Origin of the sequence: Novacetimonas cocois (genome assembly GCF_003311635.1) — a bacterium.
Lineage (GTDB): Bacteria > Pseudomonadota > Alphaproteobacteria > Acetobacterales > Acetobacteraceae > Novacetimonas > Novacetimonas cocois.
In genome coordinates this window covers 115,343-173,013 of sequence record NZ_QEXL01000005.1, presented here as the reverse complement: position 1 = coordinate 173,013, position 57,671 = coordinate 115,343, and the positions used below count along the sequence as shown (strand labels likewise).

Sequence of the window (57,671 nt, the reverse complement as noted above, 5' to 3'; positions counted from 1 at the left end):
CGCGCATTGACCGCAAGGCAGCGATCCCAGCTGGCCTCGGTCACGTCCAGCAGGTCCCCACGCTGGAGCACCCCCACGCCGGCATTGTTGACCAGCGTCGTCAGTGGTCCCAGCCGCTCTTCGATCAGGGCCAGGTTTTCGGCATGGGAGGCGACGTCGCTTACATCGAAGGCCACCGCCATGACCGGGGCGCCAAGCGCCTGCATCTGGCCGATGGCGCCATGCAGTTCGTCATCTTCCACCGGCCCGTTGATCGCTACCCCGAAACCGGCCTGCGCCAGGGCCTGCGCCGCCGCAAGGCCGATCCCGCGCGAAGAGCCGGTCACCAGCGCCACCTGTCTCATGCGCGCGCGCCTTTTTTCATCAGCTCGCGCGCAATGATCATGCGCTGGATCTGGTTGGTACCTTCATAGATCTGGGTAATCTTGGCATCGCGGTACAGGCGCTCGACCTCGAAACCGCGAATGTATCCCGACCCGCCAAAGACCTGCACGGCGTCGGCCGTGCGGGCCACGGCCATGTCGCCGGCGAAGCACTTGGCCATGGAACATGACCGCGTGGCGTCATGCCCCCGGTCGATCTTGACTGCGGCGGAATGCACCAGCAGCCGCGCGGCCTCGATATCCTTTGCCATGTCAGCCAGCAGCCACTGCACGCCCTGGAACTCGGATATCTGCTTGCCGAACTGTTTGCGCGTGCCGGCATAATCGACGGCCGCCTCCAGCCCTGCTTGGGCGATGCCGACCGCAAGGGCGGCGATGCCGACGCGTCCCTTGTCAAGCACGCTCATCATCATATGGAATCCGCGCCCGGCCTCCCCCAGCAGGGCATCGGGGCCAAGACGCACGTCGGAAAAGGTAAGGCCACCAACCTGGCTGGCGCGCTGTCCCATCTTGTGTTCCTTGGGCCCGCGCTCGATACCGCGGGCGTGAAGGTCGACGATGAAGATCGACATGCCACGGTTGCCCGCTTCCCTGTCCGTACGGGCAAGGACGAAGCCGGTATCGGCGACAGGCGCGTTGTGAATCCACAACTTGCCGCCATTAAGGACCCAGCCATCGCCATCCTTTACCGCAGTGGTACGGATGCCCGAGACATCCGTGCCGGCCTCCGCCTCGGTAATGCAGTAGGCAACCTTGCGCTGCATGCTTATGACTTCGGGCAGCATCTTCTGCTGGACTGCAGTGCCATGACGGACCAGCAATGTGGAAATCAGTTCAACCAGCCCGCACTGATCGGCGACGCTGGCATATCCGCGCGACAGTTCCTCCATCACGACGGCATAGGTCAGCGTGTCGAATCCGGGACCGCCCAGTTCTTCCGGAACGCCAATTCCGAACAGCCCGACTTTGGCCATCTCGTCATATATTTCAGAGGGGAAGCGTTCTTCGCGGTCCAGTGCCTCGGCGGCCGGGCGGATGACCTCATCCGCGAAGGCTCGCGCCATGTCGCGCACCTGTTCCTGGGTGTCGTTCAGATACATTCCGGCATTTCCTGCTCTTATACGAACTAACTAGTTACATACGTCTTTCGCATCCGAAGGGCAAGGACAAAGAATGGCGTCTTTTGTGAATGTTCTTTTATTTTACAACGATTATAATCACGCGACGGTGTACTTTCCGTGACGGGGTTGCGGGAAATCTTTATCCCCAATCACCCTTTTCCGCCTTTCGCGGGCCATCTTTCGGCTGATACGCCGGCCCCTTCCCGTTCCAGGGGCGACATTGTTTGCGGTATCCCTGAAATATATCACATAAATATGAATTAACCCTGTCGGCACGACGCTCTATCACATACGTAACCAGATGGTGCATCTGGATGATGTCGTTCCAAAAAAACAAGTGCGGTTGCCAGAACGCGGCCAGACACAAATCAAAAATACAGGACATCGACCAATGATTGTTTTCCCCGGTTCACGACAGGCGGCATACAGGCACGAACGTCTTCGTGTAATCCCTGGGGAAAATCCATCGCGCCGCGTCGGCATGCAAGTGTCCGCGCGCGCCTGTTCCTGAAACGGCGGCGTAATTCCTTCCCGTTACATAAAATACCGCATGCAACGACTGTATTTCCATTTCGTTCATGGAATCCGGGCGCTTTTACCCAACTTCGGGACACGTTGTTTCAGGTCACAGATCACGCATCCGCCATGCACGGAATGGGCGGATCAGAATAACAGAGAGGCCGTCAATGCACGAAACGAGACACGGGGTCGCATTACCCGAAACCCCGCGCGAATTCGGTTTCTTTATCAATGGTGGATGGCGTGGGGACCGCGACCTGTTCGAACGCAACTCCCCCAGTCACGACATACCGGTCACACGCACGTCCCGCTGCACGCCCGAGGATGTCAATGATGCCGTTGCCGCCGCACGCGAAGCATTCGAAGACCGGCGATGGTCCGGTCTGGCGGGTGGGGCGCGTGCCGCCGTGCTGCTGCGGGCGGCCGAAGGGATACGTCAGCGCCGTGAGGAAATTGCCACGTGGGAAGTACTTGAAAACGGCAAGCCGATTTCCCAGGCACGGGGCGAAATCGATCACTGCGTCGCCTGTTTCGAAACGGCAGCGGGGGCCGCGCGGCTTCTGCATGGCGAAAGCTTCAACAACCTTGGCGACAGCCTGTTCGGCATGGTGCTGCGTGAGCCGGTCGGGGTGGTAGGATTGATCACGCCGTGGAATTTTCCCTTCCTGATCCTGTGCGAACGGGTGCCGTTCATCCTGGCCTCGGGCTGTACGCTGGTGGTCAAGCCTTCAGAAATGACAAGTGCTACGACGCTGATCCTTGCGGACATCCTTGCCGGGGCAGGCCTCCCCGCAGGTGTCTATAACGTGGTGACCGGAACCGGAAGCAGCATCGGCCGGGCGCTGACGGAACATCCGGACGTGGATATGCTGTCATTTACCGGCTCGACCGCCGTGGGGCGATCATGCGTGCGTGCGTCGGCCGACAGTAACCTCAAGAAACTGGGGCTGGAACTAGGCGGCAAGAACCCCATCATCGTGTTTGCCGACGCCAATCTTGAGGACGCGGCGGATGGCGTGGCCTTTGGCATCAGTTTCAATACCGGACAATGCTGTGTCTCCTCCAGCCGTCTGATCGTCGAACGTTCGGTCGCGGAAAAGTTCGAAAATCTGCTGGCCGAGAAGATGAAGAAAATCCGTGTCGGCGACCCGTTCGACCCGCAGACGCAGGTTGGCGCCATCACCACGGCCGCCCAGAATGACACGATCCTCAACTACATCGCCAAGGGCAAGGCGGAAGGTGCCAGGGTCGTGGTCGGGGGCAATGCCCTGCAGTGCGGCGGTGGACGCTTTATCGCGCCGACGCTGTTTTCGGGGGTTACACCGTCCATGACCATCGCGCGGGAGGAAATATTCGGCCCGGTCCTGTCATCTTTCCATTTCGACACGCTGGATGAAGCCATCGCGATGGCGAACGACACGGTCTATGGACTGGCGGCCTCGGTCTGGTCGCGCAACATCAATCACGCGCTGGACGTCACGCGACGCGTTCGGGCCGGGCGTTTCTGGGTCAACACCATCATGGCGGGCGGCCCGGAAACGCCGACCGGTGGCTTCAAGCAGTCGGGCTGGGGCCGGGAAACGGGACTTCTGGGGGTCGAGGAATATACCCAGGCCAAATCCGTCCATATCGATACTGGCGAACGTTCGCACTGGATTTCATCATGATGCAGGGGTTTGATTACATCGTCGTGGGGGGCGGATCGGCTGGATGCGTTCTTGCCACCCTTCTGTCCGACAATCCCTGCGCCCGGGTGTGCCTGATCGAAGCGGGGCAGCGCGATACCAATCCCCTCATTCACATGCCCATCGGCTTTGCCAAGATGACGACAGGGCCGCTGACGTGGGGATTGACGACCGTGCCGCAAAAGCACGCCAACAACCGGAAGATACCCTATGTGCAGGCCAAGGTTCTGGGGGGCGGATCCTCCATCAATGCCGAGGTCTATACCCGGGGCCATCCTTCCGATTATGACCGATGGGTGGAAGAAGGCGCCGAAGGCTGGGGATTCAAGGATGTCCAGAAATACCTGCTGCGTTCGGAAGGAAATACGTTTCTTGCCGGTTCATGGCATGGAACGGACGGGCCGCTTGGCGTTTCCAACCTGTCCACGCCCCATCCGGTCAGCCGCGCCTTCGTGCAGAGCTGTCAGGAAATGGGCATTCCGTACAATCCCGATTTCAACGGCCCGACACAGGAAGGGGCCGGCATTTACCAGATGACGATCCGCGATAACCGTCGCTGCTCCACGGTACGGGGATATCTGCGCCCGGCCCTGAAACGCAAGAACCTGCATGTCATCACCAATGCCCTGGTGCTTCGCATCCTGTTTACCGGCTCCCGCGCCACGGGCGTCGAATACGCCGTGCGGGGCCGGACGCATACCCTGCTGGCGGAACAGGAAATTATCGTGACATCCGGGGCCATCGGCACGCCCAAGCTGCTGATGCTGTCGGGCGTCGGGCCGGGGTCCCATCTGCGGCAGCACAACATACGCGTGGTGCAGGACCTGCCGGGGGTGGGAGAGAACCTGCAGGACCATTTCGGTATTGATATCATAGCGCAGCTCAAACATAACGACAGCTTCAACAAATATGACAAGAAATACTGGATGCTGTGGGCCGGTCTGCAATATGCCATGTTCAATTCCGGCCCCGTAACGTCCAACGTGGTGGAAGCCGGTGCCTTCTGGTATTCGGATCACAAGGCCACCTGCCCGGATCTGCAATTCCATTTCCTTGCCGGTGCTGGCGCGGAAGCAGGCGTCAGTTCCGTGCCAAAGGGCACGTCGGGCATTACGCTGAACAGCTATACGCTACGTCCGAAATCACGTGGCAGCGTAAAGCTGCGTTCGGCCAATCCGGCCGACAAGCCGATTGTCGATCCGAACTTCCTTGCCGATCCGGATGACCTGCGCGTGTCGTGCGAGGGCATAAAGCTCAGCCTTGATATGTTCAATCAGCACTCCCTTCGTAAATATATCGATAAAATCTGCTTTTTTAATGGAAATACTCCAACACAGGAAACGTTGCAGGATTATGCACGTGAACATGGCCGGACATCGTATCACCCGACCTGCACGTGCAAGATGGGACGGGACACGATTTCCGTCGTTGATCCCGATTTACGTATTCATGGTCTGGATGGCATTCGTATCTGCGACAGTTCGGTCATGCCCTCCCTTATCGGTTCCAATACAAATGCACCCACCATCATGATAGCGGAGCGGGCGGCGGATCTCATACGTGGAAATGCATGATATCCTGATGGAATGTTTGAAAACATAACGGACGTTTTCAGGAAACATCTTTTTTAAGTATGATGTTCTTCAAATATTTTGAAAATCTTTACTAAAAAAACTTCTTTCTGATTTTTGGAATGTCCCGGAGGCAGGATTTTCAAACAGTCTTCGGGACCAGTCCTGCCGGAATATCTGTAAGTTTTCTGAAGAGTATTGTGGAATTCAAACTTTTTCCATGAAACAGACATGGTTCAGGCGAACTTGAAATACTCGACAAACAAACTGAAATAATACTTTCATACTGCAAATATTTTTTCTCAAGACTGCAATGCGCGGCCTTCATGTCGTGCATTGTCCCATGCGGTTGCATGTATATGTTCCGCCCCCGTCTCATCAAAGCTGATCTCATATCCCACAAAACAATAATAAAAGTGGAGATAAAATGGCATACCAGAGACACCAGATATATCAGGAATCGAAACGGAAATTTCCTTCCCTGGAATTCCTGTCAGGAACGAAAGCGCGCCTCAGCCCCGCGCAAGTCCCGTTGAACGTCACGGAATATCAATGGATCAACCGTGATTATCTTCCCCCTTCCGGCATGAATGACGCAAGGCAGCCGGACAGCGCGAAGACAGAACCAGCCTGCCTACAGCACAGGCAGGGTCCTGCCGGCAGGTGGGCAGGAACCGCAGCCCTGATTTCCTCCATCATGGCAACCGTTTTTTTCCATCCGCTCGACAGCCATGCGCAGGAACGTCCCGTTACCGTTTCACAGACCCGGGTCCAGGCGACCCAGGTCCAGACACAGACAAATACCCAGCCCGCGACGACAACTCCGTCTTCATTGAATAACCGTCGCAGGTTTTATGCCCCCAATCCGACGAAAACCATCCAGCCCACGCAACTGCCAGTCGTCAACCTCCATGCGGGCGAGCGGGAGCCAGCCGTCGTGTCGGATACGACCGAGAACAGCTTTTTTCCAGCCAGCTTCCATGACTGGCTGACGCAGGATACCATGACCGGGAACTGGGCCGGCAGGCGGACATGGCTGATTGACAAGGGCGTCACCATAACCGGGCATTATTTTCAGGACAGTGCCGGAAATCCCATGGGCGGCAAGTCCAAGGATGTCCGTTACGCCCATGAAATAGGCATCAATGTGGATTTCAACCTCAAGAAACTGACGGGCCTGCAACTGGGCCTGTTCCATTTTACCGTGACGTCCCGCGCGGGCAAGGGACTTGGCGAGACACTTCCCGCACTTGACAGCCCGCAGGAAATCTATGGCTCGCCCACCGTGCGCCTGACGCTGCTGGCATGGGAAATGCCCTGGAATCGTTATGTCTCGACAAATGTCGGCGAAATAAATGCCGAAACGGACTTTGAAACATGGTCCATATACTGGGGCATGAACAACTACTGCCAGTTCCAGAGCAATGCGATCTGCGGCATGCCCCAGTCGATTGCCTACAACTCCGGCTACAGTTACTATCCGACGGCCCATCCGGGTGCGTGGGTAAAGTTTTACCCTGCGGGAAATAATCATTATTCCATCCAGTTCGGCGTCTATTCGGTCGATCCTTCCATCGCCAATACCCATAATGGCTGGAAAATGAACCTTCATGATGCAATCGGCACCTTCATCCCCTTCCAGCTTGTCTGGCATCGGGGGGGCAAGGACGATTATTCCGGCCCGCTTCAGACCAACATCAAGATTGGTGGCTACTGGGATACGTCGGAGGTCAAAAATGTCTATTCCCATCTGGGAACCTTCGATATCGCCGCCCGCTACCTTGCCGTCGCGCCTGTCGCCAACGTGCGGGGACGCTTTGGCGGATGGTTCCAGTTCGACCGGATGCTGGAACGTGACAGCAATGATGCGCGCAGGGGCACATCGTTCTTCGCTTCCTTCACATGGGGCGATCCTCGCACCTCCGTTGCGCCCTATTTCGTGGATGCGGGCATCACCCGCAAGGGAACGTTCCCGGACCGTCCCAATGATACCGTCAGCTTTGGCATGAAAATGCTGTGGGTCAACCGCAAGCTGACAAACTGGGTGCGCGACATACAGGCCACGGGCGCGACCGACATATACAAACCCTCCGGCGAACCCGCCATCGAACTGAACTATGGCTGGCGTCCCACTCCCTGGCTTCTGATCAGGCCGGGCGCGCAGTATATCTGGAGCACCGGGGGAACCAACCGTTACCGCAATCCGCTTATCGTGGACTTTGAAACCGGCATTACATTCTGACCGAACCGCCCCGGGATAACCGGGGCCAATGCCTTCCCGCGGATGCATGAACGGCAACAGGCGGACAGGACCTTATGCGGGAGGCCGACCTGTTTCATACGGAGTGGAATTTGACCGTTCCTTTCGAAAATGGCGTCATTCATCAATGTACGTCACAGGGGGAAACGTTCATGTCCATTCGCATCGGCGTTGCCGGCTGGTCGATCCCTTCCGCGCTTACCGGGCAGTTTCCCACGACCGGCACGCATCTTGAACGCTATGGCGCACGCTTCCCGGCCGTCGAGATCAACAGCAGCTTCTATCGCCCGCACCGGCGCGCCACCTATGAACGCTGGGCCGCAAGCGTGCCGCCCGGATTCCGCTTTTCCGTCAAGCTGCCAAAGGCGATCACGCATGAACGCCGCCTGATCGACTGCGGTGCGCTCATTGTTCGCTTTGCCGAGGAAACGGATGGCCTGGGCGACAAACGCGGCCCCATTCTGGTCCAGCTTCCGCCAAGCTTCGCCTATCCCGGAGACGTTGCCGAACGTTTCCTTGATGATCTGAAGGCCGCGATCGCTGGCGCGGTTGTTCTGGAACCACGGCATGCCAGCTGGTTCCAGCCGACGGTCGATCACATGCTGCAAAGGCGGCAGGTATCGCGGGTCGCGGCGGACCCGGCCAGGCCGCCGCCAGCGGCACAGCCCGGAGGGTGGAGCGGCCTTGCCTATTTCCGGCTGCACGGCTCCCCGCGTATCTATGAATCAGCCTATGGGAAGGACGCCATCGAAGCCCATGCGAAAGTCGTCACTTCGCTTGACGCGCGCGGCATTGATGTCTGGACGATTTACGACAACACCACCTATGGCGCCGCCACGCAAAACGCGCTTGAACTGATGGATGCGATCGTCCGGGACAGTCCCGGAAATTAAATCGTTCAGGTACCGCCCACCGCAATCAGAGACAGGCATGGAGTGCACCGCAATCATCCATGCCTGCCGGAGCCTCCTCTCAGGGCATTCTTCTGACCGGATGCCCTGTTTCCTGACCTATCCGACCGACATCAGGCTGGCATTGCCACCTGCCGCCGCCGTGTTCGTGCTGCAGCACTGCTCTTCCATCAGGAACTCACGCCCCGGCCCGTCATCGTTCATGAGGAAGACAGAGGCAATCGCACCCGTGCCCTGGGCAAGACTGCGCGTGATTTCCTGAAAATTCCCGTCATCCTGCGTCCCGATCACCACGGCACAGGTCTGCTGGTGGATATCGGGGGCATGACGGACGCGTGTTGCGATCTGTGGGGGAAGCGCCGACAGCCACGCTGTCTCGGCCTGCGCTCCTGCAACGAATACCGTATTGCCACCCGAAAGGGCCAATGACACCGCCTTCAGCAGCGCCTCGCGCGTTCCGCCACCCACGCACAGCACGTTGCCACGCGGCATCAGGCGATAGACGTTTTCCTCCCCGACCGGGCCGGGAAGTTTCATTTCCGCACCGGTCAGGGGGATTTTCATCATGCTGGCGACATGGCGGGCGACATCACCGTAACCCTGCCCCAGAAGCCAGTCATGCCACGTCTGCATGAAGGCGGGCGTTTCGCCTGCTTCCATGCCCGGCAGGCTGCTGAAAGCGGGACATCGCGCCACAAGGCGGCGCAGGATCAGCGGACCGCCAGCCTTTGGCCCGGTTCCCGACAGGCCCCGCCCGCCAAAGGGCTGCACCCCCACCACGGCGCCGATCGTATTGCGGTTGACATACAGGTTCCCCGCATTCAGCCGCCGGGTGACATGCCGGACCGTGGAATCGATGCGGGTATGCAGCCCCCCCGTCAGACCATAGCCCAGCGCATTGATGTCATCGATCACCCTGTCCAGTGTTTCCCGACGATAACGCAGCACATGCAGGACAGGCCCGAATACTTCCGGCCCCAGATCCGAAATGGAATCAATCCCGATCAGCGTCGGCGGCACGAAGCTGCCCTGATCGCAGTCCCCCGGCACAGGCACGGAAAAGACCGGCGCCCCCCTGCCCCGCAGGGCATGGATATGGCTGCGTATTCCATCAGCAGCATCCGGCGTGATGACGGGACCGACATCGGTGGACAGCATGGCGGGATTGCCCAGCCGCAGCTCACGCATCGCGCCACGCAGCATGGTCAGCACATGATCGGCACAGTCCTCCTGCACGCACAGGATGCGCAGGGCCGAACACCTCTGCCCCGCGCTGTCGAAGGCGGAAGCGACAACATCGGTGACGACCTGTTCGGCCAGGGCGGAGGAATCGATGATCATGGCGTTCTGGCCGCCCGTTTCGGCAATCAGCGGCACGGGCTGGCCTGCATGGTCGCGACGTCCGCACAGCTGCCGGTTTATCGACTGCGCCACCATTGTCGAGCCGGTGAACATCACGCCTGCGACCTGTGCCGCCCCGACCAGTGCCGCCCCCACGTCGCCATCGCCGGGCAGCAGTTGCAATACGTCAACGGGCACGCCCGCCTCATGCATGATGACGACGGCCTGTGCCGCGATCAGGGGCGTTTCCTCCGCCGGTTTGGCGATGACGCTGTTCCCGGCGGCAAGGGCTGCGGCCACCTGTCCGGTGAAAATCGCCAGCGGGAAGTTCCACGGACTGATGCACGCGACCACCCCCAGCGGAACATGCGTGGCGCTGTCGAAACCATCGCGGATCTGTGCCGCGTAATAGCGCAGGAAATCAACGGCCTCCCGAATTTCGGCAATCGCATTGGGAAAGGACTTTCCGGCTTCTCGCACGATCAGGCCAAGCAGCGCGTCGCGTCGCGCCTCCATCAGGTCGGCAGCCCGTTCCAGTATTTCGGCCCGTATGGTCGCGGACTTGGCCACCCACGTCGCCGCCCCTTTTGTCGCACTGTCCACGACAGCGGGAATTACGGCAGAATCAGCGGGCGTCCATGTTCCCACCCTGTCGCGCCGGTCGGCCGGATTGCAGACATCGCGTGCCTGTCCCGCCGGGATCGGTACGGCAAGCATCGGCCCACACGTCCACTGCGCGGCCGACGCCGCCAGCCCCCTGCCCAGCGCCGCGAGGCTGTTTTCGTCATTGAGGTCCAGCCCGGCAGAATTGCGCCGGGATGGCGCGAACATGTCCGGGGGGGCTGCAATCGCGGGATTGGGGCTGCCATACGGGACGATGGCGTGGGCGATCGCCACCGGGTCGGCCACCAGCGTGGAAACGGGAACCCGTTCATCCCCGATCTGGTTGACAAAGGAGGAGTTCGCCCCGTTTTCCAGCAGACGACGCACCAGATAGGCCAGCAACGTTTCATGGGTTCCGACGGGCGCATAGATGCGGGCGGGACGGTCCAGATGCTCCGGCCCCACGACCTCCCCGTACAGGGGTTCGCCCATGCCGTGCAGGCACTGGAATTCATAGGAACCGACATGGAATTCCTTGCCCGCCAATGTGTAGATGGTGGCAAGCGTACGGGCGTTATGGGTGGCGAACTGTGGAAAGATCACATCGCGCGCATCCAGCAGTTTCCGCGCGCACGCGATATAGCTGATGTCGGTATGCACCTTGCGGGTATAGACCGGAAAGTCCTTCACGCCGTCGATCTGGGCTTTCTTGATCTCGCTGTCCCAGTATGCGCCCTTCACAAGGCGCACCATCAGGCGATGTCCGGTGCGGCGCGCCAGGTCGATTATGAAATCCAGCACCATTGGCGCGCGCCGGCCATAGGCCTGCACCACGAAACCGATACCGTTCCAGCCCTGCAGCGCCGGTTCCTGACACAGTCCCTCCAGCAGGTCGAGCGACAGTTCCAGGCGTTCGCTTTCTTCCGCATCGATATTGAGGCCGATGTCATACTGCCGCGCCAGCACGGTCAGTTCGATCACCACGGGCAGGAGTTCCGTCATCACGCGCTCCCGCTGGGCGCGGCTGTACCGCGGGTGCAGCGCCGACAGCTTGATGGAGATGCCGGGACGTTCATAGACATTCGCCCCGCGCGCGTTCCGCCCGATGGCATGGATGGCGGTCACGTAATCCTGCCGGTAACGTTCGGCGTCCTGCGCCGTCAGCGCCGCCTCCCCCAGCATGTCATAGGAATAGCGGAAACCCCTGGCTTCCAGCTTCTCGCTGGTTTTCAGAGCGGCCTCGATCGTCTCGCCCACGACGAACTGTTCGCCCATCATCCGCATCGCCACGTCCACGGCCCTGCGGATGACAGGTTCGGCGCCACGCGCCACCAGTGCCCTGAGCGTATCCGCAAGGCCCGCTGGATCATGCCCGGCGGCCTGCGTCAGGCGGCCCGTCACCAGCATGCCCCATGCGGCGGCATTGGCGAACAGGGGACGGTCACGCGAAATGTGCGCCATCCAGTCGCCCGACCCGATCTTGTCACGGATCAGCGCGTCCCGCGTGGCATTGTCCGGAATGCGCAGCAATGCCTCCGCCAGACACATGAGCGCCACGCCTTCGGCCGAGGAAAGGGAGAATTCCTGCACCAGTGCCTCGACCCCGCCCGGACGGCGGTTGCGGCGCAGCCCTTCGGTCAGGCGCGTCGCAAGGGCCGTCACCTGCGTGGCTTCGTCCGGGGCCAGTGTCGCGGCAGGGGTCAGTGCGGCGACGCATTCGCCTTCGGGACGGCGCAGCGCATCGGTTATCCGTTGCCGCAGGGGGGATGGAGTCTCCACTGGACCAGAAAAATCTTTAAAAAACAGCACGATAAAGATTCCAGACAGATGATGGGGGCAGGAAGGGCGCCCGAATGATATAAGAATGTCAGGATATTATATGATTTGAAAATTCATAGCATATTTTTCGCCTCCATCGTCGCGGCCCGCAGATGAAAGCAGCAGACGGACGTGAAAGGTTTTTCGAAGCAGGTCTTTGATAAGAATAAAAATTTCCGGGAACAGCCTTCCTGCGCAACGGCGACAGTCCCTGAAGCTTTTTGCAAAAAGCTTCACCAAAAACTTCTCTGCTGGATACGCAGGATGTCTGATGGAGGTTTCGTGCGACAGCCCGACCGTGGTTTTAGCAGGCCGAAACGGGCGTCGTTCCGTCAGGTGCGGCAGGCAATCCCGCTGCCGGGTTTCAGCCCTGCGCCCGTTCGCGGATGACTTTCACCGAAATATCGGCGGCCTCAAGGATATGCTGGCGCGTCAGCCGGGCGACCTCCTCGGCGTCGCGCCGGCGACAGGCCTGCATGATCCCTTCATGTTCCCTGTCGGTGACGAGCTTTCGCCCCTCAAGCTCAAGATGACTGCGGATATAGCGATTGAGCCTTACATGCAGGTCGTCAATCATCTCAAGCAGCCGCGGGCGTTGCGCCGCGACATAGATGGCGTTGTGAAAGGCCCGGTTCAGGTCGCCTGAATCGTGCCGGCTGGTTGCGTTGGCCGCCCCTTCGACAAAGGCATCATACGCGTCCTCCACCCGGGCGAGGTCCATGCGCGACATGTGGCTGACGGCATGGCGCGCTGCCATTTCCTCCAGCGAGGCGCGTATTTCGGAATATTCGACGATATCCTGTTCGCTCATCCCGGTGACCATCGCGCCCCGGTTGGGCATGAAAGCCACCAGCCCCTCGGCCTCCAGCCGTTTCAGCGCCTCCCTTACCGGAATGATGCTGGTGCCGAACCCGCCCGCCAGTTCGGATTGCGGCAATGCCTGCCCCGCTGGCAGCTGGCCCGTCAGGATGGCGTTACGCAGCGCCTCCCCCACCACCAGGGACGCAGCGCCACGTTTCTGGTCGGTCTCCACATCAAAGATGCAGGATGGCAGCATATGCTTTTTCCCCGGCAGGCGCTTTCCCGATCACCGCATCCCCGATCGCAAACCGACGCCGGCCCCGTGCCATGAAACTGGAAAACCCGCTGGAATCAGACATTGTCGGTCCGGGTCATGAACATGTCCCTTCATATACTGTCCGGCGCATGCGCGGCAGGACATGCGGTCATGAGACAGGCGTATAAAATCCTGCGGATCATATTATACGCGCCATGCAGGGTCAAAGAATTTGCCACGCGCATACGTGGCGCACCCGTTGCGCGGACCGGCGGGATGCGGCCTGTAAAGCGTTGCACGCGACAGCGCCTCCATCCGGAAACATAAGGCGCCATCAGGGGAATTACGTTACGGTTTTGGACAGATGCCACGCAAGCTGATAGCGTCCCCGTAACACGGACATGACAGGACGCCCCGCCCCATCACCGCCATCGCGGACGGGAAAAGCCATGTATCGCCTGTCATCGTCACGTGACCCATGAAGGATGTTTGATGACGCGCGATACCGTTTCCGGCCATACGCTCAAGAACCGCCATATCGCCATGATCGCCCTGGGGGGCGTGATCGGGGCCGGCCTGTTTGTCGGCAGCAGTTCCGCCATCGCCATCGCGGGGCCGGCTGTCCTGCTGGCCTATGTCCTGTGCGGCGGTCTTGTCATGGTGGTCATGCGGATGCTTGGCGAAATGGTGATGCGCCAGCCGGGGCGGGGGTCGTTTGTCGAATATATCCGCGCGGCATACGGCAACAGATGGGGATTTGTCGCGGGCTGGATGTACTGGTTTTTCTGGGTCGTGGCGATGGGGAGCGAGGCGATTGCCGGCGGCCTCCTTCTGCAGGAATGGACCGGACTGCCCCCATACATGCTCGCCATCGGGATCATCCTCGTGCTGATGGCGGTCAACCTGTGTTCCGTCGATGTGTTCGGGGAGTGTGAATTCTGGCTCTCCCTGACGAAGGTCGCAAGCATCCTCCTGTTTGTCGTCATGGGCGTGGGCTTCGTGCTGCACCTGTTCGGCCCGCGCCTGCCGGTCGGGGCGAACTATGTAGGGCATGGGGGACTGGCGCCCAACGGGATTACCGTCGTGCTGGCGGTGATCCCGACGATCATGTTCAGCATGATCGGGTCGGAGGTCGCGACGGTCGCGGCGGCGGAATCCGCGAACCCGCAGGCAGGCGTCGCCCGCGTGACACGCAGCATCGGGGTCAGGGTCACCATCTTCTATCTGGCGTCCGTCATGCTGGTGCTCGCCATTGTGCCATGGGATCATGTGGTGCCGGGAAAATCACCCTTCGTGGCCGCCATGACGGTCATGGGCGTGCCGGGGGCCGCCACGATCATGCGGCTGGTGGTCTTCAGCGCGATCCTGTCATGCCTCAATTCCAGCCTTTACATCACGTCGCGCATCCTTTCGGAACTGGCGCGTGGCGGGAACGCGCCCGCCGTGCTGGCCCTGCGTTCCCGACAGGGCGCGCCACGGCTTGCCCTTGGTGCCAGCGCGCTTGCCGGACTGGTTGTGGCACTGTGCTCGGTCCTGTCGCCCAACCTGCTTTTTTCCTTCCTGCTGAGCTGTAGCGGCGGAGTGATCCTGCTGGTGTACATGATGATCGCGTTCAGCTACCTCCTGCTGATGCGCGGGGAAAATGCCGCCGGCCGCAACTGGCAGGGGTATCTGAGCATCGGCGGCATCGGCATCGTTTTCGCGGCGATGCTGCTTGACCCGACGGAGCGCATGACCGCCCTGGCAAGCCTCATGACCGGCGTGTTCTTCATATGCCTGTTCGATGGGTGGCGGATGCTGGCGCGCCGTCAGCAGCGCACGCGGACGCAGGCGGGATGCCTGTAACCGGGACCATTCCCGCCAGTGTCCCCTTTCCCCTGCCCTGTCTCAGGGTTCTGCCGGTCCCTCGGGCGGTGGAAGGTGCGCCCTGATGTCACGTGAATAATCCGGCCCCAGCGTGGCACCTGGCGGGCGGATGATCCTGCTGGCCGCATGCAGGGCACTGAAATCCGGCAGGCGGGAGCGGTCATAAGGTCCCAGCAGGTCCATGTCATATGCCATCGCGGCGGTATGTCCGCTCAGGATCACGCGCCAGTCCAGCCGGTAGCGCAGGCGCGCCCCGGCGCGGGCAAGAATGCCGGTGGTGCAGTTGTCCGTCAGGGTATTGTACCATTGCGGATGGCCGATCAGGTCATGAATCGCGTTCACATAGCTCAGGAACAGATGCTCCCGCACCTCCGGCGACAGGTTCAGCCGGTAGAGATAGACGCGTTCATGCCGGATATCGGTCCGCACCCCGATCAGGTCGCGCTCATCCGCCGTGACATAGAACAGTTCGTAATGATGGAAAAACCCGGCGATCGTGGAATAGGCAAAGCGTGCCTGACGCCGCGTTTCGATGGAAATCGCCAGATGCCGCCCATCCGAAAAGCCGAAGCTGAGGAAGACATGTGCGATCGCATCCCCCGCCCAGTACGAGGTAACAAGATCGACGCTCTGCAATCCGTCCAGCCGATAGGTGGCGTCATACCATGCGGGGATATAGCTGGTGGGGGTATGATACCGGAAATTGCGCACATGCCGCACGTGGATGTCATTCCCCTCCTGCCAGGCATCGGCGGGGATAGCGTATTCCTGCGCCCATATGCGGTCATTTCGCGGCGGGTCCGTCACGTACCATCCCGTCAGCCCGAGGACGAGGGCCGCCCTGAATGCATGTCCCCACCGGACGGGCCGCACCCATGCCGTCCCGTACATCAGCAGCGGGAATGCCACAGACAGCCCCAGCCTGAGCATATCGGGCTGGAGCGTGGAATAATACAGCGCCGCCGCCCCAAGCAGGCCCAGCATCCCCCATGCCACACGCCCGCACCATACGCCCGCCCACCGCCAGCGCATCGCGCGCAAGCCTGTCATCGCGTGGCCACGACAGGTCGCGCCGGAGCAGGCCGGGCCACAACGGGACGGGCTGGACGGATATCCATCGGATTTTGCGCCAGCTGGAGCAGGAGGATGCGCTGCACCTCTGCAATCGTGAAGGGATTGGATTGCGTGGAATGTTCCGAATGACGGACGACGAGTTCGGAATCCACTCCCGGAATGTGCGCGCTGGCATACGAGACCACCCCGTCATCGGCGCGCGACAGCGGATTTCCCGTGCCACAGACCGGGATGATGGAATGGGTATGCACGCCCGGCACGATGGGAATGGTGGGCAGCGTGCGCATGAACGGGCTGCGTGGGGACATGGCATATACGCTACCCAGTCGTGGCACCCGGTTGTCGGGATGCGTGCTGTCCCCCGCCCCGGTTACGATTTCACGCGCCGTTTCGCTGACCCGCAGGGGCAGGCTCGCCATTCCCCCGACCATCTGCGCCAGCGACATTCCGGCAAGATAGCTGCCGTGCTGTGGCGTTGCGATAAAGACCACGCGCTGGATTTCCGGCATGGGTCTGGGGAACATCGTTTCCTCAATCAGCTGCCGGGTCCGCTCGTTCAGACGGAAGGCTGAAAGGGGCCGCCCCGCGGTGCCATCCCACAGCCTGTCACCGGGGTTGATGACCAGCATGCGCGCCAGCAGGCCGCCCTGGCTGTGTCCCACCAGCGTGATGTGTCCCAGCGCCGGATCGGCCTTTACCCCGCCAAGGCTGTCCACCGCCTGTGTAATCGCCCGGCGCAGCTGCCATGCGGAATACGGGATGGGATTACTGGTGGCATAGGAAAAAAACCAGAAATCGAAATGATCGCGGATTTTCGGATTTTCCAGCAGGTCATTGACCATGCCGGCCCAGCGGTACGGGCTGGACGCGGTACCGTGAATGAATACCACCGGCATGTTCCCCGGCCGATGCGGCGTCATGGCCACCAGCCGCGGCTGTGTCCCGTCATAGGTGGTGCCGTCGAAAAAGCCGCGATATTCCTTGGTCCATAACGCCGTCTCCCGCAGGCTCAGGGCACGCGCGGCGGTCTGGTCATACGCGGCGGGGGCAAGGACACCATCCGCGCTGCTGTCATCCATGACACGCAGCAGCAGCCGTCCCTGCAGATGACCCGTCAGCACCTGCCCGCGCGGATCATCCATTTCCAGCAGCATGCTGGCGGGAACGCGCATGCGGCTGGAAACATCGAACAGATGGCTGCCTTCTTTCGCATCGGACGCGCCGCCTTCGGGCCGTCCGCGCGCCGTCAGGGCCTCGCCAAGTCCGGGGGTGCGATAGACATTGCCGATACCATGGACGGCAAGCGTGGCCGTGGGACGGAACCCCTCCAGCACACGGCCATGCCAGCGCAGTTGCGTCGGATCGGCGACAAGCGCGATATCCCCAAACGGCAGGGCGCGGTTTTGCGTGACAATGGAAACGGGCGCGGGAAAAGCCGCCGTCAGCCCAAGATTGTAGAAGTCGGCGGCCTGCCGGAAGCGTGGATCATACGCGCTGGGACCATCCCCCTGCCCCGGCTGCAGAAAGGCATAGGCGTAAATCGCGGCGGCAAGAAAATCTTCCGCCCTGTGATGACGCAACCCCTGCCGGTAGCTGAGTTCCGACAGCGCGAACAATATGTCCGCCAGTTCGTCATCCGCCCGCGCCTGCGCGCGCAGGACGGCAATGGCGCGATCGGGATGGTCCGTCGTCAGGCCATGCCGACGCAGGACGATCCGCGTATCGTTGCTCAGCCCATGTCCCTGCAGCGCGCTGCGCGACGTGTCGCGATAGCTTTCCACGAGAGAGACCTGCCGCACGCTGACAGGACCGGCGCATGCCGACAGGGCAGCCAGCATCAGCATGGGGACGCTCACTCCTGGCCTGCGCAGGCGGCGAATGGGGGAACTACCTGTGGGAACCGGTTTCATCTAAGCAGATTAAGCATCTGCCCGCCCCGTGGGAAAGCCCCTGCATGCGTCCCATGTAGTGGCGCGGCGTCCTGAAGGATCAACCACAGGGCACCTCCATCATCGAATGGAATCGGGAAACGGAAGTGAATTCCATAAAAATATCCTTTTATTGCAATGCGTTGATTGCCAAGCACGGATTTTAAAACAGCTACCTTGCAATGCATTGTTCCTATGGATATAAGGTAGCTGTCTATGGATGCTTACGAACCGGAATCGGACGTCCCTGAAAAGGGTGTGCGAACGGTCTGAAAACTGGAAAGGCCGTGGAACCAAACCTTGTTCAATTCAAGAAAGGCGTGCTGGAGCTGTGCGTGCTGGCCCTGCTGTCGCAGGCCGATTCCTACGGCTATGACATCGCAAGCCGACTGTCCGAGGCGATAGAGATGGGCGAAGGCACCATCTATCCCCTTATGCGGCGGATGCAGAAAGATGGCCTTGTTTCCACGTATTTTGTGGAATCATCGTCCGGTCCGCCGCGAAAATACTATGCCCTGACGGAAAAGGGACATGAAAGCCTGCGTGCACAGCGCACGGCATGGACCACCTTTACCCGCGCGGTGTCCGCCATCCTTGACGCGCCACCCGCATCCGACACGACCACTGAACCGTCTTCCTCTTCACCCGCAGACACGAGCGGGACAACCTCGCTCACCGTGCAGAAAAACACCGGGAACATACGGCCATGAACAGCAGACAGATGTTCCTTGACCAGTTGCGCGCCAGCCTGAAGGGCCTGCCGCGCCATGTGGCTGATGATATTCTTTCTGAGTACGAAGCACATTTTGATGAGGGACAGGCACAGGGCCGGTCCGACAGCGATATTGCCGCCGGCCTGGGCGACCCGGTGCGGCTGGCCCGTGAATTGCGGGCCGAAACGGGGCTGCGCCGATGGGAGGACGAGCGGAGCCTGACGAACGCGCTGGGCGCGATCGTGGGGGTATTCGGTCTGGCGGCACTCGACCTTCTGATCGTGCTGCCGGTCCTGTTGGCGCTGGCCGCGCTGGACCTGGCATTCTTCCTTGTCGGAATCGCCTTCTGCCTGGTCGGCAGCCTTCTCCTGCCGCTGGCGATCGTCAACATCGGCCCCTTTGGCGGCGACTGGCTTCAGAGCCTGCTGGTCAGCCTGGGAACGGCAAGTGGCGGCGCGTCGCTCATGGCGATGTGTGTTCTCTTCACCATTGGAATGGTCAATCTCCTCGTCCGCTACGGTCGCGCGCACTATCGACTGATAGCACCCTCTCTTCCTGCCTGATCGTAAGGAATTACAGTCATGATCCGCGGTATTACAATGATCGCAGTGGGCGGGGCCGCCCTTTCACTTGCATGTTTCGGTGTCGCATCGTCCCGCGCGCCGATGGGTTTTCCGTTCCTCACGTTTGACGTGGCGGATGACGATACCACCTCACCTGCCGAGACCCGTGTCCTGCCGTGGCAGGGCGGGCATGTGCTGGAAATCGACCTGCCGGCGCGCGTGGTCTATCAGCAGGGACCGCTCAGCAGCATCACCGTCGCGGGATCGGAACGCATGGTGCGTGCCGTCACGCTGGATGGGGACAGCCTGGGCATCAACAACAGCTTGACCCATAATATCAATTTCGGCTGGCACAGCAGGAAACTGACCGTCACCATCACGGCGCCGGAACTCAATACCCTGAAATTCAATGGTTTTGGGTCGCTGTATTTACATGATTACCATCAACCCACCCTTACGCTGGAGGTAAATGGCGCGGCCAGCGTCAAGGGGAACGGACGGGCCGACAATGTCAAGCTGTCACTGGATGGCGCAGGGTCCATTGACCTTGCGGCCATGCAGATGACGGATCTGGATGCCTCCATCGATGGCGCGGGTTCGGTCAAGGCGGGTCCGACCGGCCATGCCAACGTTTCGATCGACGGGGCGGGTTCGGTCAAGCTGACGCAGGCGCCGGCATCGCTGAGCAAGCAGATTGACGGCATCGGGTCCGTTTCCGTCCCGCCCGCCGGCAAGCCCGCGCATGTCGACACGTCGCGTCCCCTGCCCCCGCCGGCCGATCAGGGACAGGACGAGAAGATTTCCATGTAACGCGGCTTCAGGCGGTTACCGGAAAATCGTGTTCCCTCATGATTTTCCGGGCGGCCTGCCTGTCGCGATCCACAGGACAAGGCACGGGACAAAGAAATAGGCGACCACGCCGGCCAGCAGCCATGGCATCAGATAGGTCATGTCGGTATGCAGCACGAAGCGGCAGAACAGGTTTCCCAGACCCATCATGACAATCACGCAGAAGCACACCCCGACATTCACCATCAGTGAACGATCATCGTTGATCTGCTGAAGTTTCTCTAACAATGCATCGCCTCGTCTGTCTGCGGATCCTGACCCCGCTGTTTCTAGCCGGTTCGTCCCCTGTTATCCAGAGCGTATCGCGCCATTCCCCCATGCGGACCATGCCGCCCCGTCCGGGACGGGGCAAAAATCCGGCGCCATCGACAGGCCACGATCGGGTGCCCCCTTCTTGAAATCCTGTCAGGCGGGACCAATATCGAAAGCGACGCCCGATAAATCCACGGGCGAACCGAACGAGCAAGAACAGGATCAACTGGACCATGAGCGCTGCTGAAAACCTACGGAAACTGAGCCCGGAAGACCTTCAGGACATCACGAAGCATCTGGAAAAATCCCTCCATCAGCATAAGGCCGACCTGCACAAGCAGATTTCGGAACACCTTGCCGGACTGAAGGGCGAGGTCACGCTTCATGAAAACAAGATTCCGACCTCGTGCAAGGTTTACGGACTGCTGATACTGGCGGCGGCCTCGGTGGCGAGTTATATTTTCGGTCGCAAGTCTGCGGACTGACCTGCCGTCAGAATATAGCCTGTCATGCCCCTGCCATCCTTTCATGGGTGGCAGGGGTTATTATTATCAGCATCCATATATCCTGATTGTCTTGAAGAGCATTTCAGAAATCGCGCACGAAAACCCTGCGATCCCATGAAGATGCTTCTGGTGAAGCTTTTTGGAAAAAAGCCCCACGGGACGTCGCCTTTTTGAAAATGGCGGTATCCGGCCACTTTTGTGATTTTTTATCAATCATTTATTTGCGGGCACGTCTTCCGTGGAATTTAAAAACGACAGACGACATGAGGTCCCTTCCTGCATGGCAGGGATTGCATGACAGCACTGGTTCTGGAATATGCTTCACCGTAATTCCCGTCTGGGAATATTACGTGGGTGAAGCAGATGAAAATGTCCTTTCTCTCTTCCGGTATGATGCTGGCTTTCGCGGCATTTTCATCATTTTCAATCAGCGATGCCTATTCAAAGCTGCTGGCCGGTCAGCTTGATCCCTTTGAGGTCGCATTTTCCGGCGGTGTCTTCGGTTTCCTGATCATTCCCTTCATCCGCAAGAAGGATGAGTCCTATCTGGACATATTCTCCCCCCAGCGTCCGGCCATGTGGATGGTGCGGGCAATAGCCACGTTCGTCGCGACGGCCGCCAGCGTGGAGGCCTTCATGCTTCTGCCCATGCCCGAAGCCCTCTCGCTGATGTTCCTCATGCCGCTTTTTGTAACCATCCTGTCCGTCGGCCTGCTGAAGGAGAAGGTTTCGCCATGGGCGTGGGCGTCGGTCATCCTGGGGTTCGTCGGGGTCCTGATTGTCCTGCGGCCGGGCATGCGCGCGCTTCATCTGGGACATCTGTGCGCCCTGGTCGCGGCGGTGGCGAACGCGGTGGGGGTGATCGCCTACCGGCTGGCGGGGACGAATACCCCGCGCCTTTCCCTGTTCGGATCCAGCCTTTTCGGACCCCTGGTGGGTGACGGGCTGCTGATGCTGGGCCATGCCCACTGGCCCCACGGGCTGAAAACATGGTTCTTTCTGTTCGGATACGGGTTCCTGGCGGCGCTGGGGCAGCTTCTGATGATGATGGCGACCGCACGCGCGCCCGCCAACCGCGTCGCACTTCCGCAGTACAGCCAGATGCTGTGGGCCGTGGCCTTCAGCTATTTCCTGTTTCATCAGTCCCTTGATGGCTGGACCTTCGTGGGCATCACAGTCGTGACCTTTTCCGGCATGCTGAACTGGATGCGCCAGCGTATCAAATATGAGGAACTGGCCTTAAGGGAACGCCACGCGGCCAGATATCGCATGCAGGGCACTGCGCAATAGCCCTCAGCCCCCCTGCGCCATGTTTCGCGCCGCCACCAGCAGGGCGCGAATGGCATCGGCGTCCGTTTCGGCAGGCATAGACCCAAAACCGAAAGCATCATTGCCTGAGCACGACCGGGGTTTCCTGCACGATGCATGCACTTCCCTCACCCCCGTGCTGCTGACAAGCTGTCGGACGTTACCCGCGTTGATCCCGCTGCCGGCGAGGATGACGATGCGCTCCCCGGCCTGCCGGCGGAGGCGGGCAAGGCACTTTTCCCCTTCTGGCGCGCCGGGTTGCTGTCCGGAGGTCAGGATACGGGTAAAACCCGCCGCAATCGCAAATTCCAGTTCCGCGAAGGGATCTTTCACCAGATCGAAAACCCGGTGCAGGGTACGCTCCATTCCCGCGCAATGATCGGACAGACGCAACAGCAGTTCGCGGTCAAGCCCCCCATCGGGCCGCATCGCCCCCAGCACGACCCCCGACAGGCCGGCATCACGCGCCGCGTGGATATCGTCGATCATCACGGCGGTTTCATCATGATCGAACATGAACGTCCCCCCACGGGGACGGATCATCGCCATTGCCGGGATCTCTCCCCGCGCGGCGCATCGCATCAGCCCAAGGCTGGGCGTCAGCCCCCCGACATCGAGGGAGGCGCACAGTTCGATCCTGTCCGCCCCGGCGGCATTGGCGGCGGCTATGCCCTGCGGGGTTTCGACACAGATTTCAACACGGATCATGAAATATCTCCGGCCGCAGGCACGCGACCTGACGTGTCGGCGTGACCTGACGCAAGGGTGGGGTGACAACCGCGCAGTCCGCCACCGCATATGGGCAGCGACCGCGAAAGGCGCACCCTTCGTGATGGGATTGCGTGGCAGGCGGGATCGTGGACGGACGCCGCGCGGCAGGAGAATGTCCCCCGCCCAGACCGGGAACCAGTGACATCAGCGAACGTGAATAGGGATGATAGGGCTGTTCGCGGAATGCCCGGACCGGCGCGATTTCCATGACCCGGCCAAGGTACATGATGACAAGCCGGTCGCACAGGAACATGACGGTCGGCAGGTCATGCGACACGAAGGCCATCGCCAGATCCATCCGCACGCGTAATTCCCGCAGCAGGTTGATGACCTTTGCCTGAACCGAGACATCAAGCGCTGAAACCGGTTCATCGGCGACAATCAGCTGTGGCCTGAGCGCCATGGCGCGGGCGATGCCAATGCGCTGCCTCTGCCCGCCGGAAAACTCATGGGCGAAGCGGGTCAGGGCATCCTCGCCCAGCCCCACCGCCGCCAGCAGTTCGACCACGGTTTTACGCCGGCTGTCGCGATTGCCAATCCGGTGGATTTCCAGCCCTTCGGCGACGATATCCACGACCCGCAGGCGCGGGTTGAGGCTGGCGGCGGGATCCTGAAAGATCATCTGCACCTGCCGGCGGTACCAGTTCAGGTCCGTCCCGCTCAGGGCATGGATATCATGTCCTTCGAATTCGACCCTTCCCCCTGTCGGGCGCTGCAGGCGCACCATGCATCGCCCGATCGTGGTCTTTCCCGATCCTGACTCGCCTACGATTCCCACAATCTCGCCCGCATGGATATCGAACGACACTTTGCTCAATGCTTGAACATTGGTGGCAGAGCGGCCGAATAGGGGGCGATGGGTGGCAAACCCGACGCTCAGGTCCCGGACGGACATCAGGGGCGCCCTGTTCATGATGCCACCGGCCCCGCCATGTCGCGCCATGCGATGCAGCGCGTGACATGGTCCATCCCTTCGGCCGCCGGCTGCAGGGCGGGATGTCCGGCGCGGCACGCATCGCGGACCATGTCGCAACGCGGGGCAAAGGCACAGCCAACGCGGGGTTGCGCCAGATCCGGCGGATGCCCCCGGATTGTCGGCAGCATGGGGGAAGGCCCGTCCCCCAGCGTCGCCAGATGCCGCACCGGCAGGCAGTCCAGCAGGGCGCGGGTATAGGAATGGCGTGGCTGTCCCATCACATCCGCCACGCATCCATGCTCCACCACCTGCCCCGCATACATCACCATGACCCGATCGGCGAAAGCCTCCACCAGCGACAGGTTGTGGGTAATGAACAGTACGGCCATTCCCGTATCGCGCCGCAACTGCCCAAGGATATCCAGAATCTGTGCCTGCGTCGTGACATCGAGGGCGGTCGTCGGCTCGTCCGCGATCAGCAGCGCGGGGCGGCAGGCGATGGCCATGGCAATCATCACACGCTGGCGCATGCCCCCCGACATCTGATGGGGATAGCTGCCGACACGTTGCTCCGGCGCGGCGATCCCGACGGCGGCCAGCAGGTCCACCGCGCGGGCCAGCGCCGCCCCGGCCGTCATGCCGGCATGCAGCACAAGGGCTTCGGCGATCTGTGCACCCACTGTCATGGCGGGATTGAGGGAGGTCATGGGTTCCTGAAACACCATCCCGATCCCGCCGCCACGTATCTGCCGCAGCGTTTTTTCCGGCGCCCCCGCCAGATCGACCGGCGGCTGGTCCGCTGGTCCGAACAGGATGCGGCCGTGGGTGATGCGGCCGACCCGTGGCAGCAGTCCCATGACCGACAGACTGGTCACGCTTTTCCCCGAACCCGATTCCCCCACCAGCGCCACGATTTCACCGGGCTGGATGTCAAAGGTCACGTCATCCACCGCATGGATGATGCCGCGCCGCGCATGGAAATGGATGTGCAGCCCCTCGACAGACAGGACGGGACGGGCGGGCGTCATTGCCTAACGCCCGTTCCAGCGGGCCGAGGCATGGACAACGGGCGACCAGGTGAATGACGTATCGAAAGGAAAGGTCGGCCGGACCTTGCGCAGGCGTGGCAGGCGCGTGACATGCTGGTCCACCGCGCCCGGCGACAGCGCCATCAGCGCCGGGCTGGCGATCGGGGCCAGTTCAGGCGACAGGTAGCCGGATTTGACCACGACAATGCGCGTCCGGCGCGGATCAAGGTCCAGCTCGGTGAAATCGGCGATGTTATGATAGGGCCTGCGTCGCACCGCCACGACAACAAGGATCCCCCCCACCGCGATGACCGCCTGTCGTTCGCGTTCCTCCGCATGGTCCAGCAGGAAGCGTACCTCTCCCGAAATCCGGATCGGCTTCGTCCCGGCAGGGTCCAGCGCGCCGCCGATCTCCACGGTGACCTGCCCCCCCGTTCCGGCCGCATACGCCGCGCGGGTGGCCTGCGGGTCGGCAATTCCCGCCACGATGACATCGCGCGCGTCACGCTGGATCAGGGCATGCAGCACGTCGATACGATCCCCCACACCGCCGCCCGTGGGATTGTCGCCCGAATCTGCCACGACGACCGGCCCTGCCCCGCTGTCCATGGCGCGATCAAGCGTCTGCGCGATCGTGCCGGTCCAGCATCCGAATTCAAAATGGGTGCGCGCGTCCCAGTATGCGACGGCCATTTCCCGCGCCGCGTGGCGCAGGGCGTCGATATCGGTTCCGGTCATAACCGACGCGGCCGTTGCCCGCGGTTCATCCGCCCAGACATACCCCACCATCAGGGATGCGTCCCAGATCCCTTCCCGTCCGTCGATTTCAGGCAGGCGCACATACAGCCCGCGTGCGGGTTCGTCCTGCGTGCTGGTCCGCTCGCCCGGCAGCACGACGGGCACCGGCGCCCATGTGACAAAGGGACGTATCCCGTGCGCAAGCGACCTGACCAGCATCGTCACCGCGCGGCGCATCGTCTGTTCCACGTCGATATGCGGCGCCGTGCGATAGGTGGAAAACATGTCGATGGCGTCAATGATGCGTTGCGTCACATTCCCATGCAGATCATAGCTGACGGAAATCGGCACGTCCCCGCCCACTACCGCCCGCGTGGCGGTGATCCAGTCGCCTTCGGCGTCTTCCATGCCTTCGACGAACATCGCGCCATGCATCGACAGGTACACGCCATCGAGCGGTCCTGCCGCGCGCAATCTGTTGAGGAAATCATCGCGCAACGCGCGATAGGTATCCGCCGCGACAGGACCGCCGGGAATGGCCCGGGCATGCAGCGTCGGGATGAACTGGGCCGGAAAATCGGACAGGAACGCAAAATACGGCGCCTGCGACAGCGCATCGCCACGCAGGACGCGAAAATCCTCCATCCGGGTCGGAACCGGGTTATAAGTGCTGCATTCGATGTGAATGCCGCCCACGGCAATACGCATGACCAGTTTTCCCTTGCTAGAATTCCCGGAACAGTGAACGGTCGGCGGCGACGCTGACCGCGCCGAACGCCCATGCGTCGGCTGTGACATCGCAGGTGATGATTTCAGGACGCGGCGCAAGCTGCGGCAGGAAATTGCCCTCTGCCACCTGTCGCATGGCGCGTCCGTATACCCCCGCCAGTTCCCCGCCCTGCCGTGCGACCAGCACGTGCCGGGGGTCCATGATCTGCACCATCGCGGCGATCATCAGGCCCAGCGCGCTGCCGGCCCGATGCAGCAGTTCCACCGCCCGCAGGTCCCCCCGCGCCGCGATCTGCTCCAGTTCGTCCAGATCGCCCGGCAGCCCGGCGCGGGCCGCCAGATGCGCGATGGCCGTCAGTGACGCCACGGTATCGAGGCATCCTTTTTTCCCGCACTGGCACGGCAGGCCATCGGGTTCGGCCGTGGCGTGCGCGATTTCCCCCGCGCCCCCGCGAAACCCGCGGAACAGTTCCCCGCCGACCATATGGCCGCACCCGATCCCACGCCCGACGGAAACAAGGCTGAAGGACGCCGTTTCACGCATCGGACCAAACCTGTACTGCGCCACGGTCAGCGCATTGGCGTCATTTTCCACATAGGCCGGCACCTCGCATGCCTGCGTAATCAGGGGACCAAGCGGGACATTTTCCCACCCGGTCAGGGTGGAGCGCACGCAGACCCCCGCCCCGTCATCCACCAGTCCCGATACCGCCAGCCCGATGCCGCGCATGCGCCGCGCGGGCACGCTTCCCCCCGGCGCGACCCGCGCCATCAGGTCCCGGACATGGGGGCCGATATCCTCCACCCGATCAGGCAGGGTGATGTCATGACGTTCCAGTATCGTGCCATGCAGGTCGCTCAGCACCATGACCGGACGGTCCGCCAGCGAAATGCCGAGGAAAAATGCACTGTCGGCGGCAATGCCCAGACGGATCGAGGGACGACCACCACCATGGACGGTATCGCGGTTTTCAATCAGCCCGCGCGCCATCAGGTCGGCCGTCACCATGGAAACCGCGCCCTTGCTCAGTCCCGAAATACGGATCAGGTCCGCGCGGCTTAACGGGCCGAACTGGTTGATCAGGCGCAGCAGCTGCACATGCGACCGGCAGGACACAGATGTCCCTCCATTCCGGGTAAGGATCAATTTATATCATTGATTGATCTTTTGTTCGTCAAGTAAGTTTTTCATGTGATATAAGTCAGAACAGATCGAAACGAGATGGTAACACGTGGCCGCACGATGAAACGCCAGTCCCGCCTGCCACCGCTGCATGCCGCCCTTGTCGCGGGGCTGGGCTGGCTGGCCTGCGTTTCGGCCCGCGCGCAGGACGCCACGCCCCCGGACATCCATGAACTGCGCATCATGCAGCCTGAACCGCCACGCAGCATGGATCCGGCCGATCAGCTTGCGACCGATACATCCTCCGTGCTTGGCCCGATGTACGAAGGATTGGTCAGCGTCGATGCGCGACGCAATATCCAGCCCCTTCTCGCGACATCATGGACCCACGACCCGCAGGGCATCACATGGGATTTTGTCCTGCGCCGCAATGTAAGGTTCCATGACGGGCACGCAATGACGGCGGACGCCGTTGTCCGCAGCTTTCGCCGCCTGCTTGATGACCGCGCGCCACTGGCGGGCAGCAGCCGTTTCGGCACGGTGATCGAATCAGTGGCGCCCACCAGCGATGACATGACGGTCCGTTTCCGCCTGCGTCAGCCCTATCCCGATTTCCTGCTGCTTCTGTCATTCAGCCAGGCCTATGTCACCTCTCCGTATGGGCGGGACATGCTGTCGCGGCAGGCGGACGGCACGGGTCCATTCCGTTTCGGGGAATGGAAAAGTTCCGAATATGTCACGCAGTACCGCAACCCGGATTACTGGGGCACGCCGCCACGCATTGCAAACGTGCGATGGACATGGTCGGCGGAACCATCGGTCATGGACATGGCCCTTCATACCGGCGACAGCGACATCATCAGCAGCCTGCCGCCTCTTTACGCCCGGCAGACGGCTTCGGACCCGCGTTTTGTCGTCCATGACGATCCGAACGGCCCGCTTTACTGGATTGCAATCAACATGGACCGGGCGGCGGGGTCCGATCTGCGGATCCGACAGGCGCTTGGTTACGCAACCGACCGGCGCGCGCTTGTCCATGCCCTGCTACGCGATCAGGGGCAGGCCGCCCGTTCGCCCCTGCCGCCGACATCGCCCTATTTCATCGACTGCGCCCCTGATCCGCAATATGACCCGCAACGCGCGCGCATGTTACTGGCGCAGGCGGGCGTGCGCGATGGGATGTCCTTCAGCCTTGCGGTGCAGGACATGGACGAACCGATTGCCGAAGCCCTGCAGGACATGTGGAAAAAAGTGGGCATCCGTCTGGAGATTTTCCGGCTTGAGGGCGGCGTCTATGCCGCGGAGGCATTCGCCGGTCCCGCGCAGAAGCAGGCGCTCCGTCTGGATGGCGTGCTGGCGTCATGGGCATCGGGCTTCATTCCCGACATGCAGCTGCGTCCCCTCTTTCATGGAACGTCCGCCGCGCCGGCGGGCGCCAACCTCGGCTTTTTTCATGATCCGGCGGTCGATCGCCTGATTGATGAAGGCGCGCTGGAAATGTCCGATGAAAAACGCCGCGCCATCTATACGGCGGTGCAGCAGACAATCATGAAGGATGCGCCAGCCGTGCTGATCTATACCCGCGATACGCTGATCGGCATGCGTGCCAGCCTGTCGGGGATAATGCTGCGTCCCGACGGGGCGCTGGATATCACGCATGTAACGCAGCTACCCGCGATACGGCTGCGGCACGCCCCCGCCGGACCCGTACATTCATGAATTCCCGCATCATGCACAGGCTGCTGATGCTGCCGGTTGTCATGCTGGTGGTGTCCTTTTGCGTCTTTGTTGCCGTGCGCCACCTGCCCGGCGATCCGGCGCGCATGCTGGCGGGGCCCGCCGCGACACAGGACGCAGTGGATGCGATCCACCACCGGCTGGAGCTGGATCGTCCCGTCCTGCGCCAGTATGGCTGTTTCATCCATGATGCGCTGGGGGGTGACCTGGGACAGTCCATTGAATCGCGGCAGCCCGTTGCCCGCGAAATCGCCCGCCACTTTCCCTATACGCTGCTGCTGGGGCTGAGTGCCTATGTGCTGGCGCTGGGCGTTGGCATTCCCGGTGGCCTTGCCGCTGCCATGTTCGTGGATGGCGTATGGGACCGGATATTCATGGGGGCCACGATCGTGCTGGCCTCGATCCCGAATTTCTGGTTCGCGCTGCTGCTGATGGAATGGTTTTCCGTCAGGTGGGGGCTGCTGCCGCTGATGGGCGCGCATTCATTATCCAGCCTCGTCATGCCTTCCCTTACACTTGCCCTGATGCCCATGGCGCTGATCGGCCGGATGACGCGGGCCAGCATGATCGCCGTGCTGTCACGCGATTACATCCGCACGGCACGCGCCAAGGGGGTCGACCTCCTGCGGCTGTGCCTGCGCCATGCGCTGCCCAATGCGCTGCCCCCCGTGATTACGGTCATTGCGATGAATCTAGGCAGCGTCATTGGCGGGGCCGTGGTCACCGAAACCGTGTTCGGCTGGCCCGGGCTGGGGCATCTGATGATCGAGGCCGTGCGCTGGCGTGATTACCCGATGATCGAGGGGATCACCCTGATCGCGGTCCTGTCTGTCATCATGGTCAACCTTGGCGCGGAAATCCTTGTTTCGCGCATTGATCCCAAAAGACGACAAAGCTGAAGGAGGATCCCGTCATGATCGCATCCCTGCGCGTCTGGCTGGCGCATCTTCCGCTTTCGCTGCTGGTGGGCATGACCCTGACGTCAGCCCTTGTGCTGACGGCCCTGCTGGCCCCGGTCATCAGTCCGTCAGATCCCCTGTCGCAGGACCTGTATAACACGCTTCAGCCCATGTCCTGGCGGCATCCGTTCGGCACGGACGCATTCGGGCGCGATGTTTTCAGCCGCATCGTCCACGGCGCCCGCTATTCCCTGGCGGAGGTATGCATCAGCGTTTTCGTCTCCTGCATCGCGGGCACGCTGGCGGGCATGGTCGCAGCCCTGGTGGGGGGCGCCGTGGAACAGGCCATCATGTGGGTGGTCGATATTGTGTTCGCCTTTCCCGGCATCGTGCTGGCGCTGCTGATACTCAGCCTGCTGGGGCCGGGGTTCCTTAACATGCTGCTGGCGATTTCGCTGTTTTCCATACCCGTCTATGCCCGTCTGGCGCAGAACCTGACGCACACGCTGCAACGCACGGAATATGTGGAGGCCGCGCGCACCCTGGGGGCCGGAATGTGGCGGATCCTGTATGTCCACATCCTGCGCAACGCGGCGGCCCCCATACTGGTACAGGCGACCCTGACGGCCGGGGCAGTGATCCTCAGCGCCTCCAGCCTGTCTTTCCTCGGGCTGGGGGTGGCGCCCGCCACGCCGGAATGGGGCGCGATGATGAGTGACGGCCGCAACTATCTGGGGATCGACATCCTTCCCTCCCTTTTCCCCGGACTGGCGATCACCATCGCGGTTCTGGGGTTCAATCTTCTTGGGGAGGGCATGCGCAAGGTGATGGATGGATAAGGCAGCGGCCTATCCACGGGGGCGCACCTGATGACGCCGCCCCCGTGACCATGTTACTCTGCAGGGCTTGCGTGATGGGGGGCGGAAAAGATTTCCGATACGCGCCATGCGATGCATTTGGCGGTCATGATCCGTTCGCCCGGAAAATTCACGGCCGCGCCCGCGACATCAAGACATGATCCGGCAGCGCTCAGCGTGCCATTGAGGTGATAGCGGAACGTCTGTGTCACCGCGCCCGCATGGCATGCCGCCATGCGGACCTGTCCCGTTTCGGTATCGAGTTCAAGACATTTGCCCGCGAATGCTGCGTTGTGGATCGGCCCTTCGGCGCGGGTATCCGGCAGCACCCACTGCTGTGCGGGACTGGCGGAACATGCGGCCGTCATGACGTGATCCCCCCTGCTGGCATCCACGCACAGGGGCGGACGGCCGAACGCCGCCTGCACGGTCGTGATCTGCCCGCTGGGCTTCAGCGACATGCAGGCCGCGGGTGCGACGCGGTACATGGCGTTGTCGTGCGGCTCCATGCGCAGCGACACGGTCCCGTTGGCGGCGACATGCGTGACCTTGCCGGTCCATACATCCGTCAGGGCCAGCGGGCACTGTTGTCCCCCCTCGATACCCAGGCGCGACATCGGCAGGTCATATGTGGCCGCCTGCGCGTTCTTGTTGAGGACCAGGAAGGCAAACCCGCCGTCCGCCAGCGGCTTGAGCGCGATGTCGGTTCCCGCGTCATCGGATGGATTGTCACGCAGGATGCGATATCCCCCGGCGCCTAGCGTATCCTGATCGATCGCGATGGCGCGGGGATTGCCCAGAATGGCCAGCGACTGTTTCAGGTGCGGGTCATCCGGCGCGCGGGCCATCCGCCTTACATCCGCGCTGAGCACCAGCGGCGCGCCCATGATGGACCACAGGCCCATCTGGCTGCGTTCCTCCGCCGTGGTCAGGCCATTGTCGCCGGGCAGCAGCTGGTCCGCATCGTTCCAGTTCCCCGGCCCGACATAACGCGACAGTGCAACCGTATCGGTAAAGGCCTGATACACCCCGTCAAGACTGGCGCGCGCCGGATCGTGCACCACCCACGGGTCATCCATGGGATGGCCCTGCGCATCAAGGCGGGTGGTGGCGATATCGGGCGCCACGCGCCACATCTGCCCCAGTCCGCGCACCCACTGCATGGACTGGTATTTCAGGGGATCCGTCGGGCCGAATTCGGCCGGGGCGGATTCATCGAACAGGATTTTACGATCCGAATGCGCCGTCGCCGCGCCAAGGGCATGCCCCATCTGCCCGAACAGGCCCTCCAGACTGGTTTCAGGCGCGCCGCAGTTATCCAGCTTCAGGAAATCCACGCCCCAGCCGGAGAATTTCCGCGCGTCGTCGTTCTGGTGCCCGGCCTCCCCCGACGGGACGCGTTCGCATGTCAGCGCGCCGGACGTGTTATAGACCCCGGCAAGCAGTCCCATGCGATGCAGGTCCGCGACATAGGGTGTCAGGTCTCGTGCGAAGCCGGGCTGGGTGCTGTTGCCATGCCGCGGCGATGACCAGTGCGACGCGCCGTAAAGCTGTCCGTCGCCATCGCGCTGCATCCAGCAGTCATCCACCACGACCGTTTTGTACCCCACCCGCGCAAGCCCGGTGGAGACAAGGCCGCGCCCCTGATCGGTCATGAAATCCTGAAAGCTGTATTTCTGCGGGCTGCGTCCGTCGAGCGGCGTCTGCGGAACGCACATGAACCGGGCCCAGTTGTTGAATCCCATGGGCGGGCTGAGGGCAAGCGGCACGGGCGTATTGGCGGCCACCGGATCGGCCGAGGCCCCGCCGGGGGCGAACAGGCCCACTGCGCAGGACAGAAGCACAATGCCCGGCAGTCCCCCGCCATATCGATGTCGCGGCACCTTTGAACCGTATTGCTGCATATCGCGGGCCTTCCTTTCCCTTTCGCCCTGCCGATATCGCGCGGACGGCGCCGGACAGGGGCCATTCCCATTCATGTTGCCCCGTCATGGCCGTGACGGACCACGGTCATGGCGCGGATGCCGATCCGTCAGTGTGTCGCGGTCGTGCCGTCGGTCGCAAGAAAGGTGTGGATTTCCTGCGCGATGGCGTAGCTGTCGCCTTCGGGCGTTGCGGAATAGGCGCGACCGTTACGGCACCAGTCCTCCCCGACCTTGTACCAGTCGATTTCCTTTGGCGGACGCCCGGTGGCAAGCGAGGTCTCGAGACTGCCGAAGAAAAGCTGCCAGCGGGTGCGGTAATAATCCTTTGTCAGGCCGGCCCAGTCCTTGTTGGCGTAATCGCGCAGGTGTCCCACCTGGCTTGCCGTCCTGCCGCCCCAGTTCGTCAGGATGACGCGCGCATCATAATCCATCAGGCTGCGTTCGGCTGGATCGCTGCTCCACGACCGGGTCCATGACAGCCATGTGCCCACGCGGAAAAAGGCGTTGGTGGACAAAAGGGCATCCTGCCGGTCCATCAGTTCAAGCCAGCGCGTCGTCAGGGCATGCAGCCCTGCCCGGTCCTTTGCCGCAAAGGCATCGGATATCCGTGGCAGGAGAGCACGTGCCTGATTGGCGACAACCTGCCGGGTGACATCGACCAGATCATATCGATAGGCCGCCGTCGCCCGCGCGGCATCGGACGCCTGCAGCAGTTCATCCAGCGCGGACTGGAGCATGCGCGGGTCATAGGGCAGGACCTTCATCCCATTCCATGCGGCCGAATGCGTATCAAGCGAGGGCTGGGCATTGAACAGGGAGTCCGGGGCGGCGCTGATTTCCCCGTAATCCTGAATTCCGGTGGCGCGATAGGAAAATGCACTGCGCAACAGCAGGTCCCATGCCCTGCGCGCGTGGACATCGCCGGGCTGCCCATAACGCCGGTCGGCGTAATCCTGTGTCCAGCGCGTGGTATCCACGCCGGCGCGCCGCCATGCGGCCTCGGTAAACAGGTCGAATATATAGGGATTGTTATCCATCCCTTCGGGGAAGACGGCGGTCCCGATCATGTTTTTCTGCGTCTGCCACAATCCCGGCAGGCGCACCCCGTAATCATACGACGATCCGCCCAGCGATGTCCGTCCTCCGAAATCCCACAGGCCGCCATACAGGAAAGGCGCGCCCTGGAAATCCCTGTTCCGGTCCTCACGCACGCGGGTGTTCTGTTCAAGATCGACAATGAACAGGCGCTTGCGATCCACGCCCGCCAGCATCCGGGCGTCAGGTTCCTCATACCATGCCATCAGCATCCACATCGCGCCGGGATGGGCGGTGTCGAGCGCCTTCTGGATCCCCTGCCCCGCAGCGGCCAGCGGCACGTCGCCGGGGCTTCCGCCCTCCTGAAACGGCTGGATGTCATAGACAGGCGCGTCACCGAACAGCTTCTTCTGTTCGTCATAATAAATGGCAGCAACTTTGGCGAACATCGGATCGCGCGGGTCGAGCCAGCCGGGACGGCGGAAGCGGTTCCACTCCCCCTGGTCCACGACATGTGCATCGGGGAAACGTTTGCCGAAATCATCGGGCACCATGCCGTAAAAACCGGGCAGGACGGGCTGTATCCCCAGTTCATGCAGGCGGCCGATGATCTGCCGGGCGGACTGTGCGCGTTTTTCGATAAGGTCACGCGGCACCGGCCCGCCGTAACAGCACATGTTGGCCATCAGCTGCCAGTTGATATGCGCGGGCATGCTGAGCCACGCACGTATCTGTTCATCCTTGTATCCCAGCCGCATGAACGTGCGGTACAGCACCGCGTCCGTCCCCCGTTCGATCAGCAGCGTGTTGAGGCCGTTCATCGCATAGATGTCGATTTCGTGCTGCCACCGATCCCAGTTCCAGTACGGGGACGTATATCCGTCCGTATTTTCATTCAGGGCATAGCGGAACGGGAACGTGGCGCTTCCTTCGATCGGGTGGTCCGGGGCGGGAAGCTTCGCCATGCCCGGCGGCGTTATCTCGTTTGGCGAAATCCCGGCATGGACGACATATTTCAGATACCAGTTCAGGCCGAACAGGATGGCGCTGTCGCTTGATCCCGTAACATGGATATGCCCCTTGCGCCCCGATACGCGGTAACGTTCCGCCGTGCCTGACGCGGGCGTCAGGTCCAGCGTGATCTGCCCGGCATGCGCGGGCAGCAGCCGCGCCACCACGTCGCGCGCCGCCTGGATATCATCGGCGCGCGCGCTGCCCGCGGCGGTGGCAATCCCGCCGGCGAGCAGAAGGGCACTGGCCCCGTTCAGCCATTTCCGGTAGCCGATCCTGCGGGAATGACGGGGAGAAGATGCGGAGTTCCTGTTTTTCATCAGATCAGAACCCCGTCGTGACAGAACAGATGACCGCAGGCGTCGCGCCAACGAAATAGGTCGGGGCGCTGCCTTTGACCGTTGTCCCGCCGACATTCACGGACCGCGCATTGGCCGTATATCCATAAACCCCCGACAGGTAGTGCGCATTAGCGAAATTGGTGACGTTGATCTGGATCTGGGGATGTTTCAGGTAGGAAAAATTGCCGAAACGGTAACCGGCAGTGAGGTTGCCCACGGCATAGGCCGGAAGGGACTGGTCATTCATGAAGGTCGAATACTGCCGTCCGGCCCAGCTGACGAACAGGTTGCCGAAAAAGTGGCCGTTATCATAATTGATGCCGGCCGAGCCACTTTCGGTCGGGCTCATGACCATGGTCTTGCCTGCGGTCGGAAGATAGACATTCCCTTCCTTGAAGTTGCTGTCGATGGTCGTATGCAGGTACTGGAAGGCGATATACGGGCTGAAATGATGCCACGGACGCAGCCCGATTTCCGCCTGGAAGCCACGGATGGTCTCACCCCCCATGTCGATCGGCTGCGTGACGAGTTCGGTGCCGATATAGTTGGACGAATTGACCTGGTGATGGACAAGGTTGTAATTGAACGCGGCGAGCGAGAAGTTGACAAAACCCTTGTGCCGGTAACCAACTTCTTCACCGATCGCGAATTCCGACTTGGGATTGGCCTGACGCTGCATGGTCGGCACGCCGCCCCCGTTGGGATCCCACAGGTCAACATAGATTTCTTCGGACCCCGGCGCACGGAACGAGGTCGTGCCATTTACATAGATCTGGTCATGCGGGGTAATGAAATAGGTGGCGGAGACCTCCGGCAGCGGTTCGGCATAGTTTCCGCCATTAAGGTACGGCCCGCCACTCTGGTCCTGCATGTTTTCGCCGGGGATGTCGTTGGTGGCGATGCGGTTGATCATGACTTCGCGGAAGCCGGCTTCAAGTATCAGCTTTCCATGCAGCGCGGCATAACGGTCATTGATGAACAGGGCGTTCGTCTGCTGTTTGAAATTGATGTTGTATCCCGTCAGGATCTGCCCATTGACCTTGATCGCGTCATTGCCGAAAGAATTGCTGACGCCCCCGGTGTAATCCGCCGGCGTGAAGGATTCGAGTTCGGAATGCTGGAGATAGGCATACCAGTCACCAACGCTGAGGGTATTGTTACCTTTTTTCCATGACAGCTGCGTCGTGATGCCGCCTGTCGATTCAAATTCATGGTCAAAGCTCATCGCGGTGGTGACGCCATTGGTCGCATAGGGCAGGTCAAGCGTGCCCAGCGGCTGGCTGCCCTGGTAACTGCCGGTGGCGCTGAGGTTTTCGCCACCGTTATACATGCCCGCATCCGCGATATAATAAGGCGTGACATCCAGCGTCAGTCCGTGATGCAGGTTCAGGTGAAGCTGGAGGCTGCCGAGCGTATCGACACGCTGCGTCGTATGGAATTTGTGATAGCTGGTATCGCCGGGCGTATAGTTGGTATCCCAGTTATAGTTGTTTCCGAATTCCTGGTACTGCGCCATCGTGGGATAACGCAGCGACTGGGCCGTCTGGTGGTTCCATCCGAAATTGGCGGTGATGCTGTTGCCGTCGCCCCATTCCTTGATGGCCTTGAAATCGATATGGCTGCGATCCACCCCGCCCGGACCGCGCCACTGGTCATAATGGTTGTTCGAATATGAAACATAGGCGCGAATGCCCGTATGGCCGAGTTCACCGGAATCCAGACGGATGAATTCGCGACGCATGTTGTTGTTGCCGTAACTCAGGTCCACCAGACCGCCAAAGCGCGAGCTTGGGGTTATGGTATCCATCTTCACCTGGCCGCCGACAGCGCTGTAGAATGGCGCGGAGATATCGCTGCTTCCCTGCGTCAGGGTCACGGCGGACAGGTTTTCGTTATCAACCATGTCCGCGCTGAAGATATTGGGATTGACCGGATCGCCCAGCGGTATGCCCTGCATGACGAAACCGATTTCCCCCTGCGTCAGGCCACGCACCGTCAGCCCGTCATGCGTTGATCCGCCATACGGATCCGACGCACCGCCAACCACGCCGGGCATGGCCGACAGCATTACGCCGGGGGAGACGGCGGGACTCTGCTTGGCGATGTAATCGCGCGTCATGCCGCTTTGCGAACGCGCCGCCGTCTGCACGGCCATCAGCCCCCCGCCCGGCGTCGTGTTCGTAACGCCCGTGGCCGAACTGATGCCGTTTGCATGAACGGTCAGTACCTCCGCCTTGCCATCTGCCTGCACGCCGGCAGGCGTGGCCGCGGTTTTCGCTGTTTTGGCGGCTGCGCCCTTTTTGGGCGTGGACTGCGATGCGGACGTTCTGGCATGCCGCGCATCATGCGCAAGTGTGGTCTGCGCCAGCGCCCTGGACAGCAGAGCCCCCGTATCAAGGGCAATGAAGGTTGTGCAACATAGGATCAGGGTCTTCCTGCTTGGGTTCAGCACCATCTTCTCCACCGTTTCTTCTGGGACGAGGACTTTATGAATCTGTAGCCGGATCACGACGGGTCATGATGGCAGTCGCGATTTCGTTCCGATCTCAGAAAGATTTGTGGCGTCATAAACGCGCACATTTCAAGACATATTTTAATCGAAACGATCATTTTTTCGGATATGGGTCTTTTCCGCCCCAGAAACATGCCATGTGTGACTTTTCCCACACTCCTTGATGTAACATCCGGAACGATGGAAATCAGTAGAATATGTATCTGTATTTGAAAGAAACATATATTTATATCATATACTTAGTTATGAACACCAAATGGTGTGCAATCATGCTGCCGCGTGCATGGTGCCAATACGTAACGGGATTCGATCATTTTTATGATCGAATCAGACGCATCGCAAAATCCGGAAAAATCCATGCGTCACGATATCAATGAAATAACCACATCGTTCCGCCCTGGAGGCAGATCATGTCGACAATATGACGAAACCGATCATTTTCATGCTTGCATGTGACAATATGCGCGGCCCATGATGACGTCGTGGGAATGCCGCAGGGAAGTTCATGCATGACTTTCGCACCATCCAGACCATCGCCCATGTCACTGACGGCGCAGCATCGCCCTGTATCGGCCCCTTCCCGTCTGGTGACCCTGATGGGATTCCTGTTTTTCATCATCGGGGTCATGACATGGCTCAACGGTCCGCTGATCGCATTTTCCAGACTTTCATTTTCCCTTGATGACAACAGTACCTTTCTTATCCCAACCGTTTTTTATTCCGCCCACCTGCTGGGGGCTTTCCCCTGCGCATGGGTGACGGGGCGGGTCGGCGCGAAATCCGGCATGATGCTGGCGCTGCTGGGAATGGCGGGGGGATGCGTGGGCTTTGCGGCCTGTTCCGCCGCGCGGTTCTATCCGGGGGGACTGGCCGCACTGTTCCTGACCGGCTGTAGCGTGACCCTGCTGGGCATCACCATCAACCCGTATGTCACGGGCATGGGGCCATTCCACACGGCCGCGCGGCGCATCGCAATCATGGGGCTGTGCAACAAGGCGGCCGGTATCATCGCGCCCGTCATTTTCGGGAAAACGACATTACGGGCGCTCGGCAGTACGACCCGCGCCCTTGCCGTTACCACGGATCCGGGACAAAGGGCCGTGCTGATAAGCCATTTTGCCCACCAGATCGTCGTTCCCTACCTTGTTCTGGCGGTCGGCCTTGCGATAACGGCATTATCCATCCGCTTCATTTCCCTGCCACCGCTGCATTTCCATGTGGCCGAACCGCAGGCCACGTCCCGTCCGGCGACGGACCTGCAACGCAGGTGGCGCCCACAGCTGTGGCTGGGGGCGGCGTGCCTGTTCCTTTATGTGGGGGTGGAGGCCATCGCGGGGGACGCCATCGGCACCTATGGCGATCATCTGGGCCTTGATATCGACAATACCAAGTTTTTTACGTCCCTGACCTTCTGCATGATGATCGTGGGCTATGTATGTGGCCTGATCATGATCCCCCGCGTCATGTCACAGCTGTCCTATCTGGCGTTTGCCGCGGCGGTCGGGGTGATCCTGTCGGGGGGCGCCGTCCTGACAACGGGCATGACGTCGGTACTGTGCATGGCGGCGCTGGGCTTTTCCGACGCCATGATGTGGCCTTCCCTCTATCCCGTCGCCATCGAGGGGCTGGGACGTCGCACCCTGCATGGCACCGCCATTACCGTCATGGCCGTCAGCGGCGGCGCGGTCCTACCCAAACTGTTTGTCTGGCTGGCCACGACCTACGGTTTCACGGTCGCCTTTGGCGGCATTCTCATACCTTCCTACCTGTTCATCCTTTCCTATGCCCTGTGGGCGGCGCGCCGGGACGTGCCCGCCACAAGGGAAAGGCAGTCCGGAAATCCCGTAACGCAAACCCCTGTCCTGTAAGATGGAGCATTGAAAAGAATGAAAGTTGGCATCGTTGGGCTTGGCTACCGGCTGGGCTATCTGGCCCATGTCTTCACGCAGGTCCGTCCGGATTTCCAGATCGTGGGATATGTCGATCCCGACCCTGCCGGACTGCCGTCCATGCAGGAACGGGACATCGGGGCAGGACGACATTTCTCCACGCTGGAGGACATGCTGGAGACGGAGAAACTCGACCTCCTGATGGTCGGGTCCCCGAATTTCTGCCATCTTGAACATATCCGCCTTGGCCTTGAACATGGCGTGAAGATTTTCAGTGAAAAGCCGGTTGTCACGGATCTGGAGCAGACGCTCGAACTGGCGCGCCTCCTGTCACGCTTTCCTGCGGACCAGCTGATGGTCGGCCTGGTGATGCGTTATGCCCCGCTCTATACCGAACTGCGTCGCGCACAGGCCGAAGGGATCCTGGGCAACATCGCCTCCATCGAGGCCGCGGAACATATCGCGCCATTCCATGGGGCGTTCTTCATGCGGGACTGGCGTCGTTACGACAAATATTCTGGCGGCTTCCTTATGGAAAAATGCTGTCATGACCTTGACCTTTACAACAGCATCGTGGGCGCCCGTCCCATGCGGGTTGCAAGTTTCGGCGGCCGTCGCAGCTTTACCCCCGAAAACATGCCGACGAACTGGGGCGCCAATGACACCGAGGTCTATTTCCGCAAGCCAAGCGGCTGGATGGGCACGGACAGGGTTTTCGACAGCGATGCCGACATCGTCGACAGCCAGACCGCGCTGATCGAATACGCCAATGGCGCATCCCTTGCCTTTCATGCCAACAGCAACGTCGCGGACCAGTTCCGTCGTTTCTGCATCATCGGGGCGAAAGGAATGGCGGAAGGCGACTTCATTCGCGGCTTCCTCAGGATGCATGATGCCCGCACCAGCGAATGCGTCATCGACCGGGAATTCCCCCGCAGTACCGCCCTGTCGGTACATTATGGCGCGGATGAACAGATGGCGGCCGATGTGTACGATCACGTCACGAAGGGTCGCCCCCTGCCGGTATCCGCCATCGACGCGCTGGAGGCCGGCCTGCTGATTTTCATGATCGAACAGGCACGCCGAACGAAAACCGTGGTCGAACTTGGCGACAGCTGGGCGCGCTTTGATGCCGCACTTGCCAGTGAAGAATGACTTTCGTCCATCCTGCGCCGCCTTTTGAAAGGGCGGCGTTCACGAAAGTCTTTTTCAAGGAGCTGCACAGCCCCCGCCATGACATGCGGCACGTTTCGAAGACAGGCTTTTGAAACCGTCTTTCACGCTGCGCCAGACAGATGGGGGATAAATATGACGACAGGCGCGGTCCGGATCAGACCGCGTCTTCGATCAGGGCCTCGGGCTGCGTCAGGGGAATGTTGAGCTGCTGCATGCGGGCAACCCATTCCTCACCCAGGTTGGCGTCGGTAAAGATCTGCGTGATCTGGTCAAGGCGCCCCACGCGATAGGTGGAGTGACGGCCGAATTTGCCGCTATCGACCAGAAGATAGCGTTCGCTTGCATGTTTGAGCATCGCGGCATTCAGGCTGGCCTCATCGCTGTCCGGCGTTGCGATGGTGTTGTCCGGCTGCACCGCGCTGGCCCCCAGATACAGCTGATCGAACCACAGGCCTTCGATCACCTGTTCCGACAGCGCGCCGACAACGCTGCGGTTACTCTGCCGCACGCGACCGCCCAGCAGGATGATCTGGATGCAGTCGATGCCCATCAGGGCTTCCGCCACGCAGATATTGTTGGAAAACACCGTCAGCGGCATGGGGTCCAGCCGCAGCCGCCGCGCCAGTTGCAAAACCGTGGTCCCGGCATCCAGAAAGACCGCCGTATTGGGACGCAGCATGGCAAAGGCGGCATCCGCGATGGCGCGCTTATCCTCCAGATTCTGGTTTTCGCGGGCTTCGAACGCGATTTCCAGCCCCACGGAATCAGCGATCGTCGCGCCGCCATGCGTCCGGATGATGATGCCCTGCTCTTCCAGCCGCTGCAGGTCGCGCCGGATCGTCGCCAGCGACGCATCCACCTTTTCCGCCAGTTCATGAACACCTGTCGCGCCGTTCAGGTAAAGATAGCGGCGGATTTGCGTCAGACGATCGGGCGCCACATTGATTCTCCCAAAACAGAAAAGCCCCCTGTCCGGCACTCTCGCGGACGGCACGACAGTAACGCGGGACGGCGAAAAACTAGACACTGGGGCAGGCAGGGTCAATGCCGTGCCCGCCCCGTGAACCGCAATCCAGCCGCCGGGTGAATGTCGTCCCTAAAGAGACTCCGGACAACCTCATGAAAACCCGGATCTATTTATTATGTTCCGTATTTTTCTGTCCTGTCAGTGACAATGTCTGGAACGCATAATATAGCGGCTCCTTTTCATCAGGGACCGCGATGCACAGGTCATGCGCGCCCTGTGCCGTAACCGGCAGCGATATGTCCAGGGGAACGCCCGGCCTGGGATGACGCGGAAGGCGGGTGGTCGCTACGGGTTTTCCCGTGCATCGGTCCGGCCACACACTTATTGCATGTCGCGGCGCGTCCAGCTTCATCACAGGCACGCGCGGCCCGTCATCCAGTGGCGTGTTGAAGAAATGCGTGACAGGCACCACCCTGATCGCAAGGGTGCTGGCGCCCTGTGGCGGGGGCGCGCCATACATGACGCAGTCGCGCGTCCGGTCGATCGTCAGATATGGCGCGGTGGCCGTCGCATCCGGCGTCGCGGGGATCCGCAGGGACAGCCGCCCCCCCTCGCACGCCGCAAGCTGCGTGCCACTGCGCGTGGCGATCCCCCCGACGCTGATGACGCGGGTGGAAGACGGGGCAAGCCGCAGGCCACCTGCGTCAAAGGCGGCGGCGCGGACCTTCGTACCCGCGCCGACCGTCAGGGGATGGACATAGGCCGGGGCCTGCGCATCGGGCTCCCGCCCATCGAGCGTATAATGCAGCGTTCCCTGCGCGATCTGGTTTGACAGCGTCACCTCGTAATGGCCGGCCTGATCGGGAATGGCGGAAATGCTTACGGCATAGGCTGCCTGATCCACCGGCACGCCACGGGAAAGCTGTCGCGTCACCTCGTCCTTCAGGCGGATGCGAAAGCTGTCCCAGTCCTGCCGCTCATGCGGGGTCCATGCGGTTTCCGCCATGGCGTCCAGACGTGGAAATGCCGCCAGCATCGTGGCCCTGCCAGAGGTCAGGTATTCCGTCCATATCCCGCCCTCTACACCCAGGATGTGCTGCTGCACGGATGGCGGCATGCCGGGGGGAAGCGGATCAAAATGATAAACGGTCGAAAGGGATTCCACCGGATAGCGTCCCCCCGTCGGTTCGTCATCGCGATCGGTCTGCATGTAATCGAAATACAGCCTGTCCGAAGGTGCCATGACCGCGTCATGACCTGCCTGCGCCGCCGTGACGGCCCCAGCCGTTCCATGCCACGACATGACGGACGCCGAAGCCGGCAGCCCGCCCTTGAGGATTTCATCCCATCCGATCAGGCGTCGCCCATGGGCCGACAGGTACTTCCCCAGACGTTCGATGAACCAGCTCTGCAATGCCTCTTCATCATGAATGCCCAGTTCACGCATGCGCGCCTGCACCGCAGGGGAATGCTGCCACTGGGTTTTGACGGCCTCGTCGCCACCGATATGGATGAAGCGGGAGGGAAACAGTTCCATCACTTCGTCAAGGATGTGATCGATGAAGGCAAAGGTCTCTTCATTCACATTGTAAAGATAGGGATGCACGCCCATCGTGCTTGAAACCCGCGTCGGCGTCCCGCCCGAACCGACCTTCGGATACGCGGCGATGGCGGCCTGCGCATGACCGGGCATATCCAGTTCGGGCACAATCGTTATCTGTCGCGCGGCGGCGTAGGCCACGATGTCGCGTATCTCCGCCTGGGTATAGAACCCGCCATAGGACGCGCCATCGCCATTCGGCCCGGAATCCGGGGCGCGCCGCCATGCCCCCACCCGCGTCAGTTCGGGATAGCGCCGGATTTCCAGCCGCCATCCCTGATCGTCCGTCAGATGCCAGTGCAGGACATTGAGTTTCAGTTCCGCCATGGCGTCAATCAGCGAACGTACTTCCGCAGGCGTCTGGAAATGTCGTGATGAATCAAGCATGACCCCACGCCATTGCAGGCGCGGCCAGTCACGCACATGCATCCCCGGCAACCGCGCCCGTCCCGCGCCCAGAAGCTGCGACACGCTGACCGCGCCGTAGAAAAGGCCGGCCTGGTCGTGGGCGGTCACCACGATGCCGTCATGCCCGATTGCAAGTTCATACCCTTCCGCAGGCGCCGAGGCCGCCGAGGCAAGCAGCCGCATCCTGATCGCGGCGCGCGCGGGTGCCGCGCCACTGTCACGCATCATCAGGACCGGCCCGTGCGGCGCGCGCATCGTATCGCACAGGCGCGTGGCCGTGAGGGCATCCACGCCGTCGACAACGACATCAAGGGACGCGGGCATGAAAAAAAATCCCGGCTGTGTCGACATGATCGCGGGACGGGGCAGCAGCGGAAGTTCGACGGTTGCGGAAGATGCCCAGGCGGCATGAGGCAACGCGGGCAGCAGCCCCAGCGTCAGGGCGAAGGCCGCACGGTGGCCGGAGATATCTGTCATACTCGGTCCCTTGATTCCGATCTGCGTGAATTGAGGCGGTTCCAGATCAATCCTATATCGGAACAATCCAATGCAATCTTTTTTTTGATTGAATACGCCATTCAGGCACAAATCCATCCGCAGGCGGATCGGAAAAAAGCCGACCTCCCCGCCTGTTTACCCGGACAGGGGCAGCAGGAGAATATTCCTGAATATCTAGGGGATTTCGATATTTTTCCGATTTTTCCTGCCCGTGCCGGAACCCATTTGGTTCCCTTCATAAAAGATCAAAACCAATCACATATTTGACTTGACATGAATGACTGAAACGCAAAACATGACGCACAGGAACATGGCGCGTCCATTGGACGAGCGTTTCCGTCACATGCAACCGGCTTCCATCCTTTCGGCCCTGCCCTGCTGGATGGACAATGGGGATTTCTACGATCTTGACCACGGCTTATTGCCATTTCCAGCTTCGCGGGCGGTAACGGATCGTGAAAGGGCTGATGCATATGACAGGTGCCTCCCCCTGCATTCTGGCGCTGGACAGCGGGGGGACCAAAACCCTGCTTCTTGTGGTGGACCGCAACGCCAATATCGTATCCGCGCGCCGGGGAGCGGGCTCCAATCCGTTCGATCAGCCACGATGGCGGGAGGTTCTTGCCGAACTTCTGGCCGATATCCCCCCCCATGTCGCCGGGGCGGCGTTCGGGCTGGCGGGATATGGCGAAAGCGTCACGATCACGGCCCGGCAGGATGCCGCGGTGCATGAAATCCTGGGACCTGCGGCGGATCGCTGCATTGTCCGCAATGACGTGGAAATGGCCTGCGCCGGGGCATTTGCCGGCGCGCCGGGCGTCCTGATCCTGTCGGGGACGGGATCGATGGCATGGGCAACGGATGAAACCGGGCGGAACCTGCGCGTGGGCGGCTGGGGGCCCCTGTTCGGGGATGAAGGAAGCGCGTTCTGGATCGGGCGCGAGGCCCTTTCCCTTCTGACGCAGGCGCTTGACGGACGCGACGGGAACGCGCACCCGTTCATCGCGCCCATGTGCCGGTTCATGAACCTGCCGACCTCTCCCGCTTCTGCCGGTGCGGCGCTGCTCGAATGGTATGGCGGGCTGTCCCATGAACGCTCCGCCGTTGCCGCGCTGGCGCATGGCGTCTGTGAAATGGCAATGGACGGCAATGAACAGGCGCGTCACATCCTTGATCGCGCGGCGCGTCATCTGGCCCGCCATGTCACCGTGGCGCGCAGGGGGCTGTCGCGCCCCGGACTGCCGTGGAGCCATACCGGCGGGACATTCAACAACCTGTATCTGCGTCAGGCCATGACGCGCCTGTGCGGACAGCCGCAGCCCCCCCGCCTGCCCCCCATCGGCGGGGGAATATTGCGTGCGGCGCGGCAGGCGGGATGGGCGACGGATGCGCAATGGATTGACCATATGGCTTCCGCCCTGAAGGAAATGAAGCTGTGAGTCGCCCCTTCCCCCACGATAATGTTTCAAGACACCCCTGTCAGACAAAGGATCCGTCATGAATGCAACGGAACGCGGCATCCGCGAGCAGTTTCCACTCTGGGACCAGGTCATTAACGAACAGGTCCCTCCCCGCGTGGATGCGGTCCATGCCGTCGTGGGATGCGGCACGTCCGTCCATATCGCGGATTCCATCGCAACGACCCTGAATGAGCATGGCGTCATGGCACGCGCCGTGCCGGGCAACGAATGGACCTGTCGCCGTGGTTCCTATATCCCGCTGCGCATCGCGGCCCATGTGCTGGCGCTTTCACGCAGTGGGGAATCCACCGAAACCGTCGCCGCGGCAAAGGCCAGCCGGGCCGCCGGGCTGCAGGTCACGGCCTTTACCTGCGCGCCGGGCAGCGCGCTGTGCGCGCAGGGCGACAGGGTCATGGTGGCCGAAACCCATCCGGAGGAAGGGATCGTGATGACGGCATCAGCCAGCCTGATGCTGCTGATGGGCCTGCGTTACGCCGGGGTGGAGGTCGATGCGACAACTACGCGGACGGCCCGGAACCTTCTGGACGCGGCGGACCCGCACCTTGACGAACTGATTTCCGGTCGGTCGCATTTCGTATTCCTTGGCAGCGGGGCTCTGTATGGCGTCGCGCGCGAAGGGGCGCTGAAGCTTCAGGAAATGAGCCTCAGCCAGACCGAAGCCCATCATCCCCTTGAATACCGCCATGGCCCAATCAGCCTTATCGACGAAAAATCGCTGGTCATCTTCCTCTATCACCCTGACACGGCAGAAGAAGAGGCGCTGCTTGCCAGGGAACTGATGGACAAGGGCGCGCGCGTTCTGGGCCTGGGCGGTCCGGGGACGGTGGAACTGCCGATCGCATCGCCTGCCGCCGTGCGCGCGCTGATCTGCCTTCCGGTCCTGCAACTTCTGGGGGAATACGTGGCACGGATGCGCGGTCTGGATACGCTTGCGCCGCGCCACCTGACAAAAGTGGTCAGGATTGCCCGACGGACCCCACCTTCCCGCCATCCCCAATCAGGACAGCCCCCATGACCACAGCCGCGACGCCGCTCCTCATGCTGGCACGTCAGATCCATGACCAGACGGTCCCGGCCCGCCGTCGCCGGGGAATAACCTCGGTCTGTTCGGCCCACCCACTGGTGCTGGAGGCCGCGCTGTCGCGCGCGGCGCGGACCCGTCATCCGGTCCTGATCGAGGCCACCTGCAATCAGGTGAATCAGGAGGGCGGCTATACCGGCATGACCCCGGCCGCCTTTCGGGACATGGTTCACGATATCGCCCGGCGCGTTGACTGCCCCCGTGATCGGATCCTGCTGGGGGGCGATCACCTGGGACCAAACCCGTGGAAATCCCTGCCTGCGGAGGAGGCGATGGACCGCGCGCAGGCCATGATCGCGGCCTATGCGGAGGCCGGGTTCGTCAAGCTGCATCTGGATGCAAGCATGGGATGCCGGGGCGAGGCGGCGGCCCTGCCCGATGCCGTGGTGGCCCGGCGCGCCTGTACGCTGGCAGCCCGGGCCGAGGCCGCACGCCCCGGTCAGGCGGCCTATATCATCGGGACGGAGGTTCCGGTCCCCGGCGGGGTTGCGGACTCCCTTGACCATCTGTGCCCGACCTCTCCCACTGCTGCGCTGCAGACGCTGCACATCCATGAGGAGATATTCACCACCACGCTGGGTCAGGACGTCTGGGAACGCGTCATCGCCTTGGTGGTACAGCCGGGCGTGGAATTCGGCGTCGAGGACGTGGCCTTCTACCGCCGCGAACGCGCACGGGACCTGATCGATACGCTGTCGTGCATGCCCGGCCGGGTTTTTGAGGCCCATTCCACGGATTACCAGCCCCTTTCGGCGCTGAGGGCGCTGGTGGAGGATGGATTTGCCATCCTGAAGGTCGGCCCGGGCCTGACATTCGCCCTGCGTGAGGCATTATACGCGCTGGACGATATCCGCGCCGTCCTGCGGCCGGAACGCACCAGCCTGCGGAACACCATGGAACGGCTGATGCGCGACAACCCAGTCTTCTGGCAGGGGCATTATGCCGGGAATGCGCGGCAGATCGAATGGATGCGGCATTATTCCTACAGCGACCGCATCAGGTATTACTGGGCGCTTCCACAGGCGCAGGCCGCCGTTCAGTCGCTGTTTGACGATCTGGGGGAAACGGGCCTGCCGGACCCGTTGATCAGCCAGTTCCTGCCCGGCCTTTACGAAGACATCCGTACCGGCAGCATTCCGCGCAACCCACGCATCATTGCCATCACCGCGGTCGAAACGGTTCTGAATATTTACGATCATGCCTGCCATGGAAACAGGGTATCCGCATGAAGCCCGAAGCCGCGCGATCATGAACGCAACGCCGGAAAGATCAGGCAGCCGTTGCAGAACGGGCTGACATCCCACGCCATCAGAATAAATCCGTCACGGCGTTACGATGGGCGCGGCCTCCACATGGCGTGGCCAGAGCGATGATTGCAGGTCATAGGTTTTTTCCAGAAGGGGCACCAGCGCCGGACGCCCCTTGAGGCGTATCCACTCATCCAGCGCGGTGCGGAAGATGGCGATACCGCTGCGTGCCATCAGGCGGGCGGCATTCCTGCGGTTTTTCCGATCAGCAATACGTTTTGCCAGCCCTTCGGCCAGGCAGTCCTCCCACTTTCCGTATTTCTGGAGGCTTACCGTCTGGAGGGATGGCGTCTTTTCGATCAGGAAGACAAAAGCATAGGTATCCTGACGGTTTTTCGCGATCCGTGGCACGAGGGAGGTAAAGGCATGCATCATCGCATCGGCGGGATTCATGTCCGCCGGGCATGACGCAAGGGCGTCGCTCAGGCTCCGGGTCATGCCCTTTGTCCATGCCAGAACGATATCGCCCTTCGTCTCGAACATGCGAAACAGCGTCCGGCGCGATATGTCCGCCGCATCGGCGATTTCATCCACCGTCGTCTGATCGTATCCCTGCGCGGAAAACAGACGCATGGCTTCGGCAATCAGCGTGGCGCGGATGCGCTCCTGCTTGCGTTCACGCAGGCCGGGCTTTGGCTGACTGTCGGTGGCGTCGGGCTTCATGCATTCTCCTCTTGGTCGGATGCCATCATGCCGCAGGGCCCTGTGAACATTCAAGACACGAGGGCAGGAACATGACCCGTGGCGCGCGGGATGGAACGCGTGCCGTCATGCGGGGATCCTTCATCGCATCATCATCCCCGCGCATGTCGAACGCCATCCCCCTTCGTGCCTGCCCGGTCAGGGCCTGGGAAAAGTCAGGGAAATGATCAATCAGGGATGCCGCTTTACTTTATCATGCGGTAATAAAACCAGAATGGATTTTCATACTTCATTATAAAAATCACGCGACGCCTGTCGTACAGGCCTGCAGGACCATCGCCGTCCCGCACGGCATCCTTCGTGCGTCAGCCTTTTTCCCCTGCGCGATTTTTCGAGTGCGGAAGTTTCTTAAAAAACGATTCATGTATTATAAGTAATAATAAACTAAAATACATGTATTAAAAAAATATTTTATATGTTCTTCATTCATAGTTTGTAAAAAACAGGTCTATCTTTCACATGGGCCAATACTCATGAATGCCATCGTAGTCACCGCGCTGCGTCGGCCCTATACCTTTGTGGTACTGTCGATCCTTATCGTGATCTTTGGTATCATGTCGGTATTGCGCACGCCGACGGATGTATTCCCCAACATCCGCATTCCCGTCGTGTCCGTCGTGTGGACGTATGGCGGAATGCTGCCCGAAGAATTCGCCGGGCGTATCATATACAACTACGAACTGATGGTGACCTCGACCGTCGAGGGCATCGAACATATGGAAAGCAGTTCCTATTACGGGCGCGGCATCGTCAACATATACTTCCAGCCCGGAACGGATATCGGCAAGGCCGAGGCCGAAGTCACCGCCATTTCGCAGACGGTCATAAAGCAGCTTCCGGAAAACATCCCCTCCCCCATGGTGATGAGCCTCGATGCCTCATCCGTGCCGGTGCTGACGCTGCAGGTCACGTCCGCGCGGCAGACGCCTTCGGACCTGTTCAAGCTCGCCATGATCCGTGTGCGGCCCCTGCTGGTCACGGTGCCGGGAGCCGTCGTGCCGCAGGCCTATGGCGGGATGGACAGTTTCGTGATGGTCGCCCTGAACCAGCAGCAGCTGCAGGCGCATCACCTGTCGGCCATGGACGTGCAGAACGCCCTGCGCGGGCAGAACATCGTCCTGCCGGCGGGGGACCAGAAAATTTCCGCCACGGACTGGATGGTCCAGACAAACGCCACCCCGCGTTCGATGAAGGAACTGGGCGATATCCCCGTCAAGCGTGTCGGCAATGCCGTCATCTACGTGCATGACGTGGCGGAGGTCTATCGCGGCGGCCATCCCCAGACCAACCTGGTCCTGGTCAAGGGACAGCAGGGGGTGGAGATCGTCGTGATGAAAAGCGGCGATGCCTCGACGCTGGATGTCGTGGCCGGCGCAAAGGCCCTTCTGCCCCGCATCCAGAAACTGCTGCCCCCGGACGTGAAGATCAGCATTCTGGGCGATGCCTCCATCTTCGTGAAGGATTCCATCTTCGACGTCGTGCGCGAAATGCTGACGGCCGCGTTCCTGACGGGCATGGTGGTCCTGCTGTTCCTGGGGTCGTGGCGGCCGACCCTCATCATCGCGACCTCCATCCCGCTGGCCATCCTGTGCGCGATCATCGGGCTGGACTGGGCGGGGCAGACGATCAATGTCATGACGCTGGGCGGCCTGGCACTCGCGGTTGGCNTGTCGATGACGCCACCGTCATGATCGAGAATATCGACGCCCATCTGGAAATGGGCAAGGAACTCGAACCCGCCATCATCGACGCGGCAAATCAGATCGTCATCCCGACCTTTGTCGCAACGACGTGCATCTGCATCGTGTGGCTTCCCCTTTTCGGGCTGAGCGGTGTCGCAGGCTGGCTGTTCATGCCGATGGCCGAGGCGATCATCTTCGCCATGGTCGCCTCCTTCATCCTGTCGCGCACGCTGGTGCCGACCATGGCGAAGTACCTTCTGGCGGGGCACAGTGTTGCGGGACACGGGGATTCACACCACTGCGAACCCCAGTTTCACAAGCTGCAATATCCCCAGCGGCTGCCCGAACGTTTCCAGCAGGCTTTCGAACGGGGGTTCAACACCTTTCGCGAACGCTATGCCGATGTCCTGCGCCGGGCCATCAGCCGCCGTGGACGCTTCGTTGCGATCTTCCTTGGCGTATCGCTGTGTTCCACGGGGCTGTATTTCATCGCCGGACGCGACTTCTTTCCTGAAACGAAGTCCGGCACGATCCAGATGCACATGCGCGCGCCGCTGGGCACCCGTATCGAAGTGGCCGGGCGCGAGGCCTCGCTGGTTGAAGATCGGGTCCATGCGCTGTTCCCCGGCAAGGTGGACACCATGATCGAGAATTGCGGCCTGCCCGAAGGCGCGCATAACCAGGCGTTCATCCCCACCCCCACCATCGGCACGCAGGATTGCGACATCACCATCGCCCTGAAGGATGAGGAAACGCCGGTGTGGGATTACCGCCGCACCCTGCGGCGCGACCTGTCCGCCCGTTTCCCCGGCACGGTGTTCACGTTCCAGCCGGCGGACCTGACGGCAAAGATCCTCAATTTCGGCTCCCCCTCGCCCATCGACGTACAGATTTCAGGGCCTGACCTGCGGGATAATTACGAATACGCCCGACAGGTCGTAAACCGCCTGCGTCAGGTGCCCGGTGCGGCCGATGTCGTGATCCAGCAGACCATGAAGACCCCGACACTGTTCGTGCAGGGCAACCGGACGTTCGGGCAGGCGACCGGCATGACCGAAGCCGACCTTGCCAACAACGAACTCATGACCCTGTCGGGAAGCCAGACGGTGGACCCGCAATACTGGCTGGACCCGCAGACGGGCATTACCTTCCCGCTCAACGTCTATGTCTCGCAGGACCAGCTGACGCATTTCAACAACCTGATGACCATTCCGGTCGACAAGGGCGACGGCGACCCGCAGGGGCGGCACATGCAGTTGCTGGGCGGCATCAGCAACGTCACGGCCACCGGCACGCCGGGACAGGTCTCGCACTTCAACTCCATGCCCGAAATCGACATCTACGTCTCGGCCGAAGGCGCGGATCTGGGGCAGGTGACGGCGGGCGTGCAACGCGTCCTGCGCCAGACACAATCGATGGTTCCCTCCACCGCCGCGGTTGTCATCCGGGGCCAGACCGAAACCATGCAGCACTCCTATGTGGAGCTGATCTTCGGGCTGGTTGTGTCCGTCATGCTGATTTACCTGCTGATCGTGGTCAATTTCCAGTCGTGGCTGGATCCGTTCATCATCATCACCGCCCTTCCCGGCGCGCTGGCCGGGATCGCATGGGCGCTGTTCCTGACCCATACGCGCCTGTCCGTTCCGGCCCTGACCGGCGCGATCATGTGCATGGGGACCGCGACGGCCAATTCGATCCTTGTCGTGTCCTTCGCCCGTGAACGGATCGAGGAACATGGTGACGCCCTGCGCGCGGCGGTGGAGGCGGGATACGGGCGGATACGGCCTGTCCTGATGACCGCGCTGGCCATGGTGATCGGCATGGTGCCCATGGCCATGAGCAATTCGCAGAATGCGCCGCTGGGCCGCGCCGTCATCGGCGGCCTGCTGGTGGCGACAGTCTCCACCCTTCTGTTCGTGCCCTGTGTTTACGCAATCCTGCACAACCGTCCGGCCCCCGCCGGGAGGAAATGAACTGATGTCCACTCAGAAATCCCGAAAAGTCATGATGATGGCCGGCGCTGCGGTTGTTGCGGGCTGGTGTGGTTACCTGATGATCGAACGCATCCACCATGCCGTCGCCCTGCGCAACGACGCAAGGGCGGCCGCCGTGCCCGACGTGATGGTCATCTCCTCCCGCCCCGAGGCGCGTCACGTCAGCCTCGAACTGCCCGGCACGATCGAGGCCTGGTACCAGGCCCCCATCTATCCGCAGGTGTCGGGGTACGTGCGCATGTGGTACAAGGATTACGGCGCGCGCGTTTCCTCCGGCGACGTGCTGGCGGAAATCAATACGCCCGGCCTCGATGCCCAGTTCGCGCAGGCACAGGCCGACCTGCAGTCATCACAGGCAAAATACGACCTGGCGGTGGTGACCGCCCAGCGCTGGCGCCTGATGGGAAAATCGCAGGCCGTTTCGGGGCAGTCGGTTTCCGTCCAGGACGCGAACGAGAAATCGGCCGCAGCCGATCTGGAGGCCGCGCGGCATAACCTTGACCGCTACGCCGCGCTTGAACGTTTCAAGGTCATTGTCTCCCCCTTTGATGGGGTCGTGACGGAACGCGACATCAACGTTGGCGATTACGTGCACGAAGGCGGCGGCAACCTCAACGCCAATGGCGGCGCCAGCGAACTGTTCAGCGTGGCCGACACGCACCAGATGCGGCTGTTCGTCTCAATCCCCGAAAACATGTCCTACATCCTCCAGCCCGGCCTGCACGCGACCGTGCATGTGCCGCAATTCCCCGACCGCGTGTTCGAGGCCCGCTTCCTGACCGTATCGGGCGGGTACGATCCGGACACCAGGACAAGCGTGAGCGAGTTCATCATCGACAACCAGGACCATGCCCTGTGGCCCGGCACGTTCGCGGCCGTGACACTCAGCGCGCCGGAACAGTCGCGCCACCAGACCATCCCCACCGGGGCGCTGGTGTTTCAGGAGCACGGCATGCAGGTCGCGGTGGTGGACCGGCAGGATACCGCGCATTTCCACGACATCACGGTGGGACGCATGGGTGATGGGGCGACGCAGGTCCTTTCCGGCATCACGCCCGAAGACCGGATCATCGACAACCCGCCCGCCGACCTGCTGGAGGGGCAGAAGGTCCACGTGGTCCAGCCCGTGGCCGGATATGGCGATGACACCTCCGACAAGGGAGATGAATGATGAGGGCTGATCTGCGCCGTTGCCTGTTCATGGGTGGTCTGTGCGCCGTCTCCACCCTGTCGCTGGCGGGTTGCGACCTCGCCCCCGCCTATCACGCGCCGCATTATGTCATCCCCACCACATGGCAGGGGCAGGCGCCGTTCGCGGTGGCCCACCCCATGGATGACAGCATCCGCGCGGAATGGTGGAAAACCTTTGCCGACCCGCAGCTGGATACGCTGGAGGCGGCGGCGACCGCCCATAACGGGGATCTGCAGGCCGCGGCCGAACGTTTCCTGCAGGCCCGCGCGATCGTGAGCGAGGCACGATCCGACCTGCTGCCGCATTTCGGCATTTCCTTTGGCGCCAGCAATAACAAGAGTTCGGCCGAACGGCTGTTCCGCTACAAGGGACCGATTACGGATTCGGACGAATTTTACGGGGGAATGGCCTCGTGGGAGCCGGATTTCTGGTCCTCCATCCGCAACCGCGTGCGCCTGCAGAAGGATTACGCGCAGGAACAGGCCGCCGAATATGCCTCGGCCCGGCTGAGCCTGCAGGCCGAACTGGCAACCGATTACTTCACGCTGCGCGGACTGGACGCGCAGGCGGACATCTACAGCCGTTCGATCAGCTATTACGAGGAATCGCTGCGTGTCACGCGCACGCGCCTGCAGGATCAGGCGGCGTCGCGCCTGGATGTGGCGCGCGCGCAGAACCAGCTTTACACCACGCAGGCGCACCTGCTGGATATCCAGGCCCAGCGGGAGGTGATGGAGCACGCCATTGCCGTGCTGGTCAACGAAGCGCCCTCTTCATTCCACCTGTCACCCGACAGCCACCTGAACGCCAACCGTTTCGCCCTGTCCCCCGCCCTGCCCTCGGACCTTCTGGAACGCAGGCCGGACATCGCCATGGCGGAACGCCAGATGGCACAGGCCAACCGCGCCATCGGCATCGCGCGAGCCGCGTTCTACCCCCATGTGTCGTTCCGTATGGATGGGGGGTTTGACGATAACGGATTCAACCTCGCCAACCTTGCCAACAGCATGTGGTCCTATGGCGCGACCGTGACCCTTCCCGTATTCGAAGGGGGATTGCGCCGGGCGCAGCTGCAGCAGAGCTGGTCCGCCTATCGCGAGACGCGGGACCATTACCGCATGACCATCCTCAACGCATTCCGCGATGTGGAGGACGGGCTGTCGCGCACGAACCGGCTGGATGGCGAAAATGCCCGCCTACGGGCGGCGGTGGATGCCGCAAGCCAGACGCAGGATATCACCATGAACCTGTACAAAGGCGGCCTTGCGGCCTATCTGGATGTCCTTATCGCGCAGGTCAGCACGCTTGAGGCCCGCATCCAGCAGGTGGAGGTCCAGACCCGTTACCTTCAGGCGCAGGTGGGCCTGATCCGCGCCTGCGGCGGCGGGTGGAGCATGGCCGAACTGCCCGCGCAGGACAGGCTGTTTTCCATTGATCCCCTGCAATATTCCCATCTGCATGGCGCACCGCCCGCAGGCGACGTACCCACGCCCCGGACACATGGCGCCGAACCCGAAGACGACCTGACCCGGCCGGTGCTTTCCGCGCTTCCCACGCGATAGCCCGCGACGGGATGGACCAGCCTGTCCCGCCGGTTCGCATTGCCGCGACCGGCGGGACAGTTCCATCGTGCGGGGCGGGTTCTTCATCAATATTTCCAGACGCGGCGGATATACCGGGGGCATGAAGCGTACAGGAAATATATCCATGATTTTCTGGATTATATGCTAAATGACGGTGCCTATCTTGTAACAGGTGCTCTGGTGATTTTGTTTGTATCCGGCCTGATCGCGCTTATTCTTCTGGTCGCGCTCAATATTTTTATTTCACTTTCGGAAATATCGTTCGCCGCCGCGCGTGATGTCCGGCTCCGCTCCCGGGCGGAATCCGGGGACGAACGCGCGACGGCGTTTCTGAAACTGCGCCGCAACAGCGGACAGGTCATGACCGTCCTTCAGATATGCCTCAACGGCGTTGGCGTTCTGGGTGGCATCATCAGTTCGGAAATGATCGCCCCGTCCCTGACCCACGGGTTCATGACGTGGGGGGTGGGCGAAGCCGCGGCCCAGACGATGGCGGCATGCAGCGGCTTTTTCCTGGTGACCGGCATGTTCGTGCTGTTTGCCGACCTGATCCCCAAACGCATTGCGATGAATGCCCCCGACAGGGTGGCGCTTGCGGTGGGCTGGTTTCCGGGGATGGCGCTGAAACTGCTTTATCCCCTTGTCTGGGTTTTTTCGAAAATGTCGGACACGATCCTGCGGGCCCTGAAAATCCCGGCGGCCTCGGCAGTCGAACCCGTGACGCCGGAGGACCTGCGCGCGATCCTTGCCGCCGGCACGGCGTCGGGCGTGCTTCTGGAGCAGGAACACCAGATGATCCAGAACGTGCTGGGCCTGCAGGACCGTTCCATCACGTCCGCCATGACGCCGCGTGACGAAATCGTCTATCTGGACCTGCAGGAAAGCGTGGAAGCCCAGAAAAACAAGGTCCGCGCCAAACCTTATTCCCGCTATCCCCTGTGCAATGGCGGGCTGGATAACGTGGTCGGTTCCATCCGGGCCGAGGACGTGCTGGCGGCCGTCGTCGATCGCGCCCCGTCCCCCGCCACGCAGACGCCGGCGGACATCCCCACGGATGACAGGCCCATCTTTCAGGTACGTCGCGATGTCCTGTCGGTGCCGGAAACCATCAACCTGTGGGACACGCTGGCACAGTTCGACACCCACGGGGTCGGTTTCGCGCTGGTGGTCAATGAATACGGGCTGGTGGTGGGGCTGATTACGTTCAAGGACATCATGGGTGCCCTGATGGGCGGTGTCGTCAATCCGTTCGAGGAGCAGCTGATTGTCCGTCGCGACGCGAATTCATGGCTGATAGATGGCGCGGCGTCCATCGGGGATGTCAGGCGGGAACTGGACGCACGGGAACTGGATGATACAGGGCCGTTCGATACGATTGGCGGATTTGTCATGCACCGCCTGCGCCGCATGGCCCGCAAGGCCGACCGGGTGGACACGGCGCGTTTCCGTTTCGAAGTGGTCGACGTGGAGGGATTCCGCATCAACCAGCTGCTGGTAACGCGGCGGGAAAGCTGAAAGGCGGTTCAAAAAGGAAACCTCGTTAACATACTGAAATTATGAAAAGTTTTTTGTGAAGCTTTTTATAGAAAGCTTCGAAAGACGTCGCCTTTTTGAAAAAAGGCGACACCCAGAAACTTTTATAATTTCGGGATATTACTGGACCTGCCTCTTTAAAGACGCCCGTCCGCTGAAAGTTGGCGCAAGGGGCGCGGCATGTCTGTCGTCCCCCTTACGCGCCCACAGACTGTCAGGCCGCCACGCGCTTTTCGTCGGGCACCGGCACGCGGATCAGGTAATCGAACGCGGACAGGGCCGCCTTCGCGCCATCGCCGATCGCGATCACGATCTGCTTGTATGGCGTCGTCGTCGCGTCCCCTGCCGCGAATATGCCCGGGATCGAGGTTGCCCCATGATCGTTGACTATGATTTCCCCGAAATCATTAAGCTTCACGGTCCCCTTCAGCCAGTCCGTATTGGGAAGCAGCCCGATCTGTACAAAGACCCCCTCAAGGTCGATATGGTGATCCGCCCCGTCACCCCCGCGATAGGTCAGGCCGGTGACATTCCTGCCATTCCCCTCAATCCGCGTCGTCAGGGCTTCGGTCAGGACCGTCACGTTCGGCAGGGTATGCAGCTTGTCCTGCAGCACCTTGTCGGCCTT

At 61.4% G+C, this 57,671-nt stretch carries 41 protein-coding genes and 1 pseudogene (2 of these 42 running past the window's edge); 23 read left to right on the top strand and 19 right to left on the bottom strand.

Annotated features, from left to right (window positions below):
- Together NJLHNGOC_RS05325 and NJLHNGOC_RS05320 are read right to left on the bottom strand one after the other, a co-directional pair.
- Positions 1 to 344: the 5' portion of a 3-ketoacyl-ACP reductase gene (locus NJLHNGOC_RS05325; RefSeq protein WP_113595443.1), read on the bottom strand. 424 nt of this gene lie to the left of the window's left edge; the window shows 344 of its 768 coding nt (coding positions 1-344); its start codon is at positions 342 to 344; the stop codon falls past the left edge of the window.
- Positions 341 to 1,483 carry an acyl-CoA dehydrogenase family protein gene (locus tag NJLHNGOC_RS05320; protein WP_113595442.1) on the bottom strand — a complete coding sequence of 381 codons (1,143 nt, stop codon included), beginning with the start codon at positions 1,481 to 1,483 and terminating at the stop codon, positions 341 to 343. Before NJLHNGOC_RS05320 ends, NJLHNGOC_RS05325 begins: the two co-directional genes overlap by 4 nt.
- Positions 1,484 to 2,190: 707 nt before the next feature.
- On the opposite strand from NJLHNGOC_RS05320, the gene NJLHNGOC_RS05315 reads away from it, so the two are divergent.
- The 4 genes from NJLHNGOC_RS05315 to NJLHNGOC_RS05300 all read left to right on the top strand — a co-directional run bounded on the left by NJLHNGOC_RS05315 (position 2,191) and on the right by NJLHNGOC_RS05300 (position 8,432).
- Positions 2,191 to 3,690, top strand: coding sequence for an aldehyde dehydrogenase family protein (locus tag NJLHNGOC_RS05315; protein WP_113595441.1), 1,500 nt, complete (start codon positions 2,191 to 2,193; stop codon positions 3,688 to 3,690).
- Positions 3,687 to 5,282 carry a GMC family oxidoreductase gene (locus NJLHNGOC_RS05310; RefSeq protein ID WP_165837851.1) on the top strand — a complete coding sequence of 532 codons (1,596 nt, stop codon included), beginning with the start codon at positions 3,687 to 3,689 and terminating at the stop codon, positions 5,280 to 5,282. Before NJLHNGOC_RS05315 ends, NJLHNGOC_RS05310 begins: the two co-directional genes overlap by 4 nt.
- Positions 5,283 to 5,976: 694 nt before the next feature.
- A complete protein-coding gene (locus tag NJLHNGOC_RS05305) occupies positions 5,977 to 7,521 on the top strand; it encodes a carbohydrate porin (RefSeq protein ID WP_113595440.1) in 1,545 nt (514 codons plus the stop codon).
- A 170-nt stretch (positions 7,522 to 7,691) separates the two neighbouring features.
- A complete protein-coding gene (locus NJLHNGOC_RS05300; RefSeq protein ID WP_113595476.1) occupies positions 7,692 to 8,432 on the top strand; it encodes a DUF72 domain-containing protein in 741 nt (246 codons plus the stop codon).
- Positions 8,433 to 8,549: 117 nt separating this feature from the next.
- On the opposite strand, the gene putA is transcribed toward NJLHNGOC_RS05300, so the two are convergent.
- Positions 8,550 to 12,203, bottom strand: a complete 3,654-nt coding sequence (gene putA / locus NJLHNGOC_RS05295; RefSeq protein ID WP_113595439.1) for a bifunctional proline dehydrogenase/L-glutamate gamma-semialdehyde dehydrogenase PutA — start codon at positions 12,201 to 12,203, stop codon at positions 8,550 to 8,552.
- A 373-nt stretch (positions 12,204 to 12,576) separates the two neighbouring features.
- Positions 12,577 to 13,269, bottom strand: a complete 693-nt coding sequence (locus NJLHNGOC_RS05290) for a GntR family transcriptional regulator (RefSeq protein WP_113595438.1) — start codon at positions 13,267 to 13,269, stop codon at positions 12,577 to 12,579.
- 492 nt (positions 13,270 to 13,761) lie between these two features.
- Between NJLHNGOC_RS05290 and NJLHNGOC_RS05285 the strand changes: the two genes are divergently transcribed.
- Positions 13,762 to 15,114: an amino acid permease gene (locus NJLHNGOC_RS05285; protein WP_113595437.1), complete on the top strand. Its 1,353-nt coding sequence runs from the start codon at positions 13,762 to 13,764 to the stop codon at positions 15,112 to 15,114.
- A 42-nt stretch (positions 15,115 to 15,156) separates the two neighbouring features.
- Here the strand turns inward: NJLHNGOC_RS05285 and NJLHNGOC_RS05280 are convergent, their stop codons facing one another.
- Positions 15,157 to 16,167 (bottom strand): Lnb N-terminal periplasmic domain-containing protein, encoded by a 1,011-nt coding sequence (locus NJLHNGOC_RS05280; protein ID WP_113595436.1) that lies wholly within the window; start codon positions 16,165 to 16,167, stop codon positions 15,157 to 15,159.
- A 14-nt stretch (positions 16,168 to 16,181) separates the two neighbouring features.
- Positions 16,182 to 18,053 (bottom strand): esterase/lipase family protein, encoded by a 1,872-nt coding sequence (locus NJLHNGOC_RS05275; protein ID WP_239021352.1) that lies wholly within the window; start codon positions 18,051 to 18,053, stop codon positions 16,182 to 16,184.
- A 371-nt stretch (positions 18,054 to 18,424) separates the two neighbouring features.
- Here NJLHNGOC_RS05275 and NJLHNGOC_RS05270 point away from each other — a divergent pair, with 371 nt between their 5' ends.
- The 3 genes from NJLHNGOC_RS05270 to NJLHNGOC_RS05260 are packed head-to-tail and all read left to right on the top strand — an operon-like array spanning position 18,425 to position 20,223.
- Positions 18,425 to 18,847: a PadR family transcriptional regulator gene (locus NJLHNGOC_RS05270; RefSeq protein ID WP_113595435.1), complete on the top strand. Its 423-nt coding sequence runs from the start codon at positions 18,425 to 18,427 to the stop codon at positions 18,845 to 18,847.
- A complete protein-coding gene (locus NJLHNGOC_RS05265) occupies positions 18,844 to 19,413 on the top strand; it encodes a DUF1700 domain-containing protein (protein WP_113595434.1) in 570 nt (189 codons plus the stop codon). The genes NJLHNGOC_RS05270 and NJLHNGOC_RS05265 overlap by 4 nt, the downstream gene beginning before the upstream one ends.
- Before the next feature lie 18 nt (positions 19,414 to 19,431).
- Entirely contained in the window at positions 19,432 to 20,223 is a 792-nt protein-coding gene (locus NJLHNGOC_RS05260) for a GIN domain-containing protein (RefSeq protein ID WP_113595433.1), read from the top strand.
- Positions 20,224 to 20,259: 36 nt separating this feature from the next.
- Here NJLHNGOC_RS05260 and NJLHNGOC_RS05255 read toward each other — a convergent pair whose 3' ends face one another.
- The gene (locus tag NJLHNGOC_RS05255) at positions 20,260 to 20,490 is read right to left on the bottom strand and encodes a hypothetical protein (RefSeq protein ID WP_239019329.1); all 231 of its coding nucleotides are present in this window, start codon (positions 20,488 to 20,490) and stop codon (positions 20,260 to 20,262) included.
- A gap of 257 nt (positions 20,491 to 20,747) precedes the next feature.
- Between NJLHNGOC_RS05255 and NJLHNGOC_RS05250 the strand changes: the two genes are divergently transcribed.
- Both NJLHNGOC_RS05250 and NJLHNGOC_RS05245 read left to right on the top strand, forming a co-directional pair.
- Positions 20,748 to 20,999, top strand: coding sequence for a hypothetical protein (locus tag NJLHNGOC_RS05250; protein WP_110530957.1), 252 nt, complete (start codon positions 20,748 to 20,750; stop codon positions 20,997 to 20,999).
- 384 nt (positions 21,000 to 21,383) lie between these two features.
- Positions 21,384 to 22,310 carry a DMT family transporter gene (locus NJLHNGOC_RS05245; protein ID WP_113595432.1) on the top strand — a complete coding sequence of 309 codons (927 nt, stop codon included), beginning with the start codon at positions 21,384 to 21,386 and terminating at the stop codon, positions 22,308 to 22,310.
- Between the two features lie 3 nt (positions 22,311 to 22,313).
- Here NJLHNGOC_RS05245 and NJLHNGOC_RS05240 read toward each other — a convergent pair whose 3' ends face one another.
- From NJLHNGOC_RS05240 to NJLHNGOC_RS05220, 5 genes are read right to left on the bottom strand one after another with little or no spacing between them, the layout of a single operon-like run.
- Complete coding sequence (locus NJLHNGOC_RS05240; RefSeq protein ID WP_206059717.1) at positions 22,314 to 23,036, bottom strand: copper homeostasis protein CutC; 723 nt, start codon at positions 23,034 to 23,036, stop codon at positions 22,314 to 22,316.
- The gene (locus tag NJLHNGOC_RS05235; RefSeq protein ID WP_113595473.1) at positions 23,023 to 24,012 is read right to left on the bottom strand and encodes an ABC transporter ATP-binding protein; all 990 of its coding nucleotides are present in this window, start codon (positions 24,010 to 24,012) and stop codon (positions 23,023 to 23,025) included. Before NJLHNGOC_RS05235 ends, NJLHNGOC_RS05240 begins: the two co-directional genes overlap by 14 nt.
- Positions 24,009 to 25,043 (bottom strand): ABC transporter ATP-binding protein, encoded by a 1,035-nt coding sequence (locus NJLHNGOC_RS05230; RefSeq protein ID WP_113595431.1) that lies wholly within the window; start codon positions 25,041 to 25,043, stop codon positions 24,009 to 24,011. The genes NJLHNGOC_RS05235 and NJLHNGOC_RS05230 overlap by 4 nt, the downstream gene beginning before the upstream one ends.
- Positions 25,044 to 25,046: 3 nt before the next feature.
- Positions 25,047 to 26,489, bottom strand: coding sequence for a M81 family metallopeptidase (locus NJLHNGOC_RS05225; protein WP_113595430.1), 1,443 nt, complete (start codon positions 26,487 to 26,489; stop codon positions 25,047 to 25,049).
- A 16-nt stretch (positions 26,490 to 26,505) separates the two neighbouring features.
- Entirely contained in the window at positions 26,506 to 27,627 is a 1,122-nt protein-coding gene (locus tag NJLHNGOC_RS05220) for an ROK family transcriptional regulator (protein WP_133258668.1), read from the bottom strand.
- Positions 27,628 to 27,732: 105 nt separating this feature from the next.
- Here NJLHNGOC_RS05220 and NJLHNGOC_RS05215 point away from each other — a divergent pair, with 105 nt between their 5' ends.
- Genes NJLHNGOC_RS05215 through NJLHNGOC_RS05205 form a run of 3 tightly spaced genes read left to right on the top strand, consistent with a single transcriptional unit; the run spans position 27,733 to position 31,108 of the window.
- Positions 27,733 to 29,352, top strand: coding sequence for an ABC transporter substrate-binding protein (locus tag NJLHNGOC_RS05215; protein WP_113595428.1), 1,620 nt, complete (start codon positions 27,733 to 27,735; stop codon positions 29,350 to 29,352).
- Positions 29,349 to 30,269, top strand: coding sequence for an ABC transporter permease (locus tag NJLHNGOC_RS05210; protein ID WP_113595427.1), 921 nt, complete (start codon positions 29,349 to 29,351; stop codon positions 30,267 to 30,269). The genes NJLHNGOC_RS05215 and NJLHNGOC_RS05210 overlap by 4 nt, the downstream gene beginning before the upstream one ends.
- A 14-nt stretch (positions 30,270 to 30,283) precedes the next feature.
- Positions 30,284 to 31,108, top strand: a complete 825-nt coding sequence (locus tag NJLHNGOC_RS05205) for an ABC transporter permease (protein ID WP_113595426.1) — start codon at positions 30,284 to 30,286, stop codon at positions 31,106 to 31,108.
- A gap of 53 nt (positions 31,109 to 31,161) precedes the next feature.
- Here NJLHNGOC_RS05205 and NJLHNGOC_RS05200 read toward each other — a convergent pair whose 3' ends face one another.
- From NJLHNGOC_RS05200 to NJLHNGOC_RS05190, 3 genes are all read right to left on the bottom strand, one after another.
- Positions 31,162 to 33,009, bottom strand: coding sequence for an alpha-galactosidase (locus NJLHNGOC_RS05200; RefSeq protein ID WP_165837849.1), 1,848 nt, complete (start codon positions 33,007 to 33,009; stop codon positions 31,162 to 31,164).
- A gap of 149 nt (positions 33,010 to 33,158) precedes the next feature.
- Positions 33,159 to 35,417, bottom strand: a complete 2,259-nt coding sequence (locus tag NJLHNGOC_RS05195; RefSeq protein WP_113595424.1) for an alpha-N-acetylglucosaminidase — start codon at positions 35,415 to 35,417, stop codon at positions 33,159 to 33,161.
- A 4-nt stretch (positions 35,418 to 35,421) separates the two neighbouring features.
- Complete coding sequence (locus tag NJLHNGOC_RS05190; RefSeq protein ID WP_133258667.1) at positions 35,422 to 37,893, bottom strand: TonB-dependent receptor; 2,472 nt, start codon at positions 37,891 to 37,893, stop codon at positions 35,422 to 35,424.
- 566 nt (positions 37,894 to 38,459) lie between these two features.
- Between NJLHNGOC_RS05190 and gluP the strand changes: the two genes are divergently transcribed.
- Both gluP and NJLHNGOC_RS05180 read left to right on the top strand, forming a co-directional pair.
- Positions 38,460 to 39,818: a glucose/galactose MFS transporter gene (gluP, locus tag NJLHNGOC_RS05185; protein ID WP_165837848.1), complete on the top strand. Its 1,359-nt coding sequence runs from the start codon at positions 38,460 to 38,462 to the stop codon at positions 39,816 to 39,818.
- Between the two features lie 18 nt (positions 39,819 to 39,836).
- Positions 39,837 to 40,994: a Gfo/Idh/MocA family protein gene (locus NJLHNGOC_RS05180; protein WP_113595421.1), complete on the top strand. Its 1,158-nt coding sequence runs from the start codon at positions 39,837 to 39,839 to the stop codon at positions 40,992 to 40,994.
- Between the two features lie 175 nt (positions 40,995 to 41,169).
- On the opposite strand, the gene NJLHNGOC_RS05175 is transcribed toward NJLHNGOC_RS05180, so the two are convergent.
- Positions 41,170 to 41,955 carry a DeoR/GlpR family DNA-binding transcription regulator gene (locus NJLHNGOC_RS05175; protein WP_239021351.1) on the bottom strand — a complete coding sequence of 262 codons (786 nt, stop codon included), beginning with the start codon at positions 41,953 to 41,955 and terminating at the stop codon, positions 41,170 to 41,172.
- A 193-nt stretch (positions 41,956 to 42,148) separates the two neighbouring features.
- Positions 42,149 to 44,467, bottom strand: a complete 2,319-nt coding sequence (locus tag NJLHNGOC_RS05170; protein ID WP_165837847.1) for a beta-N-acetylhexosaminidase — start codon at positions 44,465 to 44,467, stop codon at positions 42,149 to 42,151.
- Between NJLHNGOC_RS05170 and NJLHNGOC_RS15860 the strand changes: the two genes are divergently transcribed.
- From NJLHNGOC_RS15860 to NJLHNGOC_RS05155, 4 genes are all read left to right on the top strand, one after another.
- Positions 44,447 to 44,755 (top strand): hypothetical protein, encoded by a 309-nt coding sequence (locus NJLHNGOC_RS15860; protein WP_165837846.1) that lies wholly within the window; start codon positions 44,447 to 44,449, stop codon positions 44,753 to 44,755. The two genes, NJLHNGOC_RS05170 and NJLHNGOC_RS15860, sit on opposite strands and share 21 nt — an antisense overlap.
- A 200-nt stretch (positions 44,756 to 44,955) precedes the next feature.
- Positions 44,956 to 45,927 (top strand): N-acetylglucosamine kinase, encoded by a 972-nt coding sequence (locus tag NJLHNGOC_RS05165; protein WP_113595418.1) that lies wholly within the window; start codon positions 44,956 to 44,958, stop codon positions 45,925 to 45,927.
- Positions 45,928 to 45,985: 58 nt separating this feature from the next.
- Complete coding sequence (locus NJLHNGOC_RS05160) at positions 45,986 to 46,984, top strand: SIS domain-containing protein (protein WP_113595417.1); 999 nt, start codon at positions 45,986 to 45,988, stop codon at positions 46,982 to 46,984.
- Complete coding sequence (locus NJLHNGOC_RS05155; RefSeq protein WP_113595416.1) at positions 46,981 to 48,279, top strand: class II D-tagatose-bisphosphate aldolase, non-catalytic subunit; 1,299 nt, start codon at positions 46,981 to 46,983, stop codon at positions 48,277 to 48,279. The genes NJLHNGOC_RS05160 and NJLHNGOC_RS05155 overlap by 4 nt, the downstream gene beginning before the upstream one ends.
- Before the next feature lie 93 nt (positions 48,280 to 48,372).
- On the opposite strand, the gene NJLHNGOC_RS05150 is transcribed toward NJLHNGOC_RS05155, so the two are convergent.
- On the bottom strand, positions 48,373 to 49,020 hold the full coding sequence (locus NJLHNGOC_RS05150) for a TetR/AcrR family transcriptional regulator (RefSeq protein ID WP_113595415.1): 648 nt from the start codon (positions 49,018 to 49,020) through the stop codon (positions 48,373 to 48,375).
- Positions 49,021 to 49,532: 512 nt separating this feature from the next.
- Between NJLHNGOC_RS05150 and NJLHNGOC_RS05145 the strand changes: the two are divergent.
- From NJLHNGOC_RS05145 to NJLHNGOC_RS05130, 4 genes and pseudogenes are all read left to right on the top strand, one after another.
- Positions 49,533 to 52,714, top strand: a pseudogene (locus NJLHNGOC_RS05145) (efflux RND transporter permease subunit).
- A 4-nt stretch (positions 52,715 to 52,718) separates the two neighbouring features.
- A complete protein-coding gene (locus NJLHNGOC_RS05140; protein WP_113595414.1) occupies positions 52,719 to 53,906 on the top strand; it encodes an efflux RND transporter periplasmic adaptor subunit in 1,188 nt (395 codons plus the stop codon).
- Positions 53,906 to 55,489, top strand: coding sequence for an efflux transporter outer membrane subunit (locus NJLHNGOC_RS05135; protein ID WP_408890586.1), 1,584 nt, complete (start codon positions 53,906 to 53,908; stop codon positions 55,487 to 55,489). Before NJLHNGOC_RS05140 ends, NJLHNGOC_RS05135 begins: the two co-directional genes overlap by 1 nt.
- A gap of 201 nt (positions 55,490 to 55,690) precedes the next feature.
- Entirely contained in the window at positions 55,691 to 57,025 is a 1,335-nt protein-coding gene (locus NJLHNGOC_RS05130) for a hemolysin family protein (RefSeq protein ID WP_206059716.1), read from the top strand.
- A gap of 232 nt (positions 57,026 to 57,257) precedes the next feature.
- Here NJLHNGOC_RS05130 and ahpF read toward each other — a convergent pair whose 3' ends face one another.
- On the bottom strand, positions 57,258 to 57,671 hold the final stretch of the coding sequence (gene ahpF, locus NJLHNGOC_RS05125) for an alkyl hydroperoxide reductase subunit F (RefSeq protein WP_113595411.1). 1,167 nt of this gene lie beyond the right edge of the window; only the last 414 of its 1,581 coding nucleotides appear in the window; the start codon falls outside the window, past its right edge — the gene reads right to left on this strand; the stop codon is at positions 57,258 to 57,260.

Coding starts and splice junctions, on each gene's coding strand:
- NJLHNGOC_RS05205 (WP_113595426.1), top strand. CDS start 30,284: ATGATCGCATCCCTGCGCGTCTGGCTGGCGCATCTTCCGCTTTCGCTG.
- NJLHNGOC_RS05210 (WP_113595427.1), top strand. CDS start 29,349: ATGAATTCCCGCATCATGCACAGGCTGCTGATGCTGCCGGTTGTCATG.
- NJLHNGOC_RS05285 (WP_113595437.1), top strand. CDS start 13,762: ATGACGCGCGATACCGTTTCCGGCCATACGCTCAAGAACCGCCATATC.
- NJLHNGOC_RS05195 (WP_113595424.1), bottom strand. CDS start 35,417: ATGAAAAACAGGAACTCCGCATCTTCTCCCCGTCATTCCCGCAGGATC.
- NJLHNGOC_RS05260 (WP_113595433.1), top strand. CDS start 19,432: ATGATCCGCGGTATTACAATGATCGCAGTGGGCGGGGCCGCCCTTTCA.
- NJLHNGOC_RS05170 (WP_165837847.1), bottom strand. CDS start 44,467: ATGACAGATATCTCCGGCCACCGTGCGGCCTTCGCCCTGACGCTGGGG.
- NJLHNGOC_RS05265 (WP_113595434.1), top strand. CDS start 18,844: ATGAACAGCAGACAGATGTTCCTTGACCAGTTGCGCGCCAGCCTGAAG.
- NJLHNGOC_RS05290 (WP_113595438.1), bottom strand. CDS start 13,269: ATGCTGCCATCCTGCATCTTTGATGTGGAGACCGACCAGAAACGTGGC.
- NJLHNGOC_RS05315 (WP_113595441.1), top strand. CDS start 2,191: ATGCACGAAACGAGACACGGGGTCGCATTACCCGAAACCCCGCGCGAA.
- NJLHNGOC_RS05250 (WP_110530957.1), top strand. CDS start 20,748: ATGAGCGCTGCTGAAAACCTACGGAAACTGAGCCCGGAAGACCTTCAG.
- NJLHNGOC_RS05180 (WP_113595421.1), top strand. CDS start 39,837: ATGAAAGTTGGCATCGTTGGGCTTGGCTACCGGCTGGGCTATCTGGCC.
- NJLHNGOC_RS05275 (WP_239021352.1), bottom strand. CDS start 18,053: ATGCTGATGCTGGCTGCCCTGTCGGCATGCGCCGGTCCTGTCAGCGTG.
- NJLHNGOC_RS05240 (WP_206059717.1), bottom strand. CDS start 23,036: ATGATCCGTGTTGAAATCTGTGTCGAAACCCCGCAGGGCATAGCCGCC.
- NJLHNGOC_RS05165 (WP_113595418.1), top strand. CDS start 44,956: ATGCATATGACAGGTGCCTCCCCCTGCATTCTGGCGCTGGACAGCGGG.
- gluP (WP_165837848.1), top strand. CDS start 38,460: ATGACTTTCGCACCATCCAGACCATCGCCCATGTCACTGACGGCGCAG.
- NJLHNGOC_RS05150 (WP_113595415.1), bottom strand. CDS start 49,020: ATGAAGCCCGACGCCACCGACAGTCAGCCAAAGCCCGGCCTGCGTGAA.
- NJLHNGOC_RS05190 (WP_133258667.1), bottom strand. CDS start 37,893: ATGGTGCTGAACCCAAGCAGGAAGACCCTGATCCTATGTTGCACAACC.
- NJLHNGOC_RS05310 (WP_165837851.1), top strand. CDS start 3,687: ATGATGCAGGGGTTTGATTACATCGTCGTGGGGGGCGGATCGGCTGGA.
- NJLHNGOC_RS05140 (WP_113595414.1), top strand. CDS start 52,719: ATGTCCACTCAGAAATCCCGAAAAGTCATGATGATGGCCGGCGCTGCG.
- NJLHNGOC_RS05160 (WP_113595417.1), top strand. CDS start 45,986: ATGAATGCAACGGAACGCGGCATCCGCGAGCAGTTTCCACTCTGGGAC.
- NJLHNGOC_RS05135 (WP_408890586.1), top strand. CDS start 53,906: ATGAGGGCTGATCTGCGCCGTTGCCTGTTCATGGGTGGTCTGTGCGCC.
- NJLHNGOC_RS05280 (WP_113595436.1), bottom strand. CDS start 16,167: ATGCGCTGGCGGTGGGCGGGCGTATGGTGCGGGCGTGTGGCATGGGGG.
- NJLHNGOC_RS05155 (WP_113595416.1), top strand. CDS start 46,981: ATGACCACAGCCGCGACGCCGCTCCTCATGCTGGCACGTCAGATCCAT.
- NJLHNGOC_RS05320 (WP_113595442.1), bottom strand. CDS start 1,483: ATGTATCTGAACGACACCCAGGAACAGGTGCGCGACATGGCGCGAGCC.
- NJLHNGOC_RS05215 (WP_113595428.1), top strand. CDS start 27,733: ATGGTAACACGTGGCCGCACGATGAAACGCCAGTCCCGCCTGCCACCG.
- NJLHNGOC_RS05245 (WP_113595432.1), top strand. CDS start 21,384: ATGAAAATGTCCTTTCTCTCTTCCGGTATGATGCTGGCTTTCGCGGCA.
- NJLHNGOC_RS05305 (WP_113595440.1), top strand. CDS start 5,977: ATGGCAACCGTTTTTTTCCATCCGCTCGACAGCCATGCGCAGGAACGT.
- NJLHNGOC_RS05225 (WP_113595430.1), bottom strand. CDS start 26,489: ATGCGTATTGCCGTGGGCGGCATTCACATCGAATGCAGCACTTATAAC.
- NJLHNGOC_RS05230 (WP_113595431.1), bottom strand. CDS start 25,043: ATGACGCCCGCCCGTCCCGTCCTGTCTGTCGAGGGGCTGCACATCCAT.
- NJLHNGOC_RS05300 (WP_113595476.1), top strand. CDS start 7,692: ATGTCCATTCGCATCGGCGTTGCCGGCTGGTCGATCCCTTCCGCGCTT.
- NJLHNGOC_RS05235 (WP_113595473.1), bottom strand. CDS start 24,012: ATGAACAGGGCGCCCCTGATGTCCGTCCGGGACCTGAGCGTCGGGTTT.